This window comes from Paenibacillus lemnae (assembly GCF_012933385.1).
GTDB classification, from domain to species: Bacteria; Bacillota; Bacilli; order Paenibacillales; family Paenibacillaceae; genus Paenibacillus_AQ; species Paenibacillus_AQ lemnae.
In genome coordinates, this window is the sequence record NZ_JABBPN010000002.1 from 173,015 (window position 1) to 230,685 (window position 57,671).

General features: G+C 48.3%; 50 protein-coding genes and 3 tRNA genes (2 of these 53 running past the window's edge). 7 read left to right on the top strand and 46 right to left on the bottom strand.

Annotation, left to right across the window (positions count from 1 at the left end; genetic code table 11):
• From HII30_RS02775 to HII30_RS02795, 5 genes are all read right to left on the bottom strand, one after another.
• Positions 1-830: the 5' portion of a response regulator gene (locus HII30_RS02775; RefSeq protein WP_169503407.1), read on the bottom strand. 793 nt of this gene lie to the left of the window's left edge; only the first 830 of its 1,623 coding nucleotides appear in the window; it begins with the start codon at positions 828-830; its stop codon lies off the left edge, out of view.
• A 14-nt stretch (positions 831-844) separates the two neighbouring features.
• Positions 845-2,605, bottom strand: coding sequence for a sensor histidine kinase (locus HII30_RS02780; RefSeq protein ID WP_169503408.1), 1,761 nt, complete (start codon positions 2,603-2,605; stop codon positions 845-847).
• An 87-nt stretch (positions 2,606-2,692) separates the two neighbouring features.
• Positions 2,693-4,375 (bottom strand): extracellular solute-binding protein, encoded by a 1,683-nt coding sequence (locus HII30_RS02785; protein WP_169503409.1) that lies wholly within the window; start codon positions 4,373-4,375, stop codon positions 2,693-2,695.
• A 35-nt stretch (positions 4,376-4,410) separates the two neighbouring features.
• Entirely contained in the window at positions 4,411-5,292 is an 882-nt protein-coding gene (locus tag HII30_RS02790; protein WP_169503410.1) for a carbohydrate ABC transporter permease, read from the bottom strand.
• Between the two features lie 15 nt (positions 5,293-5,307).
• Complete coding sequence (locus HII30_RS02795; protein WP_169503686.1) at positions 5,308-6,165, bottom strand: ABC transporter permease; 858 nt, start codon at positions 6,163-6,165, stop codon at positions 5,308-5,310.
• A gap of 572 nt (positions 6,166-6,737) precedes the next feature.
• Here HII30_RS02795 and HII30_RS02800 point away from each other — a divergent pair.
• The gene (locus tag HII30_RS02800) at positions 6,738-7,238 is read left to right on the top strand and encodes a L,D-transpeptidase (RefSeq protein ID WP_169503411.1); all 501 of its coding nucleotides are present in this window, start codon (positions 6,738-6,740) and stop codon (positions 7,236-7,238) included.
• Positions 7,239-7,250: 12 nt separating this feature from the next.
• On the opposite strand, the gene HII30_RS02805 is transcribed toward HII30_RS02800, so the two are convergent.
• From HII30_RS02805 to HII30_RS02870, 14 genes are all read right to left on the bottom strand, one after another.
• Complete coding sequence (locus tag HII30_RS02805) at positions 7,251-8,192, bottom strand: sugar phosphate isomerase/epimerase family protein (RefSeq protein WP_169503412.1); 942 nt, start codon at positions 8,190-8,192, stop codon at positions 7,251-7,253.
• Positions 8,189-9,898, bottom strand: a complete 1,710-nt coding sequence (locus tag HII30_RS02810; protein WP_169503413.1) for a hypothetical protein — start codon at positions 9,896-9,898, stop codon at positions 8,189-8,191. The genes HII30_RS02805 and HII30_RS02810 overlap by 4 nt, the downstream gene beginning before the upstream one ends.
• Positions 9,899-10,045: 147 nt before the next feature.
• On the bottom strand, positions 10,046-11,053 hold the full coding sequence (locus HII30_RS02815) for a LacI family DNA-binding transcriptional regulator (protein ID WP_169503414.1): 1,008 nt from the start codon (positions 11,051-11,053) through the stop codon (positions 10,046-10,048).
• On the bottom strand, positions 11,034-11,429 hold the full coding sequence (locus tag HII30_RS02820) for a VOC family protein (RefSeq protein ID WP_169503415.1): 396 nt from the start codon (positions 11,427-11,429) through the stop codon (positions 11,034-11,036). The genes HII30_RS02815 and HII30_RS02820 overlap by 20 nt, the downstream gene beginning before the upstream one ends.
• A gap of 173 nt (positions 11,430-11,602) precedes the next feature.
• Positions 11,603-14,341: an alpha-mannosidase gene (locus HII30_RS02825; protein WP_169503416.1), complete on the bottom strand. Its 2,739-nt coding sequence runs from the start codon at positions 14,339-14,341 to the stop codon at positions 11,603-11,605.
• A 20-nt stretch (positions 14,342-14,361) separates the two neighbouring features.
• Positions 14,362-17,508, bottom strand: a complete 3,147-nt coding sequence (locus HII30_RS02830; protein ID WP_169503417.1) for a beta-galactosidase — start codon at positions 17,506-17,508, stop codon at positions 14,362-14,364.
• Positions 17,505-18,824, bottom strand: a complete 1,320-nt coding sequence (locus tag HII30_RS02835; RefSeq protein ID WP_169503418.1) for a glycoside hydrolase family 125 protein — start codon at positions 18,822-18,824, stop codon at positions 17,505-17,507. The genes HII30_RS02830 and HII30_RS02835 overlap by 4 nt, the downstream gene beginning before the upstream one ends.
• 60 nt (positions 18,825-18,884) lie before the next feature.
• Positions 18,885-21,182, bottom strand: coding sequence for a glycoside hydrolase family 3 N-terminal domain-containing protein (locus HII30_RS02840; protein ID WP_169503419.1), 2,298 nt, complete (start codon positions 21,180-21,182; stop codon positions 18,885-18,887).
• A gap of 30 nt (positions 21,183-21,212) precedes the next feature.
• Positions 21,213-22,130 carry an ABC transporter permease subunit gene (locus HII30_RS02845; protein WP_169503420.1) on the bottom strand — a complete coding sequence of 306 codons (918 nt, stop codon included), beginning with the start codon at positions 22,128-22,130 and terminating at the stop codon, positions 21,213-21,215.
• A 39-nt stretch (positions 22,131-22,169) separates the two neighbouring features.
• Positions 22,170-23,108 carry an ABC transporter permease gene (locus HII30_RS02850; protein ID WP_169503421.1) on the bottom strand — a complete coding sequence of 313 codons (939 nt, stop codon included), beginning with the start codon at positions 23,106-23,108 and terminating at the stop codon, positions 22,170-22,172.
• 74 nt (positions 23,109-23,182) lie between these two features.
• Positions 23,183-24,667: an ABC transporter substrate-binding protein gene (locus tag HII30_RS02855; protein ID WP_169503422.1), complete on the bottom strand. Its 1,485-nt coding sequence runs from the start codon at positions 24,665-24,667 to the stop codon at positions 23,183-23,185.
• Positions 24,668-24,800: 133 nt separating this feature from the next.
• Positions 24,801-26,312 (bottom strand): response regulator transcription factor, encoded by a 1,512-nt coding sequence (locus HII30_RS02860; protein ID WP_169503423.1) that lies wholly within the window; start codon positions 26,310-26,312, stop codon positions 24,801-24,803.
• Positions 26,305-28,128, bottom strand: coding sequence for a cache domain-containing sensor histidine kinase (locus HII30_RS02865; protein ID WP_169503424.1), 1,824 nt, complete (start codon positions 28,126-28,128; stop codon positions 26,305-26,307). The genes HII30_RS02860 and HII30_RS02865 overlap by 8 nt, the downstream gene beginning before the upstream one ends.
• A gap of 142 nt (positions 28,129-28,270) precedes the next feature.
• Positions 28,271-28,744 (bottom strand): general stress protein, encoded by a 474-nt coding sequence (locus HII30_RS02870; protein ID WP_169503425.1) that lies wholly within the window; start codon positions 28,742-28,744, stop codon positions 28,271-28,273.
• Between the two features lie 159 nt (positions 28,745-28,903).
• Here HII30_RS02870 and HII30_RS02875 point away from each other — a divergent pair, with 159 nt between their 5' ends.
• Both HII30_RS02875 and HII30_RS02880 read left to right on the top strand, forming a co-directional pair.
• Positions 28,904-29,242, top strand: a complete 339-nt coding sequence (locus HII30_RS02875) for a L,D-transpeptidase (RefSeq protein ID WP_169503426.1) — start codon at positions 28,904-28,906, stop codon at positions 29,240-29,242.
• Positions 29,243-29,372: 130 nt separating this feature from the next.
• Positions 29,373-30,449: an AI-2E family transporter gene (locus HII30_RS02880; protein WP_169503427.1), complete on the top strand. Its 1,077-nt coding sequence runs from the start codon at positions 29,373-29,375 to the stop codon at positions 30,447-30,449.
• A 132-nt stretch (positions 30,450-30,581) separates the two neighbouring features.
• On the opposite strand, the gene HII30_RS02885 is transcribed toward HII30_RS02880, so the two are convergent.
• The 8 genes from HII30_RS02885 to HII30_RS02920 all read right to left on the bottom strand — a co-directional run bounded on the left by HII30_RS02885 (position 30,582) and on the right by HII30_RS02920 (position 35,596).
• Complete coding sequence (locus HII30_RS02885) at positions 30,582-30,977, bottom strand: hypothetical protein (protein ID WP_169503428.1); 396 nt, start codon at positions 30,975-30,977, stop codon at positions 30,582-30,584.
• A 29-nt stretch (positions 30,978-31,006) separates the two neighbouring features.
• Positions 31,007-31,687, bottom strand: coding sequence for a uracil-DNA glycosylase (locus HII30_RS02890; protein ID WP_169503429.1), 681 nt, complete (start codon positions 31,685-31,687; stop codon positions 31,007-31,009).
• A gap of 92 nt (positions 31,688-31,779) precedes the next feature.
• Positions 31,780-32,073 (bottom strand): hypothetical protein, encoded by a 294-nt coding sequence (locus tag HII30_RS02895; RefSeq protein ID WP_169503430.1) that lies wholly within the window; start codon positions 32,071-32,073, stop codon positions 31,780-31,782.
• A complete protein-coding gene (locus HII30_RS02900) occupies positions 32,070-32,474 on the bottom strand; it encodes a hypothetical protein (RefSeq protein WP_169503431.1) in 405 nt (134 codons plus the stop codon). Before HII30_RS02900 ends, HII30_RS02895 begins: the two co-directional genes overlap by 4 nt.
• Positions 32,475-32,695: 221 nt before the next feature.
• On the bottom strand, positions 32,696-32,980 hold the full coding sequence (locus tag HII30_RS02905; RefSeq protein ID WP_169503432.1) for a hypothetical protein: 285 nt from the start codon (positions 32,978-32,980) through the stop codon (positions 32,696-32,698).
• Positions 32,981-32,993: 13 nt separating this feature from the next.
• On the bottom strand, positions 32,994-34,232 hold the full coding sequence (locus tag HII30_RS02910) for a WXG100 family type VII secretion target (protein WP_169503433.1): 1,239 nt from the start codon (positions 34,230-34,232) through the stop codon (positions 32,994-32,996).
• Between the two features lie 366 nt (positions 34,233-34,598).
• A tRNA-Leu gene (locus HII30_RS02915) sits at positions 34,599-34,684 on the bottom strand.
• 75 nt (positions 34,685-34,759) lie between these two features.
• Entirely contained in the window at positions 34,760-35,596 is an 837-nt protein-coding gene (locus HII30_RS02920; protein WP_169503434.1) for a YitT family protein, read from the bottom strand.
• Between the two features lie 275 nt (positions 35,597-35,871).
• Between HII30_RS02920 and HII30_RS02925 the strand changes: the two genes are divergently transcribed.
• The 3 genes from HII30_RS02925 (at position 35,872) to HII30_RS02935 (ending at position 37,526) form a co-directional block, all read left to right on the top strand.
• A complete protein-coding gene (locus tag HII30_RS02925; protein WP_169503435.1) occupies positions 35,872-36,633 on the top strand; it encodes a polysaccharide deacetylase family protein in 762 nt (253 codons plus the stop codon).
• Positions 36,634-36,863: 230 nt separating this feature from the next.
• Complete coding sequence (locus HII30_RS02930) at positions 36,864-37,292, top strand: hypothetical protein (protein WP_169503436.1); 429 nt, start codon at positions 36,864-36,866, stop codon at positions 37,290-37,292.
• 27 nt (positions 37,293-37,319) lie between these two features.
• A complete protein-coding gene (locus HII30_RS02935) occupies positions 37,320-37,526 on the top strand; it encodes a DUF5316 family protein (RefSeq protein WP_169503437.1) in 207 nt (68 codons plus the stop codon).
• 295 nt (positions 37,527-37,821) lie between these two features.
• Here HII30_RS02935 and HII30_RS02940 read toward each other — a convergent pair whose 3' ends face one another.
• The 17 genes from HII30_RS02940 to lspA form a co-directional block, all read right to left on the bottom strand.
• Positions 37,822-38,169: a hypothetical protein gene (locus HII30_RS02940; protein ID WP_169503438.1), complete on the bottom strand. Its 348-nt coding sequence runs from the start codon at positions 38,167-38,169 to the stop codon at positions 37,822-37,824.
• 439 nt (positions 38,170-38,608) lie between these two features.
• Positions 38,609-38,682, bottom strand: a tRNA-Ile gene (locus HII30_RS02945).
• 46 nt (positions 38,683-38,728) lie between these two features.
• Positions 38,729-38,805: transfer RNA gene (locus HII30_RS02950), tRNA-Met, on the bottom strand.
• Between the two features lie 92 nt (positions 38,806-38,897).
• On the bottom strand, positions 38,898-39,062 hold the full coding sequence (locus HII30_RS02955) for a hypothetical protein (RefSeq protein WP_169503439.1): 165 nt from the start codon (positions 39,060-39,062) through the stop codon (positions 38,898-38,900).
• A gap of 78 nt (positions 39,063-39,140) precedes the next feature.
• Entirely contained in the window at positions 39,141-39,779 is a 639-nt protein-coding gene (locus HII30_RS02960; RefSeq protein ID WP_169503440.1) for a TetR/AcrR family transcriptional regulator, read from the bottom strand.
• Positions 39,780-39,782: 3 nt separating this feature from the next.
• Positions 39,783-40,580, bottom strand: a complete 798-nt coding sequence (locus tag HII30_RS02965) for an ABC transporter permease (protein ID WP_169503441.1) — start codon at positions 40,578-40,580, stop codon at positions 39,783-39,785.
• Positions 40,577-41,494: an ABC transporter ATP-binding protein gene (locus tag HII30_RS02970; protein WP_169503442.1), complete on the bottom strand. Its 918-nt coding sequence runs from the start codon at positions 41,492-41,494 to the stop codon at positions 40,577-40,579. Before HII30_RS02970 ends, HII30_RS02965 begins: the two co-directional genes overlap by 4 nt.
• A 212-nt stretch (positions 41,495-41,706) precedes the next feature.
• Positions 41,707-42,354, bottom strand: coding sequence for an orotate phosphoribosyltransferase (gene pyrE, locus HII30_RS02975; RefSeq protein ID WP_169503443.1), 648 nt, complete (start codon positions 42,352-42,354; stop codon positions 41,707-41,709).
• Positions 42,351-43,088 (bottom strand): orotidine-5'-phosphate decarboxylase, encoded by a 738-nt coding sequence (gene pyrF, locus HII30_RS02980; protein WP_169503444.1) that lies wholly within the window; start codon positions 43,086-43,088, stop codon positions 42,351-42,353. The genes pyrE and pyrF overlap by 4 nt, the downstream gene beginning before the upstream one ends.
• Positions 43,089-43,102: 14 nt before the next feature.
• Complete coding sequence (carB, locus tag HII30_RS02985; RefSeq protein WP_169503445.1) at positions 43,103-46,315, bottom strand: carbamoyl-phosphate synthase large subunit; 3,213 nt, start codon at positions 46,313-46,315, stop codon at positions 43,103-43,105.
• Position 46,316: 1 nt separating this feature from the next.
• On the bottom strand, positions 46,317-47,459 hold the full coding sequence (locus HII30_RS02990; protein ID WP_169503446.1) for a carbamoyl phosphate synthase small subunit: 1,143 nt from the start codon (positions 47,457-47,459) through the stop codon (positions 46,317-46,319).
• Positions 47,460-47,524: 65 nt separating this feature from the next.
• The gene (locus tag HII30_RS02995) at positions 47,525-48,820 is read right to left on the bottom strand and encodes a dihydroorotase (protein ID WP_169503447.1); all 1,296 of its coding nucleotides are present in this window, start codon (positions 48,818-48,820) and stop codon (positions 47,525-47,527) included.
• A gap of 117 nt (positions 48,821-48,937) precedes the next feature.
• A complete protein-coding gene (locus HII30_RS03000) occupies positions 48,938-49,849 on the bottom strand; it encodes an aspartate carbamoyltransferase catalytic subunit (RefSeq protein ID WP_169503448.1) in 912 nt (303 codons plus the stop codon).
• Positions 49,850-49,851: 2 nt separating this feature from the next.
• Entirely contained in the window at positions 49,852-50,406 is a 555-nt protein-coding gene (gene pyrR, locus HII30_RS03005) for a bifunctional pyr operon transcriptional regulator/uracil phosphoribosyltransferase PyrR (protein WP_169503449.1), read from the bottom strand.
• Positions 50,407-50,659: 253 nt separating this feature from the next.
• Entirely contained in the window at positions 50,660-51,913 is a 1,254-nt protein-coding gene (locus HII30_RS03010; protein WP_169503450.1) for an LL-diaminopimelate aminotransferase, read from the bottom strand.
• Between the two features lie 118 nt (positions 51,914-52,031).
• The gene (locus HII30_RS03015; RefSeq protein ID WP_169503451.1) at positions 52,032-52,985 is read right to left on the bottom strand and encodes an RluA family pseudouridine synthase; all 954 of its coding nucleotides are present in this window, start codon (positions 52,983-52,985) and stop codon (positions 52,032-52,034) included.
• Entirely contained in the window at positions 52,985-53,491 is a 507-nt protein-coding gene (lspA, locus tag HII30_RS03020; RefSeq protein ID WP_169503452.1) for a signal peptidase II, read from the bottom strand. Before lspA ends, HII30_RS03015 begins: the two co-directional genes overlap by 1 nt.
• A gap of 210 nt (positions 53,492-53,701) precedes the next feature.
• On the opposite strand from lspA, the gene HII30_RS03025 reads away from it, so the two are divergent.
• Positions 53,702-54,442, top strand: a complete 741-nt coding sequence (locus HII30_RS03025; RefSeq protein ID WP_169503453.1) for a TraR/DksA C4-type zinc finger protein — start codon at positions 53,702-53,704, stop codon at positions 54,440-54,442.
• An 11-nt stretch (positions 54,443-54,453) separates the two neighbouring features.
• Here the strand turns inward: HII30_RS03025 and HII30_RS03030 are convergent, their stop codons facing one another.
• Both HII30_RS03030 and ileS read right to left on the bottom strand, forming a co-directional pair.
• Positions 54,454-54,768, bottom strand: a complete 315-nt coding sequence (locus tag HII30_RS03030) for a DUF5665 domain-containing protein (protein WP_169503687.1) — start codon at positions 54,766-54,768, stop codon at positions 54,454-54,456.
• 181 nt (positions 54,769-54,949) lie between these two features.
• Positions 54,950-57,671, bottom strand: partial view of an isoleucine--tRNA ligase gene (gene ileS, locus HII30_RS03035; RefSeq protein WP_425495974.1) — the 3' portion only. It continues 350 nt past the right edge of the window; the window shows 2,722 of its 3,072 coding nt (coding positions 351-3,072); its start codon lies beyond the right edge, outside the window; its stop codon occupies positions 54,950-54,952.

The window sequence follows — 57,671 nt, forward strand, 5'->3', positions numbered from 1 at the left end:
CTGATCATCAAGGAAATGCTGCCCTTCAAATAAGCTGCAACATGCTTCTGAATTTGACCGGCCAGACGCTCCAGATCCTGTTTGATGTCACTGACTGCATTTTCTTCAAGTACAGGTTTTACTACAAATACTAGGTAGCCGTGAGATTCTTTCCCGAACCACAGGTTCATTCTGCCGCGAAGCACCTCTTCAGCAATGTTATGAACCGCGTATTCCAGAAGCAGCAAATCCGAATGGCTGTAATGAACAAACGGCTCTTCAAGGCGGATCAGCATAAGTGCGACAGAATCCTGTTCCTGAAAAGGAATGTCCAGAGATGACAGCTTGCTGGAAAGCTGGCTTCCTGCAGCTAATCTTCCTTGAAGGAGCTCCAGCAGAAGATCTCTTTGCAGCAGCGGACGATGTTCGCGAAGAGTCTGCACCGTATGTTCATGGGAAACGACCGTTTCCCATTCTTGTTGAATATCCTGAAGCGCTTGCTTAACCGAAGTAATCAGATCCTCGTCATCCACTGGCTTCAGCAGATAATCGGCGGCTCCTGTTTTTAACGCTTGTTTGGCATATTCAAATTCTGCATATCCAGTAAGCAAAATGCATTTGGTAGACTTGGAGCTGCGGGATATCTCCTCCATCAGTTCAAGTCCTGACATGCCGGGCATCCGGATGTCCGTAATTAACAGATCAATGGCATAACGCTTCAAGATGTCCTGTGCCTCTGCTGCCGACCCGGCTTTGTAGATATGATCGATCTGCAGTTCTTCACACGGTAATGTGGCTGCCACACCATCCACCACCCACTCTTCATCATCCACAATGAGCAGCTGATACATTAACATTCCCTCCTCTAGACTTCTTCATCTGACTGATTCATTTGAGGGATCTGCCAGCGCATCAAGACACACAGTCCGCCGGAATCCGATATTTCAAAAAACAACCCGGAATTCGCGCCGAATTTAAGCTGCAGCCGCTGGTGTACATTCCGTAATCCCAAGCTTTCATTCCCGCTGCCTGAATAGGTATATATGGCTTCCTGCATCATGGTGAGCTTCTCCTGCGTCATCGTCTTGCCATTATCTTCAATCACGATTTGATTTTCGTTTCCGTGACGAGTCCCTTTTACCGTTATGATCCCTTCTCCCGGATTCATTTCAATCGCATAGATCACCGCATTTTCCACTATAGGCTGCAGAAGTAGTCTTGGCACAATGAGCTCTTCCATCTCTTCCGGAACATCAATTTCATAACGGAATCGTTTCATCCTCATATTTTGTATGGATAAATAGTTGTCGATCAGCCTGATCTCTTCTCCCAAGGTTTTATCCTGTTCATCTACACGGGTGGTATACCGGAAGAACTCCCCGAGTTTGACGGACATGGCCATCACGGCTTCGTGCTGACCAAGTCTTGTCATGTTCTTGATAAAAAATAAACAGTTATACAGGAAATGCGGATTTATCTGGGACTGAAGCTGTTTTAGTGTAGCTTCCTTGGAACGAAGTTTTTCCTCATATACATGCCCGATCAAATCTTCAATCTGTTCAATCATCGTATTAAATTGTGTGAACAGAAACCCGAATTCATCATTCCGGTCACCTTGGAGCCGGTTTGAATAATCGCCCATCCGCAGGCGCTTGGTGGCTATAATCAACTTTCGGATCGGCACCTGGACATTGCGGTACAGCAAATATGCTGCCGAGGCACTGAGTACAACGAGCAGGATCATACAGATCCAAAACCAGTCCCGGCTGGCTTTTATCGGCGCAAGGGTTTGTTCCAGCGGAACATAATCAATCAGAGTCCAGCCAAGTGACGCCGAGGATGCAAAACTGACCATATAATCGCTTTTGTTATAGGTATACTGGAAATTCCCTTCACGGGCCCCTTTCGATAATTGAGGAAACTGGAGTCCAATGTCGTCAATAATCGTTCTTTGTGCTGTCAGATTCGTAATCGGAGGCGATTGGGGATGGTATAAAAAAGGATCGCCCGTTCCCTTTTGTTTAAATTCTGTCAGCAGCTGCTGGATATCTCGAATATCCACCCTGATCTCGGACACCATATCTGCCTTGTTCACATCTTCAATGGCTGAGAAAGGCTCGATGGTCCTCCAGACAAAAGATGAAGGCATACTGGAATTGGATGAAGGATCATAAAACCAGCGAAAAGGCTCCCTGCCTTCAGCCTGAAGTGTACGGATAAAATATTCGCTGTACAGCACCCAATGATGTGTCGTGACGGCTTCTTCTCGCTCGGGCGCAAACACCGTAAAGGAATGTCTCCAGCTGCCGATATTCAGAGAGGAAAGTTCTTCATAGACGGAAAGCTTGGATTGAAATTGTGGATAAGGATCTGCCCCCGGTTCCATGTTAATAAACTGCCGAATGCTCGGATTCTTACTCAGGCTGCCCAAGGAAGTAACAAATTTGTCCATTTCATTATCGACCTGCCGCATAAAGAAAGAGAGCCGGTTCCGGCTGTTCTCTTCGATCTCTGTCTTGACCACCTGTACGCTGATATAGTTGGAGTAAGAAAACATCAGGGTGACCGGAACAAGCAGCAGCCATAATATCGCTAATATTTTCTTGAACAAATTTGTTTTTTCCATCGGCCCGGATTCCTCCTGTGTGAACGTAAAGGGCACTTCATTCGCAAACGAATGAGCGCCCGTTACTTCTTCAAACCATCATTTTCATTATTTCACTTGTACCGATTCATACCATTCATTCACTTCAGCTGTAATTGTTTCACCGCCGGAAGATTTCCACTGCTCTGTAAACGAATCAAACGCGTCGATCGGGAGATCACCATATATAATTTTATTAAATGTCTCTTTCTCCATTTGGAACAAGAAGTCCCAGCGTTTTTTCATCGTTTTTGTAACAGAGCCGTTAAACATGTTAGGCATTGCAAACTCACGCTGTTCGTAATTGACGCCGCCTGCTTTTATCGTTCCCGGCAAATCTGTCGAAGCCTTTTTCTCAGCAGTCGTTTCCGGTTCTTTACCGCCTGCCAAATCATACATCGTTTTCATCATTTGTGACGGTATGCGGGCCCCATCAAATAATAATGTATATTTCGGAACCGGTACAAAAGGTTTGTCTTCTGGAAACTCATCTGCACTCCAGACCGGTTGTCCGTCTCTCATCAAGTAATCATACCCTTCAGCCAAGCCATATTCCAGATCACTTCCGGGCTTGCCTTGATTCTCAAACAAGTAATCAGCATACAAGAAAAAGGCTTCCGGATGTTCAAAATCCTTGTTAATCAGAATCACACCATTTGAGGTCAAGGATTGTCCTCTGCCAATGCTGCCATCAGGTCCTGCTGGAAGAGGATATGGACTGTACTCGGCGTTCGGATCAACTTCTTTCACCCCGGGCAGAACCCAGCCGGCTGACCAGTAGGGAGAAGTTACAATCCCTGCTCTGCCTGCAGCAAACAGTTCAAGTGCTTTACCGGCATCCTGCAAACCTGCTTCTTTATGAATATAGCCTTTTTTCATCCAATCCTGGAGCTTTGCAAGAACTTCCTTGGCTTCAGGCTGAACCGAGCCGTATTCCAGTTTGCCTTCTTCATTAAGATTCCATTGATTTGTCATCGTTCCATAAGCGCCAAACAAGAATCCGCTGTCTGCAGGCCCCCATGTTTTCATGCCGTCCTTGAAACCTACAGCAAGTCCAACTGTATCTTTCTTTCCATTGCCGTCCGGGTCCTGATTGGCGAAAACGTCCATCATGGCTTCCAGCTCTTCAATGTTCTTCGGTGCTTCCAAATTGAATTTTTTCATCCAATCATCACGAATCCACAACACCGGGTCGTTGTTATAGGCGTAGTCCAGAATCGGAACACCATAGCGCTTACCATCCCGGGTATACGGATTCCATACCGAAGGATCTTCGGCCATGGCCTGCTTCCACGTTTCACCTGCATACTGTTCAAACAGCTCTCCGACTTCCATGAATTTACCGGAATCAATCAGAGCATCAGCAACATCCTGGGAACCGCGGAACTGCATAATATCCGGAAGCTCCTCATTAGCTGAGAGCATCAATCTAACCTTCGTATCGATCGAGCTGCTGTCTGCCGTCCAGACATAATTAAAATCAATATTAAATTTATCTTTCACCCATTTCTCATGCGGGTTGTTATTGATATCTTCGCCTTTTTGAAAGGTAACATCTGCGGTCATCTGCCGGGCAATATTCATGGTCACCGTATCTTTAAACTTACCATCTACAATGACGTTTTCCGTGGACTGTTGTGCCGGCTCTTCCGTCTTCCCTTCATTACCGGACGGGCTGCACGCAGAAATCATACTTAAACAAATGATGGATGACAGCACAGTGGCTAAACGTTTTTTTAAAATACGAGTCATTTTATTTCCCCCTTATGATGTGAGCCTGTATTTCATTATTCTTTAACGGATCCCAAAACAATCCCCTTTACAAAGAAACGCTGTAAAAATGGATAGACCGCAATAATCGGGATGGTGGCAATAAAGATTTGTGCTGTCTTCACCGTACGGTTGGAGAGCGCCTGCACTTCATCGGCACTAACACTCATACTGCTCAGATCCCGCTGAACCACAATGGTTTGCAGCAGCGTCGACATTGGGTAACGGGATGAGTCTGTCATATAAATTAATCCGTCAAACCATGCGTTCCAATGGCCGACCATCGTAAACAAAGAGATTGTAGCAAGAGATGGGAGCGAGATTGGCAGATAGATTTTCCATAATGTACGAAAATGTCCGGCTCCGTCGATAAATGCTGCTTCCTCCAATGCTTTAGGCACAGAAGAGCGGAAAAAGTTCAGCAAGAGTATCGTATTATACACACTGAGTGCCCCTGGTAAAATCAGAGACCAAATCGAATTGATCAAACCCAGCTTTTGAACTACGATGTACCCCGGAATCAGACCTCCGCTGAACAGCATCGTAAACACGAGAAACCAGGCATAGAAATTGCGTCCTCTGAAATGCTCAGACTCTTTGGATAAAGCATAACCGACCATGACAGACAGCAGCAATGATATCAATGTACCAAGCACCGTACGCAGCACCGAAATACCAAAGGAATTGACAAACAGCTCATTGCTTAATGTCACCTTATACGCTTCTGTCGTAAAACCCATCGGCCATAGTTTAACCAGATTTGCATCCGCTGCCGTTGATGAACTGAGCGAAACTGCCAGAACATGAACCAAAGGTAAAATACACAGAATGGCGAGAAATGTCAGCAGGATGGTATTGGCTGTCGTGAAAATCCGGTATGATGTTGATCTATAATGCATGTCAGAACCTCCCTGCTAAAAAATCCGGTAGTTCGCCAGTTTATAGGCAAGCCGGTATGAGATTACAATCAACAGGAGACTAACCAGCGACTTGAAGACACCCACTGCAGTACCAAAGCCAAAATCTCCGCCAATCAAACCCACACGGTATACATAGGTATCAATAATATCACCTTTATCGTAGACGAGCGGATTGTATAAATTGAAAATCTGGTCAAAACCTGCATTCAGAATACTTCCCAGTGAAAGCGTAGCAACCACAACAGCGATCGGAATCATGGCCGGAATCGTAATAGACCAGGTCTGCTGCCAGCGATTTGCACCATCAATCACCGCAGCCTCATAAGATTCCGGGTTCACACCCGAAAGCGCTGCCAAAAAGATGATGGTAGAGAAACCAAAATCCTTCCATACATCACTCACGATGACCGTGAATCGGAACCAGTCCCCATCTCCCAGGAAAAAGATAGGCTCTAAGCCAAACCATCCGATGACCTGATTGACGAGTCCGCCGTCGGTAGACAGCATATCCAGCATAATGCCGCCGAGTATGACCCATGACAGGAAATGCGGCAGATACACAAACGTCTGCACCATCCGCTTGAAAAATTGTTTGCGAACCTCATTGAGCAAAAGGGCAAACGTAAATGGAACAATGAGATGCGCAATCATCTTCAGAATGGCAATCAGAAGGGTATTCCAAATGACCTGTTTGGCATCGGGATATTCAAACATCAGCCTAAAATTTTCAAATCCGATCCAGTCTGATTCAAAGAAACCCAGATGCGGTTGAAAATCCTGAAAAGCCATTACCAATCCGAACATCGGTAAATAACTAAACAGGATAACCAAGATAATGCCCGGCAGGATCATCACATGCAGCGGCCAGGTTAATTTGAAATTCCACCTCCGTTTGTTGTCGGTTTTCAAATGCACTCACTCCTTTATTGAACAGATATATCATGTGTGTGCATTTATTGTATCTCTCTGGACATTGTTGTTATAGAAGAAGGTTTTAAGATTGATGTAACAATCTTAGGACAAATTCAATGCTTTGCTGATCACAACAGAAAGGCCCTGCGGATCTCCGCAAGGCCTTCTTCGTGGGAAGCGATTATGAGATTAAGCTATATTCCAATAGCTAGGGTGCTTTACCTTGGAAAAACCGTCTAAACTTCGAACGGATTTTTCTTTTCCTTACTGCCGTGTTCATGGTTCATTCACAACCTTTCGAAAATGGACAACTGTCTTCTTTTTCGTCTGTCTGAATGATAAATACCACTTCCCACTTGTGATATTTTTACCCTTTCTGTTTCCTGTTGAAACAAGTATTGTATATATGTACAGTTCTCCATATTGTTTCAATGTACCCGCCGGATTCCTGGTCCAGGCAATATTGAAGAGTCTGCGCATATACTGGGAGGCGAAAGAGGTGAAAATTAGTCATGAAGTTATTGTACCGCACCCTGGTGTTTGCCCTGCTGCTGATCTTGTTCGTCCCTGGCATCCAGCCCCTTGACGCTGCCAGCCCCAAGCTTGACGCCAAGTACAGCAAGCATAAACAGTTCATTCTTATCGAGAAATCCAGCAATACCCTCACCTATTATGAAAAAGGCAAAGCCATCCGGAGTTTTCCTGTCGCTACAGGCAGAATGCCTTCTGATACGCCAGAGGGCCTGTTCAAGATTCACGAGAAAGTAAAAAACAGGCCGTATTACAAAGAAAAAATTAAAGGTGGGGACCCCAAAAATCCATTAGGAGCCCGCTGGCTCGGGATCAATGTCAAGATTAACGGCAGACTTAGTTATGCTTATGCTATTCACGGTACGAACAATCCGGCATCTATCGGCAAGTATGTGTCCGCAGGATGCATTCGAATGCACAATAAAAACGTCATCTGGCTGTATGATCGGGTTAAGATGAACACCCCTGTACTCATCCGTTAGTTATTCTATAGGCTATAGCTGTAATTGATCCATTTTTCCCTTCATAATCTGGTAGCTGCGCTCAATCTGTTGTGCTTCACATGGTGCCCGCAGCTCGTACACCTTGATTGGAGCAGCTGCAATCACCGGGAGAAACACATCAAAACCTTCCAGGTCCTCGCTGTGAATGTAAGGACACCAATGGTCTACGATACCTACGGTCTCATGAATATGAACACCGAGCACTTTATCTTTAAGTTCCAGAATTTCTTGTTCATTATCATACAATCCCATTCTGCCCATCATCGTGCCATGCCCAATGTCATACCAAATGCCAACCCGGTCTCCGCCAAGTTCGGTTATGATCTGGTTGGCCTCCTGCAGGGTGGGGATTTGATTACATCTGGAACGTGTCTCGATACCAATACGAACGTCATACCCTTTTTGTTCAATATAGCTGCAAACATCTTCTAGGCTTTCACGGATGCGGGTGACATGAATCGGCGCCAGCTCATTTCGACGTGCCAGCATTTCACCCCAAAGGGTCTGATATTCCTTGGACTCTCGGCCCTTTTCAACCCACAGTTTCTTGAGAATCGCATCAATATTGTCATCAAATGGCACTTCGCCGGGATGGACCACCACTGCCTTGGCCCCCAGGCTGTCAGCATAATCTGCGGATTTCTTCAGAAGGTCCACTGCTTTCTGACGTTTGATAGGATCGTCAAATCCCAGCATGACGGAATCTGTATCATAATCCCTGTCTGCTATAAACGGGAACACATTATGTACACTGGAAACGATGATGTCCCCTTGATCCACCATCGGCCGGATATCGGCCAGGAGTTCTTCGGTCACATTGTAATTGAGCTCTACCTGGGCAAAACCGAGCCCTTTAATTTCATTGATCATATCTTTACCGCTCTGATGTCTTCTAAGATTCCACATGGTTGAGAATGAATAACCTTGTTTCATAATAAGCTCCCTTCCTTGATGTGCAGTTTGAATGTCATTGTTCTGCCCTCTCCATCAGGAACCCCTCCGGGCGAGAAGTAGACAATCTCCATGCTGTCTTCACGTGCTTCCACTCGCGGCTCCGGCGCCTGAGCTACCACCATAATGTCAAGGCCGGGCAGACTCCACTGATCCGGAGAAATCACAGCAGAGTGAGGGTCGAGATTCCGGCCGCTGACTTCAAACAATACTTCCATATCATGCAGTCCAGCAAGTGTCACCTCAATCTCCAACTTGCCCTCTGAAGCTTTGGCATCCATGACAACCCCTCTGTAATGCGTGCTCCAGTGGTCACCAATCTCTCGCCGCAGCAGTCTCAGATAGTATTTCTCACCGCTGCTGTCCATCCAGTGAATGGTGGCAGGATGAAGCTGACCACTCGTATTCCGGCTTCCCGATAATCCTCCGATCATCAGTTTTTCTTCAATCCAGGCAGACGCGGTACAAAGATACGAATTCGCAGCAGGGTGATTACGTTCAATCAGCTCCCGGAATTGGCGGACTACCATACGGTCCCCTTGGTGTGAAGTAAAAGCCTGAATTAAATGCTGCGGCACATTTACCCCGGCCAGTGCGATGAGGGCATCATGTGAGCTTTCACAATTCAGATCTGCCAGATGTCTGTAAGGCTCCCCTAAAGCGAGATATAGAAATACTCCCATGGAGCTGTGTTCCGTCATCTCCATGGCATAGGCTCTGCTGAAAGGCCCTGCCAGATTCTCCAGATTGGAATTATAAAATGCAGCGATATTCTCCCACAGTCCCTGCTCCACTTCACGGCCCATGTCCACCACTTTGGCGGAACGGCTCCAGCTCCGGATCATACCCAGCACAGTCAGATCCACACCGTAATATGTAGTCGAGTTAAACTCCGCAAACGTACCGAATTCACGATAGCCTGCTAAGAATCGTTCTGCCTCTCTATCACCATGCGCTTTCCACTCAGATGTGCCGTAACGGTGTCCGAAATAATCGGCAATGAAAATATGCATCAATTCAATATTAGTGTTCATCGGGACAGCATCAGACAATCTGCGATCTATAGAACCTTGAACCGCCTTCAACATCGCGTGGTCCATCTTTCGGACGAGTTCTGTCGGCAGATCTGCCTCAAAGTGTTCGAGGATCACCGCAAAACAGCTGCTTATAAATTCCCGCCAGTTCGGATCATAGCTCTTCCAGACAGGCGGGAGAACGGTATGTACTGCGTCCCAGAAGCTTCGTTTTACCGCCTGCTCATCTTCCCGGGTCAACGTACGTTCCGCTCGCGCCCGAAACAGCATCTCATCAGCAATTTTTTCAAGGCTCGTATCCAGGAAATACGAATGCCCTGCACCCAGTGTTTTCCAAGGGTAATTTCCTTTCGGCGGCTGTTTACCCTGTGGGGATGTGAGAAACGTACCGTCAAAAATTTCATCCTCCGCGTCCAGCTGCAGCTTAAGCACCTCATGCAGAATATCTATCGCTCTTTGAAGGTCACCTTCCTGGTTACGAATTAGAAGACCCAATGCATAATGCGCGCTGCTTCGTGTGGAGTGACGGAGGGGTTCATGCTCGGCACTTTGTCGTATCAACGATATCTCGTGGTCATAGTGGGCATCGAGATGAACCAAAGACTGCTCAATTAAATGATGCTGCTGCTCCGTCATGTTCGGCAATATATTCATACTGGAGTTCCTCCCTGTCTTTTAAGTATTATGATAAAGGGTAAGCGCTTTCCTTGTTACATTGTAAAAGCCTTTTTCCGAAGTTACAATAGGCAATTTCTCCAGGCTGATACCTCTTCATTAAAAAAAAAGAGCCAGACTCCTGGGTTAGGTGGCCGGCTCTTGGGCAGATCCCCGGATGACAAGCTCTGGCAGCAGCACAATCCGCTGTTTAATGCTTGTAATCTCGTTAATTTCTCTGGTGATCAGATCGACAACCTGCTGACCCATAGCCTGAATCGGCTGGGCAATTGTCGTAAGCGGAGGATCACTCAGCGCAGCCAGCAGGGTATTGTCGAACCCGATCACCGAAAGCTGCAGCGGAACAGACAGTCCTTTTTGCCTGGCAGCATGCATCACGCCAATGGCCAGGATGTCGTTACATGCAAAAATAGCCGTAGGCGGATGAGTGGAGTCCAGCAGCTCACAAGCCGCTCTGCTGCCGCCTTCTGGTGAAAAATCCGACACTTTCACTTGATCGCCTGCCAAGGTTAACCCCGCATTATCCATCGCATCCTGGAATCCTCGCACTCGATCTCTGCTGCTGATGATGTCCAGACTCTCGGTTACAATGCCAATACGCCGGTGCCCAAGCGCAATAAGATAACTGGCTGCTGCGTGTCCACCGGCAAAGTCATCGACCAGCACGGTACTGGCGGAAAGAACGGACATGTCTCTGGATATGAGCGCCACCGGAATTTCATCCTTGATTAATTCTTTCAGCAGCTTCTCATCACTGACACCGGTGGCTGCAACGATACCGTCCACTCTTTTCTGGCGCAGCAGCTGGATGTATTTGAGTTCTTTTTGCTGGTTGTTATCTGTATTACAGATGACCAGGTTAAATCCCAGCTCATGCGCCCGGTCCTCGACATGTCTTGTCATCTCCGCAAAAAAAGGGTTCATCACATCCGGAATCAGCAGGCCGATCGTAAATGTTTTTTTACCGGCCAGTGCTGACGCCACTCCGCTGGGTTGATAATTCAACTCCTCGCTGATGGCCATAATTCGCTTCTTCGTTTTGTCACTGATGCTCCCTCGATTATTGAACACTTTCGATACCGTAGCTGTGGATACACCTGCAAGTCTTGCAATATCATAAATGGTCGGTTTCATGGTATGGTGCTCCAAACTCAATAATGTTCCGGTCCGGGTCCAGCACATAAATTTGGGCGAATCCTGCAATGCTGTCAGGCCGGGCTTCATAAGGGATCTCCTGCTGATCCAGCCAATCCTTCGTTTCCTGATAGCTCTTCACCCACACGGAAAGATGGCCGTCGATCGTATCAATTCCCCGCTCACGCAAGGTATCCCCTCCCGGATGCTCCAGCAGATGCAGCTGCTGTTCTCCTACCGCATACCAGATTCCTTTGGAATCAAACGGCGGTCTTTGAATCTCCTTTAACTGCAGCCTTTCTGAATAAAACACTCTGGCTTTCTCTAAATTTCTTACCGCAAGGCTTACATGATGCAGCCCCATAAATGTGATCATTCCGGCTTGCTCCTCCCTGGTAGGTATGGTGAATTCATTCTATTATAACGTTCTCTCGACGGCAATAAGGTCTTTCTTCCTGAAAAACAAATAAAATGACGGCATCAGATAAAACCCTGATACCGCCATTTCGATGTTATAGAATATTCGGAACATGTATTGTAGTGACCATTTTAATGCGTTTTAACGCCAATCGTGACAATCTCATAAGGATTTACGGTAAGACTGAAGCCGTTCTCCTGATTCATGGACTGGCATTCATCGTTTCGTTCTTCCAGAATCGTCGTCTTGTAAGCCTCTGCAGAAGGCAGAGCTGTGCGTACATTCAGCTCACAAGTCTCTCCGCCCATATTGAACCAGCGCAGCATGAGATCACCGGATTCACGGCTTGTTTTCAATGACGAGAATGCAAGCTGAGGGTGATCCCAGGCGAACAGGGAATGAGAAGCAGGGAATGACCCTTCATGAACACATGTCTGGACCGTGGTCCAAGGGATCTGGAACTGATAAGCTTCGGCAAAAGCACCGTCTGCGATTCCGCTGCCTTGATGCGGAATGAGTTCCATATGAACCGTGTTCTCCCCAAGACATTGGGCTTCCGGTGTAGGGAAGTGTCCCCAGTCACCGAGCTCTCCCACGGCACGAAGCATGGTGATTGCAATCGTGCTGCGGCCGTCGCGAAGCACTTCGTACTCGTTCAGACCCAGGTTGGCCGCTGTCAAGCCGGCCTTCTCGCTGCTGACATCGACAAATGCCTGCTGGTGAGCGGTATTGCTCGGGTTCTCCCATTCTTCCGCAGGCTCGTTGTTGCGCTCTACGATCTCAAACATGGAGTCAGCACGATGCACCGATGTAACCAGGTCTGTCGGAAACAGCGCCCGCAGTCGGTGATCTTTAGCCTGATTATTGAACGCTGCGGACAGCTTCACACCTCTGCCACCGCGCTCCAGGGAAATTCTTGTGGTGATCAACAGCTTCACGGTCTCTCCTGAGCGCTGTGCTTTGCGCTGCGGATAATAAATCAGCTCAATCTGCTCTTCATTCAGCTTTTCGGCAGCAGATGCCGGAATCTCCCATTCATGAACGGCTTCGATCGTGGCACGGTAAGGCGTATCTTCCACAACGCGGATCTTGGCTTTAAGCCCCTTAGTCGTGAGAGCTTCCTCACCTTCCGGCTGTTTGAACATATACTCGTTGCCGATATCTCCGGTGTTCTCGTATACACCCTGATCCCGGTACACTTGGCCGCTCACCTTATCGGTCAATGTGAAAGAACCGTCATTCTGGATCTCTACCATCAGCCGATCATTCTCCATGACCCGTTCTCCCCGCAGCAATGATGAAGCCGGAGAAGCAGCAAGACTGTCATCTCCCTTTACAACCGCAAAGGTCTGATATCCTATTGCTGCAATATCTTTCACCTCAAGGGTCACGCTTACTCTGCGGCACATGTATGGCTGACGAAACCGGTCATCCGGCAGATCGTAACCGAACTGAAGACCCAGGTCCTCCATTGTAAACAGAACCGCATGACCATGAGCATCGACCACGGTCATGCCTGACAGATCCACCTGCTTCATACGTTCACGCGTCTCTTTCAGGGAATAACCGTCCCGGAAATACAGACGCTGAATATCCAGCTCCAGTGTGACGGTCCCGCTGCGTGTCCAGCCCGTGGTGTTGAATACCACGAATGGAACGGCGCTCTCTCCCCATTGAGTAAAAGCAGAGGTGTCTATGGCTTCCGCTATCGCTGTCTTGCTGTCGTCTACAATACTCTCGGCGACATGACGGCTATTCTCAAAGCGGGTCACCATTCCCCGGTGTACTTCATCAACACTGCAGCCGCAGATGCTGTCATGCGGATGGTTCTGCATCAGTGTTTTCCATGCATAGGTGAATAAATGGTGCGGGTACTCTTTTCCTGCCAGGCTCGCGAATGAGGCTAACGGTTCCGCCACTTTTTCTAGCATACTCTGCCCGGTCTGATTCATCTGCTTCAGATACACTCTCGCAGAGGCCGTATTCACCAGCGTCCCCCAGCCGTCTGTACGCTGGCTGCGCAGCTCGCCTTGAACCGTGGAAAGCTCTTTCCCCAGCTTCTGCCGCAGGTCGTCCAGATACTGCTCGAAGGTGGAATGCACAAACTGCGTGTCAGGATACAGCTTCTCGGCGGTACGGATCGCTTCCGGAAGATCCTGCTGGATCGGCTGATGATCACAGCCGTTCATATACAAGAGTTCTCCTGTGGATGCATATTTCTCGGCATCAGCCAGCTTTCTCTCCCAGTAGCTCTTCGCCTCTTCCTCATCCACCGGCACCTCGTTGCCGTTGCTGTACCAGTTCGCGAACAGCACCCCAAGAACCTTGGAGCCGTCCGGTCCCTGCCAGGTCAGCTCCGAGAATGAGGATTCGTACCCGCCGTCTGACACTGTATTGTTGAACCCGGTCGGCTTGACACCGCGTCCGAAGAACGCATTGTCAATCCCGGACTGCAGCATCAGCTGCGGCGTTTGTCCTGCCAAGCCGAAGGTATCGGGGAAGTAACCAATTTTGGACACCGTACCATATTTAGCAGCATCCTCGTGACCAATCTGCATATTGCGGACATTGGCTTCACTGCTTGTCAAAAAGGCGTCCTGCAGAATGTACCAGGGGCCGATCTGGATACGTCCCTCATGAATCAGCTGATCCAGCTGTTCCTTTTTCTGCGGACGGATCTGGAGATAGTCCTCCAGAATGATCGTCTGTCCGTCAAGAAAAAAGTACCGGTAATCCGGGTCCTGGTCCATCTTCTGCAGCAGGCCATCCATCAATTCAATCAGTCGTACATGATGCTTTTCATATGGCAGATACCATTCCCTGTCCCAATGGGTATGAGAAATAATGTGTGCTTTTCTGGATTGGGTCATGGTTTTAAATCCCCCTTGTATTAGCCTTTCACTGCGACGACGTTCACTTCTTCAGGACGATACACAGATTTCAGAGTACCTTCCTGATCTGCTGTAAACAGCACGCTGCGGTCAGTCTCAAGATCAAAGATATACGTATATCCGCTTTGCGGATCCCGTACTTCAATCGGTGTGCTGAACGACTGTTCCGAGCTGAATACAAACAGAGAGCCCTCTGCAAAACGCAGCACAGTGCCATAGACGCCGGACAGCTCCCCGCCCCGAATCCACTCCAATGGAGATGAAGCATCAACCTGCATGAGCAAATATTGATACAGCGCGATGACCGGCTCCAGACGGTCATTCACTTCTACAGGAAGCGGGCACCAGATTAAACGTCCGCTGCCTATTGCAGTCTCGATCAACATGTCACCAGCTGGAACATTCGATATGTCCTGTGATTCCGCTGCCGAAGTCCGGATTTCCTTGCTGACTTGCGCGATCTTGCGGTTTCCGTAGGATACCGGATAGGTCCTGTTCCCGATCGTAATCGCCTCTTCACGGCGGACATTCACGATTTGAGCTTCTCCCAGCTCCTTCGTCAGACGAGACGTTTGACGCCAATAGGCATCCAGGCTCAGCGGTCCAGTCACCAGCAGTGTCGCTCCGGTTTCACCGGTGATCGCCAGCAGCTCTTCCATTGCCTGCTCATCCACATTGTGGGCGCTTGGCAGCAAAATCCATTTGACCGGATTACTCCGAAGTGAGCTCAATTCATATTCACCGACCGCGCGGAAAGGCATATTCAGTTCATAAGCCAGCACGCGAGCTGCGGTCGTCGTTGCTTCGAAGGCTAGCCTGCGGTTGGAGAAATCGTTGGAATAAGGGAATACAACGGCTCCTTCTTCCAGAACCCGGTCCTTGAACAAGTCACGGATTTCCTCCATAAAGGCTCCAAAGTCATAGGAAACGTCGGCCTCCGGCTTTTCCGTGCCATCTGCACGCACAGCTCCAATATGTGATTCATTGGCGTTATCCATATAAAAGTTGGTATTCCAAATCCATTGAACTGCACCTGCTCCGCCAGTTGAGAAGGCATAGGCATATTTGCGTTCCAGGATATTTCTCAGCTCAGCCTCACTCCGCTTGGCGCGGCCTTCCGGGGTTTCCACGTACATAATGCCGGTTTCCTGGATCAGGTTCGGCTTGTCCGGCGTTTTGGCGAAAATACCATCCCATACCAGATAGTCGTTCAGCCACCAGGAATGGACTGTAGTATAATCCACAGCTTCGGCATAAAAGAAAGGCGAAGGACGCTGTGCGCCTAGCGCCTCATCCTGCCCGACGGTCACCATATGATCCGGGCATTCATCCTTGATCGCTTCGTATAGTTCCTTGGCCCAGCGGTTGTGCATTTCCATCGAGAACAGGGAGTAGTCGAGGAACCTAGTGCCCTTCTTGCCCTGATGCATATCCTGAATATCAAAATTGATTTCTTCCGGCTCCGGCGGCACGGCAGCCTCAAAGCCCGGCAGCTGATCCGGTGTCATATTCCAGCGTTCCTGAAGTACTTCGATGTTTCCATGACGAGCCTTCAGCCATTCGCTGTAGGCTTTACGTTCAAAAGGATCCTTCGCTGAACGAGGGCCGTCCGAGAATATACGCGGAGGATCGAACATCGAGGGCTCATTGATGAGGTCCCAGTCCACATTTTTTGTATTTTTGTGACGGGACACGATCGAACGGATAAAACGTTTCTGAGCTTCCACGCTTCTCGGATCCAGGTAAGGGTTTTGTCCTTCCCAGGTTTCCGGCGTGAAGGAGAAGAAGGTAAAGGTCACCTGCAGGTCATGCTTTTTCGCGGAAAGGAAAAAAGCATCGATCGCACGCATGACTTCTTCGGAAGCATGTCCATCCACCTGCATCACATTCCGGTATGCGGTCCAGATTCCGGTCCGGATCCAGTTAATGCCTGCATTCTTCATCTGGGCCATATCGCGGTCCCAGACATCACTGTTAGGGAGGAATAAAAACTTACGGGCAACATCTGACGTCATATAAGTCATGCCCACAACCGGCATAGGCCGGCCATCCTTGATAAAGTAGTCGCGTTCGCAGGTGACCGGAGTCCCCTGGCCGAGCAGCTGTGTATCCATACCCCAGAAGCCCTGACGCAGCTTTCGTACTTCACCGCGGGGTCCTTTGGCTTCACAAATCACACGATAGGATCCGGGCTTAATCTCCAGCGGGACCGGTATGCGGATCAGATTCAGCTGGCCGGTGACATCGGCATTTACGTTGTGCTCCCAGTGCTCTGATGCATCCGTATCATGTTCCACGGTGATATGGAACGACCAAGACTCACCCTCACGGGCTGCAAGCCGGTTCGCAAGACGCTGGCTCTGAAGTGTCAGCTGCACCCGCTCACCGGATTCATAGGACGCATAGTTCGGCTTGATCCAGAACTCGGTAATGCCATCGGCAGCAAAGTTTGCCCATCCGTTTAAAGCCTGAAGCCCGTCCGGTGACCAGAAGCTGGAAACCAGCGGCTGGTTCACGAAAATCCAGCGGCTGCCGAGAAAAGGACCTCCGGTATTTTCCCACAGCACGACCGGAGCGGAAATTTCTCTTTCATCTGCCGTTTTTCCTTTGAGAAGCGGATAAATCCGGGTATCCATCGGCCCTGCTGATCCCATCTGCTCCGGCAGATCACTGGTCTTGGTCACGTGAGGAACCAGATTCCATGTCGGCTCGATTGTCAACAATGCTTCACTGCCATGGAAGGTCAAGATATCCTGATGGCTGGCCAAAGTCTTCACTTTCGCACTGTCCACCGGCAGGGCTTCATGAATATGAAGCTGCTGATGATAAGCCGTCTGCGCCGGCTCAGGTGTCCATGTACCGTCCGTAAACCGCACAGGGATCTTGAAAGGCGCGCCTCCGATCGACAGCAATCCGCCGCCATTCTTCAGAAACTCGAGAATCGCAGGCCATGCCTGCTTCGGGAAATAAGGAGCATGCAGATTGACGAAGCAGCTGCCTTCATCGGCAGAGGATAATACCTCTGCCAATGAAGAAGCGTCTGCAGCGACACCCATCTCCTGCAGATCAGAAGCTGAAGATGGGATACTGCTTCCATCCCCTACGGGAAAAGCAGGATCATACAGATAAATGATGTTCGTCTTCATAGAATCCCTTCCTTCATCGCTTTGTACACCAGCTGGGAGAACAGGCTGTTAGACCAGGCAAACCACGATCTGGTGAAAATACTCGGATCGTCAGAGTGGAAACCTTCATGCATATATCCGGTACCGGCATCCGTAGATTCCAGCATATCGATCATCGCAAGCCGCTCATCCTTGTTCACAGCTGTAATTCCCTGCATCGACAGAGCCATATGCCACACATATTCCGGTGGTGTATGAGGACTGCCGATCCCTTTGGCTGCTTTACCTTCGAAGTAGAACGGATTTTCTTTACTCAGTGCAAAACGTCTTGTGTTCTGGTAGATAGGGTCATCTGCTGTTACATAGCCCAGATAAGGAATCGACATCAGACCCGGAGTACCTGCATCATCGAGCAGCGCATAATTTCCGAAGCCATCCGTTTCATACGCATAGATCGGTCCGAATTCCGGATGGCGGTAGATCCCGTACAGCTTGATTCCGTGGTCGATCTCTGCCTCCAGTTTCTTCAGATCACCAAGCAGGGTCATGTCGCGGAAGATCCACTCGGCGAATTCCTGCATATGGCGGAGCGCCACGACAGCAAACATGTTGCCAGGGATATTGTAGTGGAAGTCACATGCATCATCACTGGAACGAAATCCGGACCATACCATGCCGGTATAGTTTACGGGCATGCCCAGTCCGTCATTGCGGATCGAATCCTCCGGTATGCCGTTATTCCGCATAAACCGGTAAGGGGATTGTTCAGCATGACGCTGCTCTACTTTGAACAGCTCAATGATTTTAATCATCGCTTGTTTAAATCCGGCATCAAATACATCTGTCAGCCCCGTCTCTTTCCAGTAGGCATAAGCCAGCCGGATCGAGAAACAGAGAGAGTCAATCTCAAATTTGCGTTCCCACACCCATGGAGACATGTCTGTCTCATCATCGGTGTTCCAATGCCAGTCATTGGCAGACTCATTAAAGGCATTCGCATAAGGGTCAATCATAATATATTGCATATGCCGTTTGATCAGGCCGCTCAGAATCCGCTGCAGATCGGTATCATGCTTAGCAAAAGGAATGTAGTGGATGACCTGCTCCACCGAATCCCGCAGCCACATGGCCGGAATATCACCTGTAATGACAAATGTCGTGCCATCATCCATCAGCTTGGTTGTGGTTTCCAGCGTATTCGGGAACGTGTTCTTGAAAAGCTGAAGCAGCTTTGGACGATGTGCCAGCTTCTCTTCGGCTTCCTTCAGCACCCCTTGAATGGACTGCGGAAGCTCAAGCTTGGGCATCGGAATTTTGGGAAGTCTGAATTGTTCCATGTGAGTTCGCTCCTTTGTGAGTAGATATCAATGTATGATGAAAGGTATTCTGCGCAAAAGCTAGTCTTCCCTCACGTTCAGCTCTGCTGAAATCGTGTCGTTCACATGTCTGCCGATCAGAATCTGGAACCGTCCCGGTTCAACCACCCGCTGATGATTTTCACCGATGTAACTGAGTTCCTCCGGTCCGACTGTGAATGTAACTTCCCGGGACTCACCTGCCTCTAAGTGAATCTTACAGAAGCCTTTAAGCTGCTTTAATGGTCTGGTGTACTGACTGGCTGTATCCGAAATGTACATTTGAACAACCTCGTGACCGGCACGTGTTCCTGTATTGGCGACTTTGACACGGACCACGGTCTGTTCATCCCTGGAGATCACGTTCTTGGAGACCTGGATATCACTGTAGCTGAAGTCCGTATAGCTAAGTCCGTAGCCGAACGGATAACGAGGCTCCGAATTGTCTTCCAGATAACGTTTGCCGCGTGAACGCTTGCCGTAATAGTACACAGGAAGCTGTCCCACATGCTTAGGGATAGAAATCGTCAAGCGCCCGGAAGGGTTAACATCACCGAACAAAATGTCAGCAACGGCGTGTCCTCCCTCTTGACCTGGATACCAGGCTTCCAGAATGGCAGGGACATGCTCATCGATCCATGGCTCGGCAATCGGGCGGCCATTGATATAAACCACGATCACCGGTTTGCCCAGCTTATGAATTTCCTGAAGGAGTTCCAGCTGAACACCCGACAGCTGTAAGGTCATGCGGTCAATTCCCTCTCCGCAGTCCATATCACTGGTTTCGTTCTCTGTAACTTTGGAAGCTCCTGTTCTGAGATCGATGGAGCCTTCTCCGAAGTCTCTTGCGCTCGAACCTCCAAGCACCATGACAACCGTATCGGCTTTCTCGGCACAGGACAGCGCAAACTCAAAGCCTTCCCGTGAGTCATCCTTCACCCGGCATCCTGGTGCATACAGGACCCGTTCCGGCTCTGCCTTCAGCTTGTGCTGGATGCCTTTCAACACCGTAACGACACTGTCGGAAGGCTGTGGTGATGTATAATCCCCCAGCTGATTATAGCCGGTATCTGCATTGGGTCCGATCACGGCGATAGTTCCGCTTGAAGCCTGTGACAGCGGCAGCAGATTGTTTTCATTCTTCAGCAGCACGATACCTTCAGCAGCCAGCTGGCGCGCCAATGACACATGCTCCTTGCTTCCGATCACTGCTTCTGCGATAGCCGGGTCAACATACGGATTGTCGAACAGTCCAAGCTGGAACTTCAGCTTCAGTACCCGCAGTACCGCACGATCCACGATCCCCATGTCGAGCTTGCCGCTCTCCACAGCTTGTGCCAAATATTTACCAAACATTTCTCCGGACATTTCCATATCAATGCCTGCAGAAATGGCCTGAACTGCCGCTTCCAATCCGTCTTCAGCCGTATCATGACCGTAGGCCAGCATATTAATAGCGCCGCAGTCGGTAATGACCATACCATCAAATCCCCACTCCTTGCGGAGAATGTCATCCAGCAGCTCTTTGTTCGATGTACACGGGATGCCGTCAATTTCATTATAGGCCGGCATAATCGACGCTGCACCTGCTTCTACTGCTTTGCGGAACGGCATGAGATCCACTTCCAGCAGCTCCCGCCGTCCCATATGTACGGGACCTGCATTTCGGCCGCCTTCGGAGCCGCCGTATCCTGCAAAATGCTTTAACGTAGCCGCTACACTGCTGCTGTCCAGTTTTTCCCCCTGCAGCCCTTCCACAGAAGCCATAGCCAGTTCGCTGATCATATAAGGATCCTCGCCAAAGCATTCCTCCGTACGTCCCCACCGGGGATCCCGGACAACATCAAGTACCGGCGAATACGTAGCTGCTCCTCCCTGACTGCGGGTCTCAAGCGCAACCGCTCTGCACATGTCACGATACAAGTCGACGTTCCACGTGCTTCCAAGTGAGATTGGAACCGGAAACACCGTGCCTCCGATCGCCATATGTCCGTGCGAGCATTCTTCTCCGATCAGGATCGGAATGCCTAATCTGGAGTTTTCAAGCACATATTTTTGAATGCTGTTGACAGCTTCAGCACCTTCTTTGGGAGAAAGGCCGTTTTCCAGCGTCACACCGGTCCACGGATCTGCACGCAGGGTCCCGTATAGAGACCCCACTCCGCCTTTTTTCACCTTCTCTTTAAAATCTTCTGTCAACGCAATGTTTCCATTATGATTTTCATAGGTTTGCCATCCGAATGGCTGCACCATCTGGCCGATTTTTTCTTCAAGTGTCATCAAGCTGAGCAGATGTTCTGCTCTTTCAGCGGCCGTTTTGCCAGCATCTTTGTAAGTCATTGTCATATCCTCCGTCCATCTGGATCATCGTTACTCTTTCACCGCACCAATCGTCAGGCCTTGGATGAAATACCGCTGGAAGAACGGATACGCGAGCACAATCGGCCCCGTAGCCAATACGACCATAGCCATCCTGGATGTATCCTGCGGCAGAGACTGCAGGGCACTCATGCTGAGTGAAGAATTTTGAGAGTTCTGCAGGATGAACTGCATGCTGGTTTCAATCCGCATGAGCATCGATTGCAGTGGAACAAGGTCCGGGTTGTCGATGTAGAGCAGAGCATTAAACCAGTCATTCCAATACCCTAATGTGCTGAACAAGCCGATGGTAGCCAATCCCGGAAGGGATAAGGGCAGGACCAGCTTGTAAAAAATTTTAAATTCACTGGCTCCGTCGATTTTACCAGACTCCAGAATGGCATCCGGCACACTCGTACTGTAAAACGTGCGGAGAATCATAATATAAAATGCATTCACCGCCAGCGGCCAAATCAATGCCCAGATTGAGTCCTTCAAATGAAGAACCTGGGTTGCCACAATATAGGTAGGGACAAGACCACCGTTAAACAGCATCGTGAAGAAGGCGAAGAAAGAGAAGAAATTACGATATCTGAAGCTCTTTCTCGAAACGGCGTAAGCATAGAGTGCTATGACACACAAGCTGATGATCGTGCCCACAACCGTAACAAAGATCGTGACACCATACGATCGCAGCAGGGTATCTCCGGTTTGAAACACATACCGGTATGCTTCCAGACTCCACTTCTCCGGGATGATCTGGTAGCCGTTCGTTGCCAGTGATTTTTCATCCGTAAACGAAATAATAAGCACAAACAAAAATGGGAATACACACAGAAAGGCAAAAATACCGGCGATCAGGTTTGCCCCAATATTCCAGCCTTTGGAAAGCTGATGGAAATCTTGAGATTTTGCATTGCTTTTTGCCACGACGCGAACCTCCTTTGAAGTATACTTGTACTGTCTTGCCTAGAACAAGGCATTGTCCTTGTCATATTTGCGAACAATATAGTTGGATGTCATGACTAGAATGAATCCGACCACGGATTGATACAGGCCGGCAGCTGTTGTCATACCGATTTCACCTGTTGTTTTCAGACCACGGTATACATACGTATCGATAACATTAGTGACCGAATACAAGGTTCCAGAATCTCTCGGCACTTGATAGAACAGACCGAAATCGGCATAGAAGATTTTGCCGATCGCAAGCAGGGTCAGGATCGTCATCAGCGGCTTGAGCATTGGAATCGTAATCGCCTTGATCTGCTGCCACTTGTTCGCACCGTCGATCATGGCTGCTTCATACAGCGATTTGTCGATCCCCATAATAGCAGCGAGATAAACGACACTGCTGTATCCGATCCCTTTCCACAGACTGACCAGTGTCAGAATGACCGGCCAATATTTTGCTTCCGAATACCATTGAACAGGCTCGGCTCCAAACCATCCCAGAATCTGATTCATCATACCCTTGTCAAAGCTAAGAAAACTGAAGACAAAATAACCTACGATAACCCAGGATAGAAAATACGGTAGAAACATGCCGGTCTGGTACACTTTCGCCAGTCGTTTATTCACGATTTCAGATAAAATAATCGCAAGGGCCACTGATAACACTAGACCCAGGATAATGAAGACAAAATTGTACAACACCGTGTTTCTCGTGATGATATAGGCATCGTTCGTACTGAACAGGAATTTAAAATTATCAAATCCTACCCATTCACTGTTGAATATACTTGCCAGAAATCCGTCCCGGCTGAACCGGTATTCTTTAAAAGCAATGATCGTACCGAACATGGGCAGGTATGAGAAAAAGAGAAACCAGATAGCTCCAGGCAAAACCATAAGCAGCATTGCCCTGTTCGTCATGATGTTTTTCAAAAAGCGACCAATCGCTCCCATGCTTGACTCCTCCTCTTCATGAATAAGAGGCGCGGTTACATAACCGCCGCCCCTCTCATTCTTGGTTTGAACATTTACTTACTTGTTTTCCATTCATCGATTTGTTTTTGGGCTTCAGCGATGATTTTGTCAAGTCCTGCGGCTTTCAATCGCTCATTGGCTTTCGGAATAAATTCCTCCGGGTTCACGGTACCTGTCATCAGCGGGGACCAGAACTCTTCTTTCACATTGTTCAGTGCAGCCAGCTCGGAAGATACATTGGAAGGATCGAAGTTGAATCCGAGCAGCGGACTTGGCGTCCCAGCTTCATTAAACTTCTTGAACTCTTCCCACTTGTTCTCCGGATCCTGCGGATTCAGATACGTCAGCATCACATTGCCCAAGGCAAATGTCGGCATATCATAATTTTTAGATTCCGGAAGATTTTCCGCAACATTCTCGCTCAGTTTCTTGTAATGCACGCCTTCGATACCGGAGTCAACCAGGTTGCGAAGCGCAGCGTCGGTGTTCAGCAGATTCAGGAATTTCATAGCCTCTTCCGGATGCTCGGAATTGGCGGAGATTGCCTGCATCGATCCCATTACGGACCAGTTAAACACGGTTGGTTCATTGGCAGGTGTCGATACAACAGGGTAACCGTAGCTCTGGCTCCAGGAATTGTCCGCATACGGCTGGGTTGCCGCACGGTCCATGAACCAGTTGCCGGATGTGAAGAGATCTTGTGTTGAAGTGGTCGTTGCCGCCTCAGGGGATATATATCCCGCTTTATAGAATTTGTTCATCGTCTTCAGCGCGTCCATCATTTCCGGCTGCTCCAGGATGTTCACGACTTTCAGTTCATCGTTCTCCAGGCTGACAGCCATGGGCAGCTTCTCGATGATGTAGTCATATGGCAGCAGGTTCTGCGGTCCGTAGTCCTTGCCGATCGCGAATGGAACAACATTTGGATCATTTTCCTTAATCGTTTTCAGAAGCGGCTCCATATCCTCGAGCGTTTTCAAGCCGTCAATACTCAAATTATGTTTTTCAAGCAGGCTCTTGTTAAAGCGCCATACCTCTTGGGCAGGAAGCTCCTTGTTGGCAGGAATGCCGTAATTGTGTCCATCCACCTTGGAGCCTTCCAGGAAGGCAGGATCGAGTACTTCCTTGATGCCTTGTCCATGATCTTCGAGCAGCTGATCCAGTTCCATGAATGCACCCTTTCTCGCATTTTGAACGTAATCGAACGCCCAGGAGCTGGTGAAGAGGATATCCATCGGCTCACCGGAAGCAGCCATGACCTGCATCTTCTGCGTATAATCACCGAAGTCGATCATCTTCATATCTACAGTTACGCCGATTTTCTCGGATGTATATTTATTAATCTCAGCTTCCACCTTCTCCAGATCTTTCTGCGGTGCACCAATGGTGTACCAGATCAGCTCGGTGGCGCTTGCATTCTCGCCGCTGCCTGCGCTTTCATTTCCAGTGTTACTCTTTCCCCCGCATGCAGAAAGCAGCATGGATGCGGACAGCATCACGGTCAGCGGCAGAAGCCATTTCTTTTTAGAAGTACTCATTGTTTGTCCTCCCTTTGTTCTCTCTCGTATTGTTGCTGCACCATTAAGGTTACCGGATGAAAGCATTTTCATATAGGCGATAAATTAAAGTTATTATGGTGAAAATAAAGAAAAACTGCTCTGATTGTGCAGCTCAGAGCAGTCCTCTAAAGTCTCTCGGTGACAGACCCGTGTTTTTTTTGAATTGTTTATAGAAATAACCGGTTTCCCAATACCCTACTCTTTTCGAAATGTCTTGTACTTTCAGATTCGTCGTTCTCAGCAGTTCCTTGGCTTTATCGATTCGGTACCGGTTGATGTATTCCGCAAAGGTTTCCCCGGTCTCTTTATGAAACAGATGTCCGAGATAGACCGGATGAATATGGTATTGTGCACCCAGCACTTTTAATGAAAGATCTTCATGATAGGCATTGTGAATATACTGCAGTACCTGCTGAATGATCGGACTCTTCACATCACTGTTCAGCGCGTCGACCAGATCGCTTACCGCCTGTTTGATCACATCCAGCAATTCATCGATCGTTGCTGCCGTCATAATATGATGGAGCGTATTTTTTAGAAAATCGGGTGCTGCACTGTACTGAATATCACTCAACTCCATTTTGAAACGGACAATGAGCTCGACGGCGGCACTATGCAGTATGCCCGGCACAACCCCCGGGGTATTCCGCAGCTGATCAAAATCACTATCGATTTTCAGAAAAAGCGCTTCTTTATCACGGCTGGCAATCCCTTTCGCATAATCGGGCCAGTGCAGGGAGAGGGACCGGGCCGTTTCTTCCTTTCTCTCCTGTATATCGAGATAATCGACATAGGAAGGCTGCTGAAGGACCAGGAAGTATTCCTGTGCTTCCTTCGCGTGACGGTAGCTCCTTGTTCGCTTACTGCTGATCTCCTGTACGCTTCCCAGAGAAATAGAGATGTCCTCATCATAGCACCGCTCTCTTGTCTGCTGCAGCAGTCGGATCGCCCGGGGCTTCTCCATATCAGGATCCTCCATCGTGAAGATGACCACGTAATCTCCATCATCATCCATGAAAAACAAAACCTGCTCTTCGGCCTCTGTCATCTCCCTGAGCACCGCCTCCAGCTTCGAACTGTGACCACGAATGACAGATACCAGCACAAAGGGCTGTTCCAGATTGAGCCCGAGCAGAGACGCCCGTTCCTGAAGCTCCTCATCCCGTATTTTTCCGGTCAGCCAACGGTACAAGATATTGCTTTTAAGTACGGACATATCATATTCATCCAGCATATAGCTCGCCTTTACGGCGTTAAGCTTGTTGATTGTACCGGAGAGGGTTTCCTCCAGCTCCTCCAGATTGATCGGTTTGAGTAAATAATTTTCGATTCCAAGACGCATTGCTTCTTTCAAATATGCAAAATCATCAAAGCCGCTGAGCACGATGACTTTAAGATCCGGCCGTACCTTTCTCGCTTCCGCAATCAGTTCAAGTCCTGTCATAACCGGCATCGATATATCTGTAATCAGCAGATCCGCAGGCACCTCCTTCAGCTTGTCCAACGCCTGTCTGCCATTCTCGGCCTGACCGACGATTTCCAATCCGAAATGCTGCCAGTCTACGGCATCATAGAGACCTTCAATAATGAAAGGTTCATCATCCACAATAAAAACCTTATACATGCTGTCTCAACTCCTCATCTATCACGGGAATTTTAAGCGTCACCGTCGTTCCTTGTTCCTGGCTGCTCTCAATACCCATCCCATATTCCGGTCCATAGGTCAGCCTTAATCGTTCGCTGACACTGCGAAGACCAAATGATTCCCTGTCAGACTCTGCGGAAAGAAGCCGCCTGCGCACAGATTCAAGGACATCTTGTGACATTCCTTTTCCATTATCCTGAACGGTGATGAACATATCCTGTTCTTCCCGTGTGACGGTAATATCAATAATATTATCATCACCATCTGCACGCAGACCATGAACGATATAATTTTCAATCAGCGGCTGCAGTGACATTTTGATCATAGAAAGGTCTTTAAGCGCAGGGTCCCAATTGATCTTGTATATGAACTTGTCTTTATACCGGATCCGGAACAGTTCCAGATAAAGCCGGCATGCTTCCAATTCGTCTTTCAAGGTGTAATGTTCTTTACGCTGCACCATATTTTTGAACAATACAGACAGGCTGTAGATCATATCACCGACATCACGAGCTCCGTGAGAAAGTGCCCTCATCCGGATGACTTCAAGGGTATTGTATAGAAAATGAGGATTAATACGTGCCTGAAGTGAAGATAATTCGGCCTTCTTTTCGTTGATCTCCGCAAGATACACCTTGTCGATGTATCGGGTGAGCTCATCCAGCATTTCGTTAAAGCTTTTGGAGATTTGGCCGAGCTGATCTTCTTTGGGATCCTGAATCCTGGCTACAAAATCTCCGGTCTCCACCTTGCGCATGAATCGGATAATATTATTGGTACGCTTGGAATAACTCACAATCAGCAGACCGGGCAGGCTGACCGCAATGATGATACAAAGCGCTGATAACAGAATAATCGTATTGCGAATCCCTCGGTATCCGGCCGCAATCTCAGCTTTTGGCGCAACACCGACGACGGTAAATCCGCCCTGATTGTTGGACAGTGTGACCGTATAGGAGGCCTGCTCCAGATCGACGGTCTGTTCCGAATTCAGCAGCTTTTGTGCATAAGGATAACGCTCTCCATAATATCGGCCGGAAGAATCATACATCACCTGACCATCCGCATTCAGGATGAGCACATAACCTTTCATCTCGGGGGCAGCACTGTGAAGCACCTGGTCCAGGCCGTGGGATTTGAAATAGACCAGCAGCTGACCCAAGTTCTTATACGTTCTCATATCATTAATCGGCGTCCGCACCGAGTACAACGGCGTATCCTGATCATCCGTCAATTTCCGCACCCATTCATTCGGAACCGAAACGCTTGGTGTCTCCAGTGCCATTACGTCCGGTATATAGGAGCGGGATTGATTTGCCTGGAACAGCTTCGTCATTCCCCCCTGGGTATACACATAAACATACTGCTTCTCCGCACTGTAGAGCATCAGGTTCTGAATTTCCGGGTCATCTTCGAGACTTTTCTTGAAATAATCCAGGACACTTTCTGGGCTTCCACCCGGATAAGCATCCATGCGGTCGATCCGTTTGGCTATATAGTCTTCAAAAGAATTCAGGAGAAAATAAGAGGTGTCCTGACCCAGCGAAGGGCTGCGGTATAAATCATTGACATAAGACTGGATACTTACATATTTCTGATGGACATATCGTTCCACCCGCTCTACGGCTTCGCGCTGACTGCTCAGTTCGTTCTGAATCACAGACTGCGATAGCATCCGGAACATGAGATACGAGAGGGTGACAATCGTCGTCACTGCGATCACCACGAACAAGAGCAGCATTTTGGTGAACATATTGTTTTTGACATATCTGCGGTAAAAATGAACGGGAGACATCTGTCCCCACCTCCGGGTTTCTGGTTGAAACTTTAATTGACGCTATCTTCTATCATAACACGCAATGTCATCTGTTGATGAATGGTTAAAGAAGGAACACAAAAAAAGATGTTCCCATAATCATGGAACATCTTCCGCGGTTTCATACGTTCAATATACCGTTGTCTTTAAATATCGTGCTCACCCTGTTCTGCTGAGAAGGATCACATGCTATAAGTATCAGCGTCCGGTCCATCTCTACCTGCTGTTCATATTTGCTGGCCTCTTGTTCGGGGATGCCTGTCATCGTCAGGATGCGGGTAAGGCTGAACTCTGTATCATGGCCGCCAACCCCCGCACCTGCCATAATTTTGGCCGCAGGCCCTGTAGCGACAGCCGGCTCGGACAATACGCCTAAACCTGCCGCCATCTGCCTTACCAGACCAATAACGATCCGGGAAGAAGGACCCGTTTCCGGTTCATCCAGCTTGGTCTGCTGACTCAATCTTTTCAATTGTTTAACCTTTCGGCCAACAACCGAGATGTCCTTGACATTAATACCTGCCTCTTCCAACTGTTTCACCGTACGGTGGAGGTCACCTTCCGCATCAAAAACACCTACCATTAATATGGCCATCCTTAATTCCTCCATCCTGCCATTCTATAGATAGAAATGTATTAACCATCTGAAATAAAGGTCAATCGGATGGTAATGCTTGTTAAGAAGAAGCCTATTTTCAGACAACTAGAAGCAAAACCTTTCTTTTCTCATAACTTAAAGAAAGGAGTGAACCCTATGCCTAAGTACAGAATCATCGTGGATTTATCCAATTTCAGATTATATCTTCTGGATGGTGACCAGGTGGAGCGTGAATTTCCGATTGCTGTCGGAAAAATGGCAACCCAAACCCCGCCAGGCAACTATACCATTGTGAATAAAGAGCCCAATCCCGGTGGACCCTACGGCTCCTATTGGCTGGGTCTATCCAAACCGCATTATGGTATTCACGGAACTAACAATCCGGCTTCGATCGGCCGTGCGGTGTCCAGGGGCTGCATTCGAATGTACAACGAGGATGTTAACCTGCTCGCTTCCCTGGTTCCCATTCATACCCAGGTTACGATTCGACCATGAAGACTCTTTATGATCTTCATGGTGTTTAAACCTCATGATTTGGTTAATGAGAACTATCACGTCAGACAAGCATGTATACATACTTACTTACTTGAATATCTGTTGAATACATATCCTGGAGGGATGCCTCATGATGCAGAGTAAATATTTTCGCACCTGCCTCGGCATAATTGCACTGTTGTTAATTATTTATTTGACCACCAAAATCAGCTTTCTGTTTCAACCCCTGGTTTCCATTTTCAATATGCTGCTCGTCCCGATGGCGATATCCGGGTTTTTCTTTTACCTGCTTCGTCCCATTGTAGACCATCTGGAGCGGCGTAAGATCAAGCGCCCTCTGGGTGTGCTCCTCATTTATTTCGTATTTGCGGGCCTGTTCGCCATCTTCGTGGTGACCATCTGGCCTACACTTCAGGAACAGATTGAAAATTTTGTGATGAACGCTCCTAATCTGGTACAGGATTTGCAGAAACAGATGACCCAGCTGCAGCAAAGCTCTTTCTTCGGACGGTTCATGCCTTCGGAATCCGAAATTTACACCCGGGCTACTGAAATTGCTGACCAGGCGATGACATGGATCAGCAACTCCTTGACCAACCTGATCACGGTCGTATCCAATGTGTTTATCATTCTCGCCACGGTTCCTATCATTTTGTATTATATGCTGAAAGAAAGCGACAAGCTGCCTCCGAAGCTGCTTGGCATTCTGCCTAGACGTTTCCGCCGCGATGGTCAGGAAGTGCTGAAAGAAATTGACGGTGCATTAAGCAATTTCATTATCGGCAAGGTGATCCTGAATCTAGTGCTCAGTATTCTAATCTACATTGGTTTCCTGATCATCGGACTTCCCTATTCGCTCTTGCTGACCCTGATCTCATTTGTGCTCAACTTCATTCCCTATGTCGGTGCCCTGCTGGCCACGATCCCGGTCGTCATTGTCGGGTTTATTGAATCGCCCAGCATCGCGATCTGGTCTGTCGTGGTCATCGTGATCGCTCAGCAAATTCAGGACAATATTCTGACCCCTGTCATTTACGGCAAACAGCTGGATATCCATCCGCTTACGACCATCATTTTATTGCTGGTGGGCGGCAATTTCTTCGGCATGCTCGGCGTGCTGCTGGCTATACCGGCATACATGGTGATCAAAATCGTCGTGGTACGGGTGTACGAGCTTTTCGTTGCTGAAAAGGTTGAGAACGCATAGCGGCTCTGGCCAGTATGAAAAAAGCACCTTTGCATGGAACCTGATCAGCTAATTTGCTGAACGGTCCGTATGCAAAGGTGCTTTTTAAGGTTTGGGTGTTTGCAGATGCCGATGGCGTTACACCTGATCGCCCTATGCACGGCCGCGGAGCGAACGCACGACAAACTGGTGTTCATCCTTTCGCAGACACTGTCCAGTGGACAGTGTGACCGTGTCCTGATCATGCGCGGTCATGACACCCTGGTATGCAGCTAATGTATCCTCTTTCCATACCATGACACTGGAGCGGAAATAGACAGCATTATCAAATTGCATGGAATGCTTCACCCGATATCCGATCCCATTCAGCGCAGGAGTATGATCCAGCTGCTCCACCTTCGCGACCAGATGAAAAGGTATCGTAATATCTCCCGGCGATAACACAATTTTCTCCTGGGCGGTATCCCAGGCTTTCAATGTTCCTTCCGTCACGGTCCCTGCACTGTCCCTGCGAAGAACAGCCACATGACGTCCTACCCAATGCTTCAAGTCACTCACCTCCCGGTTGGCTCGCTTGATTACGTATCCGTGTCTGTGTCCGGAATACTCCAATCCACAGGCGCTGCTTCATGTTCCATCAGAAAAGCGTTGGATTTCGAAAAAGGCCGGCTTCCAAAAAATCCTTTATGTGCCGCAAACGGGCTCGGGTGTGTCGATTCCAGCACCAGATGGCGGCTGCGATCAACAAAGGCACCTTTTTTCTGGGCATGGCTGCCCCATAGAATAAATACCAGCGGGGATGTCCGTTCATTCAGCTTTTCAATCACAGCATCCGTAAACGTCTCCCATCCGAGACCCTTATGCGAGTTCGGCTGGCTCTCCCTCACCGTAAGCACCGCATTCAGCAGGAGTACTCCCTGATTCGCCCAATGCATCAGCGATCCGTGATTCGGTATCGGCACATGCACATCAGCAGCCAGCTCTTTATGAATGTTGCGTAAAGACGGCGGTATGCGGACACCGGGTCTGACCGAAAAGCTCAGCCCCTCTGCCTGTCCCCGGCCATGATAGGGATCCTGCCCCAGGATCACCACCTTGGTATCCTGATATGCAGTTTGTTTCAATGCGCGAAAAATGTCTTCCTTAGGCGGATACACCGTGTGTTCCTTGTATTCCACAGCCAATTTCATACGAATATCATTAAAATAAGGTTTATTTAGTTCTTCCTGCAGGACTTCATCCCAGTCGTTGTTAAACACAGCAGCCTCCTCGCCCATGAATATGTAAAGGATTTCATGTGATGTACTGAAATTCTACAACGTTTGTCACAAAAAATAAACCGGCTTTCTACCTATTTGATAGGCGTGCCGGTTGGTTTGGTGGGATTTATGTTGTGGATAATCGTATGTTTCGGGTTGTATGAATCTCCAGGTGCGCGGCTTTTCACTTCTGCTGCAACTACATCTCCCAGCTCAAAACTGTCTATATCCTGCACAGGTAACCAGAAGCCATCCACATAAATTTGCTTATCTTCTAGATTGATCTTCTCGATTGTACCTTTGACGTGAAAGATGTTTTTGTCGTCTGAGCATCCTGCTAGAACTATGAGTAAGACAATGGTGAAGAGCTTTAGTTTGTGGCTCACTCCTCGATGGGTATAGATGTTGGCAAGATGTCCTGCAGGGTTGAATGTATTAAATAATCACTATACAGAACATCTCCACTGTCTTTAAAAAATGGAACTTTTGTAGTAAATTCGTCTGGTCCTTTTAAGATAAGCAAGCCCTCTGGGCCTTTTTCGTAAGCCATTCCTTCAGCACTCTCGCTTTTAGAGTTGTTTATTCTATCTATGATTTGTTCAATGGTTTGCTTCTCACGAATTGTGTTCGTGGAGCTATTCTGCTTATTAATATCAGCATATATCTGAATGAACTGAAAATCGCCTTCAATCAGCATATCTTTGTGATTATCACGATCCGAACTCACAGTACAAGATGTGATTGTAACTCCCAGGCAAATGACCAGGAGTATTAAAGCATTACGCATGGTGATCAACTCCTTATCTACAATGACGAAGGTAAGTTGAAATATGTTGCGCGGAGTTGCGGAAGGTAAAAACGCCTCCTTTCGGAGACGTTTATTGGAACGACTACAATTAGTTGGAGAGAAAAGTTAGGGGCTAATAGAATGAAAATCGTCACAATGAGAAGCGGGATCTACTATCCCAAAAGAAAGACGTACATTTCGATAAATGTTAATGTTTACACTTAACTTTTCAAAATGATCGAACCAACCTCGATATCATTTGGAGCTATGGACTTACCCACACATATTCCAACATTCTTTTTGTCAGCCATAGAGGTTGATATTTGAATTGAACTTACTTGAAGTGGTATTTCTTGATTATCCAGCCCTCTAATAAGAATCTCCTCACCTATTAATTCTTTAATCTCTGGATGAGTTAACTGGTCTAAATGCTTATCTGTTCCAACTAGAATGGTCCCCTCATTCTTTGACTCAAATACTAAACTGATAGTCATAATTTTATTCACTAATTACTCTCCTTTATCTTTCATTGATATAAAGCTCATTCCTAACAACACGTATGCTTAAGTCAGCGTTTTTAAGCCTAGTTATAGCATCTCTTAGTAATGTCATCCTCTCCGTTGAAGTCAAGTCAGGTGCGAATCTTGCTGCTCTTATACTAGCTTGTGCTTCGTCTAATGCAAAGTTTCTTTTAAATGTAATTGGATCCACATTATATATTTCAAATGCTCTCCCCGCCATGTAAGATTCATAATGGCCTATAATTTCATGAGCAGTAGTAGCCCTTCCTGTAACACGAGAATTAGCTGTTAAAGTACCAATTCCTGTTTGCTCTGCTGGAAATACATCTGTATTGATAATGAACCTATCATACATCATTCCTGTGTTCCATTCATCATAAAAACCAGGTTTTGACACAATTATATTATCTTCTGGAAAATTTAATATTTTTGTGAAATCCACTATCTCAGCTATTTGTCCATCAGTTAAAGGGATTTCATTACGTAATCCTCCAGAAGAAATCTGCCTAAGATCACTTACTCCCTCATATTTTACTGGTAGACTTAATACATTTTTCGGTTTGATTAAAGATCCTGTTACGCCACCTGTGACGAGCCCTGCTGCACCTATCATGTTAGTAAAATGTTCTGGGGACCAAGCATTTTTAGGGATTATTGACTCCCTAATTGTACCGTGGACTCCAAATGTCATTCCATTAGCAAAATCATTAGGAGAATCGAAAAGCTTGTCAGCTCTCTCGGTGTATCCTTGATAAGCTCCTTTTGGTATTCCAGCGGTCCAGTAATCTAAAAAACCCCATATTGAAGAGTAACGATTGTTATATCTCTCGTTTGATGCATCCATTATCCCCCTTCCCAGTTCCTCTAAGCTGTCAACAGACTTTTCAAATCCAGATCTAGTATCAATAGTAGGAGCTGGACAAGCATTGGGTGGAGGTGGTAAACAAGCTAGGTCAATATTTCCTAGAGATTGGCGATCAACCTCTCTAAATTTAGTAGCTATTTGACTTAACTCAAGAGATATTGAGGAAGCTAACGACACAAAAAGCTCCATCTTCTCCTTAGCAACATAAAAATCAAAGTAGAATCGCTGCTTTGTTGTCCCATCCCATAAAGATTCAAGAATAGATATTTGCTTCACTAGTTGGTTATTCATCTGACTGATACACTTACTAGATCTATCAAATTGTTGGGAGACTACATTAACCTGCTCAGGAGTTATTTTAATAATAGTCATTAATCAACCTACCTCAAATACAAGTATTACCAGTATAATACCATATTGAACCATTAATTCAAACAGAAGGTAATCGCATAAATTGGTTTTTATTTTACACATATAAAGGAGAGATTTATAAAAGCGCTGACTTCAGTTAAAAAGTTAAACAGGTAATTTTTAGATTCAATCTATAAAATATTAAAAGAACTCTGTCTAAATAAATATCCAATAGTATCGGGAATTTCATAAGTAAGAGCAAAGAGAGCACCCGTCCCCAACAGCAAAAAGGGCTCATGATAACCTTTAAAAGCTGGTTACGTGAAATTGTATCCAGACATAACAAAAACCCTTAGAGATCAAGGGTTTTCGCTTAAAAGCTATGGATGCCGAGGACGGGGGTCGAACCCGTACGGTAGTCACCTACCGCAGGATTTTAAGTCCTGTGCGTCTGCCAATTCCGCCACCCCGGCATGATATCAATCTTGGCGACAAAATTGATGATACCATGTTCCCCGGCTAACTGTCAATGCTAAAGATATTGGCATCTATTTTGAAATATCGATAAAGCCTTCCCCGAACACATCCCGTACATCGTGAATGCTGACAAAGGCGTTAGCGTCCTCCGCACGAACGATTTTCTTTAGCAGGGAAACTTCTTGCTTGCTGATGACAATATAAAGCACATCCTTCGGCTTTCCGGTGTAATATCCGTATCCTCGGAGCACGGTAACCCCGCGATCCAGCAGCTCCATCACCCGTACGGCAATACGATCATGGTGGCTGGAAATGATGGTGACCGCTTTTTTAGGATTCAGGCCTTCAATAATAAACTCCATCGCTTTGGTGCCAATATAGAGAATCACGATGGTAAACATCACTTTTTCAATCCCGATGACAAACACCGAAATGCCCGCCACAATGAGATCAAAAAACAGCAGCGCATAGCTCACATTCCAGTCCCAATACTTGGTCGCAAGCCGTGCTAATATGGTGGTGCCCGCCGTGGTTCCTCCCACCCTGATAATGAGACCGATACCGACACCTGCAAGCAAGCCTGCAAAAATCGCATTAATCACCGGTTCATTCGAATCAATACTCCAATGCTCAGTCAAATGAAGAAACAACGAATTCGCTGCGACGGCAATCACCGTATATACGGTTGTGGTTTTATCAAGCAGACGATAGCCTACTGCCAGCAGCACTCCGTTCAAGATGATACTGACAATGGCTGGAGACCACTGAAACAGATAGAACAGGATGATGGAGATACCAGTAACGCCGCCCTCACCAAAATCATTCGGGATCACAAACAGGTTCACTGCCAGGGCAAACAGAAAGGCGCCGACCAGCAGCATGCAAATGTCAAAACCTCTTTTTTTCATACAATATTCCTCCATAGCCAGCAGAACCCACAAAAAAAGCGATTAAAGGAATAAATCCCTTTAATCGCCGGATGCATGTCTGCACATTTCAGCTCTTTTGATAAGCTTCATTATAAGTAGCAATTGCAGGTTTGTAAATAGTGATGTCCAGCTATGATCAAAGTGATTCATACACACGTGAAGCTGCATGAATTTTGTATAATAACTATGCTCTGCTGCACATGATACATAGATGATTACCGAAAATTCAGAGACCAGAAAAGGATACACAGCCCATGAAAAATAAACTATTACTTTTACTTGCTGTCTCACAACTTCTTCTTGCAGCAGGATCCGCCCAAGCCGCTCCCTCAGCAGCAGGCAAAGGAAGGGAATATTACGAAGAACGGGGCGACATCGTTTGGGAGGTGCCTACCTCTGACAAAGTGATTGCCTTGACCTTTGATGACGGACCGGATGCACGGTCAACTACAGCGATTCTGGACTTGCTGAAACAATATGATGCCAAAGCGACCTTTTTTGTGGTCGGCAATCGGGTTAACAAGCATCCGGAGATCGTGGTGAGAGAACGGTCTGAAGGCCATGAAATCGGCAATCATTCATACAGTCACCCGATGTTCAATAGGATCGGCCGGGACAAGCTGACTTCCGAATTGCAGGATACGCAGCAGGCGATATATAAAGCCACGGGCTACCACCCCGTCTTGTTCCGCCCTCCTGGAGGAAGCTACAGTGAATCCATTGTCCAGCAGTGTAAAACCAAAGGGATGCTGATGGTGTTATGGTCGTGGCATCAGGATACCCTGGATTGGCGAAAACCTGGCGTGCAGGCCATCGTAAACAAGGTGCTTAAAAACGCTCATAACGGCGATATTGTGCTTATGCATGATTTTGTAGCGGATAGCCAGCAAACGGTTGAGGCGCTTCATATTATTTTGCCGGAGCTTCAAAAAAGAGGCTATCGCTTTGTCACGGTATCCCAGCTTCTGTCCTATAAAGATAAGGAAAACCAGAAGTACCTGGAAGTCACTCATTGATCTGAATGACCACTCGCGTATAGATGTAAAAGATAACGGCGTATGCTGGCGGCGATTTGTCGCAGACATAGGCCGTTTTTTTATTTCATACATAAGATCTCGCTGCTTCTTATGCATTACGCTTCCTTAACCCCCGGTGCCTCGGTTCACATATTACATAAGCGGTTAATGTAATAATCTGGAACCTTCATCCATATCAATCGTATCCTTACAGTTAAGGAGTGATTGATTTGTATTTGCCTTTATTCGGTTTATTGCACATGATCGTGGGTTTTCTATTATTTCGACATCCCGATGCTGATCCTAGTCGATGGTTTTCCCGTAATCACATAGATGATTTAAATGAGAAAGACATCATAAATCTAAAACTTAAAGGCTTGATATTAGTATTATGGGGAGCACTAATGGCATTAGCGGGTGTCTACACATTACTTAAAGGACATGGTCAAATTCTATTTACCTTCTCATTAATCGTCGGGCTGGGAGCTGTCTCTTTCGGTATCTATGCTATAAAACAACCTAACATTAAGTGGATGCGAAGTCTGGGAGTTAAAGAACAGGATCACGATATTACATGGTTTATCAAGCTTGCCGGGATCATTCTTATTATATTTGGTACGCTTTGTATCCTTCTGAGTGCACAGCATCTATTTGTTTAATTTGTATTGGTTTAGGAGGAGAACGTGATGAAATGGATTCTATATCTAGCAGCCATTTGTCTTTTCATAGGAGGTGCTTTAGGCGGAGCCTGGACAACCGGTGATCAGCAACGCGCTAACTATTATTCCGATTCGAAAGAAGATCGTCAATTCAAGCAAAAATTAGCCAACAAGTTTTTTATTGCAGGAGCCCTTTTCCTGGTCGTGGCTGGAGTGATATATCTGGTTCGTTAGATGTTACTCTAACCCTTTTCTAAACTCTTTCAGATGATATCTGAGAATAAATATCCCGAGTATTAGAGCAAGTATAGGAACTATAGTTATCCAGTAATGTCCGGTTATTGTAACTAACACTATCCCCGCTAAACAGAATAACAAATAAAGAGCATCCAATATAATTCGTCTTCTTATTAGAGATGTGTTTTCCATGCAAAAGACCCTCCTTATCTGAAACCTTTGACAGTAAAGGAACTATTAATTCAGTCTGTCATCCAGGACCTCTGATTTCACTTTCAAACAGAAGCTAATTTTATTCAAATGTTACAGTTTCAATTTTATTATTCCAGCTAATTTTAAATTCAATTGGATCTTTAGTTTTATCAGAGTCAGTAACCGTTCCCGATAGATTAAAAGGAATTTCCTGTTCTGCCGATGCTTTTCCTTGTTGATCGATATTTGTACCTGTTATTTCATATACCAAGTCTTTTATCTGAGTTTCATCACCATTATAGAAAATACTAAATGACCCTGTTGATCTTTGCAAAGACACATCCCAATGTTCACTTTTCTCATGCTTTATATCATCAGCACCACAAGCAACTAATAAAGAAAATAGGAAACTAACGAAAAGAATTAATAGCACCTTAATATACTTCATAAAATCCCTCCTTATGAAATTATACCCATTAATTATCACAATATATATGATTGATATGAAACAGAAGCAAATCTAACATTCAGGAGGGTGCGCCAGTTGCGAGTTTCAAAATGCTCTCTTCGAAGGCGATCAAAATCGCTGAGGGTTGAATTATGATTATGGTCTTCATTTTTACACCTCTCCCAGTAAGGAGTCTGGTATAATCTTTTTGAGGTGAAAATGATGAATGGCACGAAGTTTGTTATTATCATGGTAATTGTTCTACTATTGATTGGCGCCTGCGCTCTGGTTGCAGCTGAGCTTATAAGTTCCCCCTGAGCATTAAATTTGCCAGATACCCACTAAATCATAAAATCAGAAGTAAAAAATTATGGGCTACTCCCCCCCCAACCCCCTTAAACAGCAAAAAACCCTTGCAGCGCAAGGGTTTTTCAATAAGTGGGCCCTGAGGGACTCGAACCCCCGACCAATCGGTTATGAGCCGACCGCTCTAACCAACTGAGCTAAGGGCCCTGATCACATACCATGTTATAAGTACACTGTTCCGGGAAAAATAAATTGGTTGCGGGGGCAGGATTTGAACCTGCGGCCTTCGGGTTATGAGCCCGACGAGCTACCGAGCTGCTCCACCCCGCGTCATTAATATTCAAACAGCGACAATAATTAATATACATGATACTGGGCCAACAAGTCAAGTCAGAATTTATGGGATTGGGAAGTGCGCAACCTTAAGGGAGGTAACGCACTCCGAAACGTCCTTTACGGGAACGGTATACCTCCACAGCCTGCGGATCTCCGTACCCGAACAGCCAGGCATCCTGCTCCAGCCTTTTTGCGAAACACCCGGCCTGAAACTTGGTCGTATACAGCTTCCCATAGTACACCCACTTCATGCCTATCCATCCCTTCGGGTCATGATCCTCCACTTCGCGATTATTATGCCCAAAGGGTTGGTAACAATTCCATTATTTTTAGGTCGTGCTATCTGGTTCATCCGGCGCTTCAGGCTTTTCCGACACTTCAGACTCTTCCACACCTGGACCATCGTGCTTCTGAATAATACCGTAGTATAAAATGGTCATAATCTGCTCCCCGACAGCAGCCGGACTTCCCAAGCCTTCGTACCAGTTCGTGCGCGCAGAATATTCTTTAATGAATGTCAGAAAAGCGACAAGGAGATGTGGAGAGATATCTTTGCGGATCTGGCCCTTCTGCTGACCTTTAAATATAAGCATCTCGAACTCAGGCAGCACCTTATCCTGATTAAACTGCAGCATTTTGTTCATCTGATCCGGAAATTTGACCAGATCTGTCAGAAAAGGCTGGCTCATTGGCAGGGACATTTGGTCCTGTTCGCGGTACATCAGATTCAGCGCATCCAGCGGATCCTTCGCCCGATCCATAAGGTCCCGGTATTTCCCCCATACTTCCTGCAGCATCTCATCCACGACCTGATCAAGCAGGCCCTCCTTGCTCTGAAAATAGTTGTATATTGTCATTTTGGATACCGGCACCGCTTCAGCGATCTGCTCCATACTTGTCTGCACAATCCCCTGGTCCAGAAACAATCGTTTCCCTGCCGCCAGCACGGCTTCTTTTTTCACACTCATCCTTTAGCTGATATCCCTTCTCTTCAGTATCTGTACACCGGTAACTAAACCTGCGACATACAAACCTAATGTAACGATACAGCCGGCCAGTGTCAATGCACCGCCTCGCACGATTTCAGCAGCATCGAACAGACGATAGGGCGACACGTATGAGATCCGTTCCATCCACTCACTGCTTCCTGACAGCATATTCAGAAAATAAGCCGCAACAGCCATACCAGCCGCCGCTCCCACTGCAGTCCGGTCAGAGGACACCCAGGATGTGAGCATGTAGCCCAGTCCCATGAACGATAACACGAGCAAATAACCTGCGAACAGCATAGTTAGTATATTTCCAGTGTCCACAGACTGTCCGGAGGAAAAGGTGAGCACCAGCACCAGCCCGCTCCCAGCCGTGAACACGAGCGTCATGAGGATCCAGTGTGCTGCTGCTTTGGACCAAAAAATGTTAGACCGGCTGTACGGCAGTGAAAACAAATATTCTCCGCTCCCCCGATCCTTCTCTTTGGCGATACTGCCGCCAGCCCAAGCTGCTGCAAAGGATGAAAGAATCACGATCAAATAAGGAAACACCTGTGATGCCAGATAACCTTCCAAGGTACTGAAGCTGTCCACGGCAATCCCGAACGTCTGGAGCAGACCATCCGGCATCCCCGCAAGCAGGCTTTCCATCTCCGGGTTATTAACAAAGGCATCCGCTTTAGCCAGGAGCAGCAGTATGAAGAGCAGCGTTATCCCTAAGCATGTTAAAAAACCACGTCGAATCTGCCGAAGCTCATGGAAAATCAGGTTCGTCTTCATACGGTCTCCCCCTCCTTCTCCGCAGCGCGGTAGTCGTTCATGAACAGCTCCTCGATCGTCGGCCGCCGAATCTCCAGATCCGCAAGGGGAAGCTCCGCCAACCGAACCAACAGGGCAGACAGCTGTGTTCCTGACGCTTCCAGATGATGATGAACACCGTCGAACTGAACGGCCGGATCAAGCATCGTCAAGTTATAGAGCTCCCTGGCATCTCCCGGTGATTGAAACTGGACTGCAACCCGGTGCGTCCCGCCCAGCGACAATTCTTCCAGCCGGTTAACCCGAAGCAGCCTGCCATCCTTGATAAACGCGACACGCTCACACACCTTCTCGACCTCAGACAGCACATGGGTGGAGAAAAAGACCGTCATTCCTTCGCTCTGATTCAGCTCTCGCAGCATGTTGAACAGCTCCCGCTGCATCAGCGGATCCAGTCCTGAGGTCGGTTCATCCAGAATAAGCAGCTCCGGCCGGTGCAGCAGAGCAAGAATGATACCGAGCTTCTTTCGATTGCCAAGAGAATACGACTTGATCTTCTGATCCGGATTCCACTGCAGGCGTTCTGCGTATTCCAGGGCTGGCGTTTGCTGTGGTTTTAAGCCGTAGGCCTTTCCCGTAAGCTCAATGGCTTGTTTACCGGTCATCTGGGGATACAGTGTGATCTCAGAAGGCAGATAGCCGATGCGGCGCCGAAGCTCAGGCTTTTCCCGATTCAGTTCTTCTCCCAATACATGCAGACTCCCTTCAGTAGGACGCAGCAGCTGCATCATCATTCGAATGGTTGTAGACTTTCCTGCTCCGTTCGGTCCAATAAAGCCGAACACCTCTCCCTGCTTCACCTCCATACTGAGATCCTGTACACCAGCCTTTGATCCATATAATTTGCTTATTCCCTGCGCTTCCACTGCCAGCATCGCGGCACCCCTTTTATACTTTATAATTGTTTATAGTATAATAATGAGGTTATATCTGAATTTAGTCAACTTTAATTTTACTAATTATATACCGAAAGTATATCTCTCTGTTTTCAATTATAATTTCTCCTCTTTCCCAAACCATACAAAAAAACCGAAGCAAGGAGGCTGTCGCAGCCGCCTGACTTCGGTCTTATTCGGAATGCCTGTATTTATTGGGATGCTCCATATGCAGCGGGATTTTCACGGAACGACTGGAGCAGCTCCAGATCTTCACTTTGAATAATCCCCTGCTGAGCGGCAACCTGTGTTAATGCCGTGTAATTGGACAAGCTCTGCAGCGGAATGCCCGCTTCTTCAAAAGCTTGTGCCGCCTTGTCCAGCTGGTACGTAAAGATCGCCAGAATAGTCTGCACCTCGGCACCTGCTGCCTCCACCGCTTTGGCGGCTTTAATGGAACTGCCTCCGGTAGAGATTAGATCCTCGATCACGATGACCTTCTGACCCGGCTTGATCAGGCCCTCAATCATATTTTCCTTGCCATGCCCCTTCGCCTTATCGCGAATATAAGCCATCGGAAGATTCAGCTTCTGGGACACCCATGCAGCATGAGGAATGCCTGCTGTAGCTGTACCGGCAATTACATCGGTATCCGGATACTGCTCACGAATCACACTAGCGAATGATTCCGCAATAAATTCACGGACCTCCGGGTGTGACATCGTCAGCCGATTATCGCAGTAGATCGGTGACTTGATGCCTGAAGTCCAGGTAAAAGGCTCATGCGGACGAAGCGCTACCGCCCCGATCTTCAATAAGTAGGATGCTACTTGTTCAGCTGTTCCATTTAAGGTACTCATGCTAACATCATCTCCTCAATGATCTGTTCCGCTGCGGTTCTTGGATCCTTCGCTTCCGTAATCGGACGTCCAACAACCAGATAATGACTTCCGCTGGCAATCGCTTGTCCAGGCGTCAGCACACGGGCCTGATCTCCCAAGCCGCTGCCGGCAGGGCGAATACCTGGCGTCACCGTCTTGAAGTCAGGGCCACAGGCCGCTGCTATCGCCTCCACCTCCAAGGAAGAAGCCACAACACCGTGCAGCCCGGCTTGTTGAGCCAGTGATGCATAATGGATGACACTTTCTTTCACCGATCCGGCAATCCCGATCTCTTCATTCATCATCTGCTGGCTGGTGCTCGTCAGCTGGGTCACAGCGATAATATCAGGCATGACAAGACCCGGGGTTTCCGCCAGTGCGGCTTCCGCCCCTTCTTTGGCCGCTGCCATCATCTTAAGACCGCCGGCTGCATGGACATTAAACATATCCACACCCAGCGCCGTGACGCTGTGTGAGCCGCCCTTTACCGTATTCGGGATATCGTGCATCTTCACATCCAGAAACACACGGTATCCTTTATCCTTCAAGCTTCTTACAAAATCAGGTCCGGCAGCATAAAACAGCTGCATCCCGACTTTTATGTAACACGGAATGCCTTCAAGTTGACGGACCAGAGCGGATGCCTGCCCGGCATCCGGGTAATCCAGGGCCACCATCAGGCGGCCCGCCATGGATTCATAACCGGTCTTCATCTTATCCCTCCTGATTATTGCAGTACTGGCATCGCTTCTGAAGTGAAATTGATCGTCTCCAGCATGGTCAGCAGTTCACGCACGGTATCAAGAGAGGTCATGCAGACGACTCCGTTCTCCACCGCTTCACGCCGGATCCGGAATCCGTCACGCTGCGGTGTTTTACCTTTGGTCAGTGTATTGAAGACAAAGTTGGCTTCACCGGTCCGGATCATATCCAGAATGTTCGGTGTTCCCTCTGACAGCTTGTTGATCGTCGTTACATCAAGTCCAGCTTCTTTCAGTGATTTAGCCGTTCCGCCGGTTGCAATAATTTTGTATCCCAGCTTGTGGAAGCCTTTCAGCAATGCAGCAGCTTCCGCCTTATCTTTATCTGCGATTGTAGCCACAATCGCACCCGTGGAAGGAATTTTCATTCCTGCACCGATCAGGCCTTTATACAGCGCCTTGGCGTACTTAGCATCGCGTCCCATGACTTCACCAGTCGACTTCATTTCCGGACCGAGTGTTGGTTCAACACGGCGCAGCTTCGCGAAGGAGAACACCGGCACTTTAACCGATACATGCTCGCTCTCCGGCCACATGCCTTCTTCGTAGCCCTGGTCCTTCAGCTTGCTGCCCAGTATCGCTTGTGTAGCGAGGTTGGCCATCGGGATTCCAGTAACCTTGCTCAGGAAAGGAACCGTCCGTGAGGAGCGCGGATTCACTTCGATAACATACACTTCATCTTTATAGATAACGAACTGGATATTAACCAGACCGCAGGTCTTGAGCTCTTTTGCAATCTTGATCGTAATTTCCGTAATCTTGCTCTTCAGCTGCTCGCTGAGATACTGTGGCGGATATACGGCAATGGAGTCACCGGAGTGAACCCCTGCACGTTCTACATGCTCCATAATCCCTGGAATCAGAACCGTTTCGCCGTCACAGATCGCGTCCACTTCCACTTCCTTACCCAGCATATAACGGTCAATCAGTACCGGATGCTCCGGATTGATTTTTACCGCCTGCTCCATGTAGCTGAGCAGCTCGCTGTCGGAGTATACGATCTCCATCGCACGTCCACCCAGTACATATGAAGGTCTTACCAGTACCGGATACCCAAGAGATTGTGCAGTGCCGACCGCTTCATCCACAGAAGTTACCGTGCTGCCCTGAGGCTGTGCAATGTTCAGACGGGAAAGCAGTGCTTCGAATTTTTTACGATTCTCGGCCTCATCAATGCTCTCCAGACTTGTTCCAAGAATGTTGACTCCTGCTTTGCTCAGTGGTGCTGCCAGGTTAATGGCTGTCTGTCCGCCGAACTGCACAATAACCCCTACCGGCTTCTCCTGCTCGATCACGTTCATGACATCCTCGAAGAACAGCGGTTCGAAATACAGTCTGTCCGAGGTGCTGAAGTCTGTTGATACTGTCTCCGGGTTGTTGTTAATAATAACCGCTTCATAACCGGCCTTTTGAATGGCCCATACCGCATGGACAGTGGAGTAGTCGAACTCGATACCTTGGCCGATCCGGATAGGTCCGGAACCGAGCACAACGATTTTTTCCTTGGCCGATCCGATTACTTCATTCTCGGTTTCATACGTGGAGTAGTAGTAAGGCGTGGATGCCTCAAACTCTGCTGCACATGTATCTACCATCTTGTATACCGGGCGCAGCCCATGCTCATGACGCAGGAAGCGGATTGATTCTTCCGTTGTGTGAGAGCTGGCCTTGCCTTCTGTACGCAGCTCTGCAATAGCGCGGTCGGTGAAGCCCATACGCTTCGCCTCATACAGTGTGTCATAGGTCAGCGAAGCTTCGTTACGGATATGATCTTCATAACGGATAATGCGCTCGATCTTATCCAGGAACCACCAGTCAATGTTCGTAAGATCCTGAATCTGCTGCAGACCATAACCTCGGCGGAAAGCTTCCGCAACGAGGAACATCCGCTCATCATCCGGCTTGATCAGTCGCTGCTGCAGCACCTCTTCACTCAAGGACTCTGCATCCTTCAGATACAGACGATGTACACCAATCTCCAGGGAGCGAACCGCCTTATGGATGGATTCCTCGAAGGTACGTCCGATGGCCATGACTTCGCCAGTGGCTTTCATCTGGGTGCCCAGCTTCCGGTTTGCCGAGATGAATTTATCAAATGGCCAGCGAGGGATTTTGCTTACGATGTAGTCCAGGGTAGGCTCGAAGCAGGCATAGGTCTGTCCCGTCACCGGGTTCACAAGTTCGTCCAGCGTGTATCCCATGGCAATCTTGGCAGCCATCTTGGCAATTGGGTAGCCTGTAGCTTTGGAAGCCAGTGCCGAAGAGCGGCTCACCCGCGGGTTTACTTCAATGACATAGTATTGGTAGCTGTTCGGATCCAGAGCAAACTGTACATTACATCCGCCTTCGATGTTCAAGGCACGGATGATCTTGAGGGATGCGGATCTCAGCATTTGATATTCACGATCAGACAGCGTCTGGCTTGGTGCTACAACGATACTGTCACCGGTGTGTACGCCTACCGGGTCAAAGTTTTCCATGTTGCAGACCACGATACAGTTATCGTTAGCATCACGCATGACTTCATATTCTACTTCTTTCATGCCGGCGATGCTTTTCTCAACCAGACACTGGCTGATCGGGCTGTACCGGATTCCGGAAGATACAGTCTCGCGCAGCTCGCTCTCATCCGCGCAAATTCCGCCGCCAGTGCCTCCCAGCGTGTATGCAGGACGAACGATCAGCGGATATCCGATCTCATTCGCAAAGTCCAGCGCCTCTTCCAGTGTCGTCACGATTGTGCTTTCTGGAACCGGCTGTTCCAGCTCACGCATCAGTTCACGGAACAGGTCACGGTCTTCTGCTTTCTCAATGGAGTTCAGCTGAGTACCGAGAAGCTTTACATTCTCCTGCTCCAGGATGCCTGCACGTGCCAGCTCCACCGCCATGTTCAGTCCGGTTTGGCCGCCAAGCGTCGGAAGCAGTCCGTCCGGACGCTCCTGGCGAATGATTTGGGTTACAAAATCCAGGGTGATGGGTTCAATGTATACTTTGTCTGCCATATTGGTATCGGTCATGATGGTGGCCGGGTTGCTGTTAATCAGAACAACCTCTACGCCTTCTTCTTTCAAAGCTTCGCATGCCTGTGTACCGGCATAATCGAATTCCGCAGCCTGACCGATGACGATCGGGCCGGAGCCGATGACAAGAATTTTTTTCAACTGTTCATTTTTAGGCATATTAGCGAGCTCCTTTCACGGCTGCAGCGAGTACCGCCTGGCGCGGTTTGCGAATTTCATTTTTTTTGTGCTCATGAATCAGGTCCAGGAACTCATCAAACAGGTAACTGCTGTCATGAGGACCTGGTGCGGCTTCCGGATGGTACTGCACCGAGAATGCCGGGTATTTCTTATGTTTAAGTCCTTCGACCGTCTTATCGTTGTTGTTAATGTGAGTGACTTCAAGCTCGGTACTGGCAATGGATTGCTCATTCACCGTGTAGCCGTGGTTCTGCGAAGTGATGTAGCAGCGTCCGCTGGACAGTTCCTTTACCGGATGGTTTCCACCGCGGTGTCCGAATTTCAGCTTCTCGGTATCTGCACCGGAGGCCAGAGCAAACAGCTGGTGTCCCAAGCAGATGCCGAAGATCGGGTACTCGCCAAGCAGCTCCTTGATCATGTCAACTGCATAAGGAACATCTTTCGGGTCCCCAGGTCCGTTGGACAGCTGAATACCGTCCGGATGCAGGCGGCGAATTTCATCGGCAGTCGTGTCGTGAGGTACTACGATGACATCACAGCCGCGTGCAGTCAACTCGCGCAGGATCCCGCTTTTCGCACCAAAATCTACAAGCACAATCCGTTCCTTCTTGCCCGGGCTGGTGTACATTTGCGGCGTGGAGGTGTTAGCCACCTGATTCCGCAGCTGAGGAATGGATGTATCGCCCATCATTTCCATCAGCTCTTCTACTGATTTATTCGATGTGGTCAGAATGCCTTTCATCGTACCATGATGACGGATGATCCGTGTCAGCATGCGTGTATCAATTTCGCTGATGCCCGGAATACCATACTCTTTAAGGAGACTGTCCACACTGTATTCAGCACGCCAGTTGCTCGGTACATCCTCATGCCGGCGTACAACAAAGCCGTGTACGAACGGGCGGATGCTTTCAAAATCATCACGCGCAATCCCGTAGTTTCCGATCAAAGGAAACGTCATGGTGACGATCTGCCCGCAGTAAGATGGATCCGAAAGTACTTCCTGATATCCCGTAATTCCTGTGTTGAATACAACTTCGCCGGTCATTTCGGCATCTGATCCGAAGGATTTCCCACTGAACAGCGTACCATCCTCCAGTAATAATCTAGCCTTTGCCTGCATTCCATTCACTCCTGTCATCTATGTGTTAAATATTGTATAGTGTCAATCGCCTAAACGTGACTTGTTTAACCCTGCTGCTCAGACCATTTCAGCTCGCCGTCGACCCAGGTCTTGACCGGCCACCCTTTCAGCTTCCAGCCTGTAAACGGGGTGTTGCGGCCTTTCGTGGCGAATGTGTTCGGATCCACTTCCTGCTCTTGATCCAGATCAATCATTGTGAGATCGGCAGGAGCTCCAGCGGACAGTACACCGCTGTTCAAGCCAAACACGCGGGCCGGGTCGCTGGTCATCCGCTGCACCAGGAATGAGAGATCCCATTGCCCTGTAGCAACAAACTTGGTGTACAGCAGCGGGAATGCCGTTTCGAATCCGACAATACCAAACGGTGCCAGCTCCATTCCCTTCGCCTTTTCTTCCTCGCTGTGCGGAGCATGGTCGGTAACGATGATGTCGATTGTTCCATCACGAAGTCCGTCAATGCATGCCTGTACGTCCCGCGGTGATCTCAGCGGCGGGTTCATCTTCCAGTTCGCGTCCAGCCCCGGGATGTCTTCATCAGACAGCACCAGATGGTGAGGACAAACCTCGGCTGTCACCTTGATGCCGATTTCTTTCGCCTGACGAATCAGCCGAACCGATTGCTCTGTGCTGACATGGCATACATGGTAATGCACGCCGGTAGCTTCTGCGAGCAGGATGTCCCGCCCTACATGGATAGCTTCTGATTCATTCGGAATTCCTTTCAGGCCGTGGCGCTCTGCAAACTTGCCTTCAGACACACATGCTCCCTTAACCAGGGAGTCATCTTCACAATGTGCGATCACCGGCATTCCGAGTACAGCTGCCTTTTTCATCGCATTTTTCATCATCTGAGCGTTCTGAACACCGACTCCGTCGTCGGTATATCCGATGGCTCCAGCTTCCTTGAGGGCTTCAAAATCCGTGAGCTCGCGTCCCAGCTCGTTAACCGTGATGGCCGCATAAGGCAGCACCTTGGCCAGATTGGCCTGACGCGCTTTCTCCAGTACAAGGGATACCGTATCTGCCGAGTCTGTCACTGGCTTCGTGTTCGGCATACACGCGATCGTAGTGAATCCGCCTTTGACTGCAGAGCGGCTTCCGCTCTCGATCGTCTCTTTATGCTCAAATCCGGGCTCTCTCAGATGCACGTGCATATCAATGAATCCCGGTGTGACCAGCTTGCCTTCTGCATCGATCTCAGTGAATTCTCCATCCAGCTGCGGCAGCTCCGAGCCGGCGTCAGTGATGGATTGAATCGTACCGTTCCCGATCACAATATGTTTGAGCTCCAGTTGTCCCTCTTCGTTGATGACCTTGGCATTCTTTATCAGTTGTAGCACTTTGGTATCCCCTCCGGTGGAGAAGCGCGGTCGCTTCTTGTATATTGTATAATAAAAATTCATTTTTGTGTATATTTATTAATGGATTTCATTCGAGCTATGCATTTTCACTTGAAATCAGTCTTTCAAAGCTCTTTCCATCACAGCCATTCGTACTGGTACCCCGTGTGCCATCTGTTTAAAAATTAGCGATCTTTCGCATTCCACAACAGCATCGTCGATCTCTACATTTCGGTTAACCGGGGCCGGATGCATAATGATCGTATGTCCCGACAATGAAGCTGCCCGCTTTTCCGTAAGGCCATATTGTTCACGGTACTCAGCAGTTGACTTGAATAATCCTTCATTGTGGCGTTCCAGCTGTACTCGGAGCATCATAACGACGTCTGCTTTTAGTGCTTCATCCATACTTACATATGGTGCATGCTCTGCCAGTTCCGGGGCCGCCATGGATGGAGGCGCACAGTACTGAACTTTAGCTCCAAGCTTCTGCAGAGCCCACAAGTCGGATCTTGCCACCCGGCTGTGCTTAATATCTCCGATAATGGAAACCGTAAGTCCCTTCAGCTCACCAAATACCTTACGCATGGTGTACAGGTCCAGCAGCGCCTGAGTCGGATGCTCATTGTTGCCGTCGCCCGCATTGATCAGCGGAATGTTGATCCGCTCTGCCAGCTCCTGCAGCACCCCGGAAGGCTTTAAGCGGATAACGCCAGCATCGACGCCCATGGATTCCAGCGTACGGACTGTGTCATAGATCGACTCGCCTTTTTCGACACTGGAGGCCGCTGCGCTGAAGTTCATCACCTGCACACCCAGCCGCTTCTGCGCCATTTCGAAAGAGAAGCGAGTTCTTGTACTGTTCTCAAAGAACATGTTGACAGCAAACTTGCGGTTTAACACCGGCACCAGCTTCTCACTCTGACTTTCCCAATAAGCAGCGCGGTCGAGAATGGACAGAATCTCCTCACGGCTGATATCCTTCAAACCCAGCAGACTGCGGTCTTTCATAGCTGTCGCGGTACTCATGCTTATCGTTCCTCTCTTTGTGAGATGGTTACCTCGTCCTTGCCGTCGATTTCCGATAACGCCACTGTTATTTCCTCATGCTTGGAGGTCGGAACATTCTTGCCGATAAAATCCGGCCGGATCGGAAGCTCCCGGTGCCCACGGTCGGCGAGCACAGCCAGCTGGATCATCCGGGGACGTCCGCAGTCCATAAGCGCATCCAGTGCAGCCCGAATGGTGCGGCCAGTGTACAGCACATCGTCGAACAAAATAATTTTTTTATCATGCACATTGAGCTTCTCTGGAGAAATCAGAATCTCTTCACAGGGCTCCGTCTTGTTTTCTCCACGATCATCCCGGTAGGAAGTCACGTCAATTTCGCCCCAAGCAATCGGTGTCCCTTCAATTTCCTCGATCCGCTCTGCAATCCGCTTCGCCAGGTAAACCCCCCGGGTACGGATGCCGATCAGTACACAATCCTCGATCCCTTTGTTCTTTTCCAGGATTTCATGTGCAATTCTTGTCAGGGCACGGCGGATGGCCGTTTCATCCATAATCACATGCTGTTCACTGTTCATGGGTTACCCTCCTTTGTGGTGATTTAGCCCTTAGCATCAAGACACAGTGCAGACATAAAAAACTCCTTACCGTTATGGCAAGGAGTTGGTTATTCTGCATACAGAAATCCATCAAGACATAGATTGTCCGCAGACAATTCAATGCTTCAACATGATGAACCTCGGTTCACGTTACCTTGCCAGCCTCACGGGACTGAATTAAAGGTGCTATTAGATTACACAAAGTATGACAGAATCCTGTCAGGTTGTCAACTTAAAATTCGAATTGCACATCACTCAGGCGTTTGCGGATTTCGGCAATGACTCGTTTCTCATCCTCTGGTCCGTCAGCGATGAACGTCACGGAGAAGCGGACAAAATGTCCTGCATCATCCCAAGGCACGGTGGAGATCAGCTTCTCACGAATCAGATATTGTGAAAAGTTTTCGCCGGAATTGAAGCGGGCTCCGCCTTTAATGCCTTTAGGAGCTTCTACATACAGGAAGAAGGATCCTTTCGGCTTTTCAGCTCTAAATCCGACTTCGCTTAGCACCTCTACCAGCATATCGTGGCGGCGGGAGTATTTCTTCGCAATATTCTCGGTGATTTCCGGATGGTCCAGTCCCCAGGCTGCAGCTTTTTGAATCGCGATAAACTGACCGGAATCGTTATTGTCTTTTACATCGCCGAAGGCTTTAACCACAAGCGGGTTGCCGGCTACGAACCCAATCCGCCAGCCTGTCATGTTAAACGACTTGGACAGGGAATGCAGCTCGATCCCAACATCTTTTGCACCAGGCACAGACAAGAAACTCAATGGCTTCAGACCATCATAGGTCAGTGCAGCATAAGGAGCGTCATGAACGACGATCACGCTGTACTTGCGGGCCCATTCCACCACCTGCTCAAAAAACGCAACCGTAGCACTTGCACCCGTCGGATTGTTTGGATAGTTGAGGTACAGCAGCTTTGCACGCTTGGCAATATCTTCAGGGATCGCACCTAGATCCGGCAGGAAATCATTCTCTTTCTTCAGCTCAATCGTATATACTTCGCCGCCCATATACTTCGTATGTGTACCCAGCACCGGATAACCCGGCACGGTCATAATCGTTACATCCCCGGGATTGATAAAGCACGAAGGGAGCATGGCCAGAGCTGGCTTGGACCCGATAGAGTGCAGCACTTCTGTTTCTGCATCTAAACCTTCTACGCCAAAAACACGGTTCAGATAACGTACAGCCGCCTCTTTAAACTCGGGAATCCCGTTATCGGCATAACCGCGGTTTTCCGGCTTCGCTGCCTCTTCGGCAAGCTTGCTGACAATACCGTCATCTGCCATTTCATCCGGTTCACCGACACCCATATCAATCAGTTCGATATTCGGGAATTCTTTCTTGGCTGCAGCTTTGGCTCTTTTGATCTTCTCAAACTTGTAGATGGAAGTGTCTTTACCGTAATTAGCTCCGCCAATCCGGTCTGCGAAATTTTGCTGGATATATGTTTCCTGATATTGTTCAATACTCATAATTTGTATTCATCTCCTACTATAGCTTTCTTTATACTAGTAAATATGCAGGAAAATCACTGCAGGAACCATGTATAAAGTATCGAATGATTTGTACTTTCTACAAAAGAAAAAACTGCTAGCGGCTTCGAAGCGCGCTCAGCAGTTCCTCCATATCTTCCGGCAAAGGTGCCGAAAATTCCATATATTCCTCCGTGCCCGGATGATTAAAACCGAGTACAGCCGCATGAAGCGCCTGCCCTTGCATTTTTACACCTTTACTCTTGCCATAGATCGGATCGCCTACCAGGGGATGTCCAATATATTTCATATGCACACGAATCTGATGCGTCCGTCCTGTTTCCAGCTGCAGTTCCAGCAGATTATAATCCCCGAAGCGTTCCAGCACGGAGAAATGGGTCACCGCATGCTTGCTGTTCTTATCTGTTACCATATACAGCTTGCGATCATGAGGATCCCGGCCAATAGGCGCATCAATGGTGCCCTGATCATGACTGATGTTTCCATGAACGACAGCCAGGTACCTGCGCGTGACACTGTGCTCCTTGAGTTGAGCGGCCAGAGAAGCGTGGGCCTTATCGTTCTTTGCGGCCATAATGAGACCGGACGTATCCTTATCGATACGGTGAACGATGCCCGGCCTCAGCTCTCCATTAATACCGGACAAATCCTTGCAGTGATGCATGAGGGCATTGACCAAGGTACCTGAAGGGTGTCCAGGAGCCGGGTGGACCACCATACCGCGCGGCTTGTTGACCACGATCAGATCCCGGTCTTCGAAGGCAATATTCAGATGAATGTTCTCCGGAACAATCTCGACGGCCTGTACCTCCGGAATTTGTAATTGAATCTCATCGCCGGCACCCAGCTTGTAATTCGACTTCACCGGACTGCCGTTGACTTGAATATGTCCGTCCGTGATCCACAGCTGGACTTGAGAGCGTGAAGCTGAATTGCCCAATGCTTCCGCCACGTACTTATCAATTCTTGTCTTGGCATCGGCCTGTTCTATAGACCATTGATGCAGGGTTAATACGTCATCATTCTGTACATTCTCATCATCGTGAACCATTAATCCTGTCCTTCCTGACTGGAGCTTGAAGAGATTGAACTGCTCTGTGTCTGTTCCCGTCTTCCCTCCAGCAGAGTATCCAGAATAATCAGTCCAACACCGATGACGATACAGGAGTCTGCAATATTAAAGATCGGGAACGTATAGCTTCCAAAATTGAATTGAAGAAAATCAACGACTTCGCCCATGACCAGCCGGTCAATAAAGTTACCCAGTGCGCCTCCAAGCACCAAAGCCAGTGCAGTAGGAAGCAGTTTGCGCCCTTCGGCTTTTACTTTTTGCAAGTACCAGATAATACCGATCACAACCAGCACAGTTACGACAATAAAAAACCACAGCTGGTTCTGAAGGATACCGAAAGCAGCTCCCCGGTTACGGCTTGACGTAATGAGAAAAAAATCGCCGATGACGGGAATTTGTTCCCCTAGTTCAAGGCGTGTCGCGATCAAAAATTTAGTTCCCTGATCGATGAGGAATACGATTAGTGCCAGAACGTAATACATCACAATAGCAAGTCACTCCGATCTTGTCTTGTTACACTTTTACAAGCCCTTTTATCCGGGCCATAACTCGTCTTATTGTAGCACAGCGCTCTTGAGCCCGTCCATTACTGACCAACTGCGTGAACATTTTCCGCCTGTAAAAGTGTGCTGTTCCGTGCAATCTATAGGTAAGAACAAGGGGTCGCACATTTAGACCCGAAGGGAGACTTTGCAATGACACACCTGAGTCATGAACAATGGCAGCAGCTTCGGAGCCAGCTTCTGGAACGGAAAGCTGGGCTTGAAAGGCTGAATGACAACAACAATCACGGTCTCAGCATATCGGAGCGGGATACTACCGGCGAGCTGTCTCATATCGACAATCATCCGGGAGACCTGGCAACGGAACTCTATGAACGTGAAAAAGATCTAGGACTGCAGGACCGTGCGGAACTGGAGCTGCAGCGTGTACTTTCCTCTCTAGAACATATGGATCATGGTGATTATGGGATCTGTGTCGTTTGCGGAAAGCCCATCCCATTTGAAAGGCTGGAAGCTGTGCCGGATACAATGTACTGCAGACAGGATGCGCCGCGTGTAATCCCTTCACAAAACCGTCCCGTGGAAGAAGAGTTTCTGTCTCCGCCATTTGGCCGATCAAGCCTGGATGAGCATGAATATAACGGCTTTGATGGAGAAGACACACTGCAAATTCTGGAACAGATGGGCAGCTCCAATTCACCGGCGATGTCAGAAAATCCCGAGGTGGACAGCTACAATGAGATGGGTGAGGAGGAACATGATGATCTCGGCGGTTTTGTAGAATCTTACGAGAATTTTGTAGCGACCAACATCGATAATTCAGAAGTCTTCTTTATCCGCAGTCCACAGTATGACAGCTACCTTGAACAAGGTGAGGGCAGCTATTTACTGGATCCTCATGCCGCCCCTGACCCGGAAGATCAATATGAATGACGAAACAAGACCTATCTAAGCTCCAGCTGACGCTGTACGATCTGCACTATGTCCGCAATGTAATCTCCGACGATTGGCAGATTTAATGCACCCAGCGCCTGGAGCAGATAAATGATGGTAGCAGCAAAAAAAGTGAACCCAATGGCAATCCCTATGCCTCTTGCTGTACCTGCAAGTAAATTGAGGCCGACCAGTTTCCATGGCTTGATCAGCAGCTGGGTGTATTCTGTGATCCTGGACTCCTCCAGCTGCTGTGCCATGCTTAATGTCAGCTGGTAGATCCGGCTGACCTTCTCTGCCGGATCCTCGGCTGCAGGAGGTCTCATATTTTCAGGTACGCCCGGATTTCGCACTTCCCCCATGTATTCCCCTCCTTGTCCTTCCTTGTTTCAGCTTTATTATGCATCATATGAACCTTGTGCATTCCCTTATGTTACTGCGTAATACAAAAAGGTGCTCTCCCGTCAGCGGGAAAGCACCTTATGTCTTTCATTCATTAAAACGAACCTAAGCCATGTGAATACCGATGCTTTTAGCACCCAGTTCTACACGTTCCATCGATGACTCGGTACCAAAATGTACATCGGTCACCAGAACATTTTCTCGAAGCACGGCATCGAATGCTGTGATGGCTGCCTGCAGCTCATTATCGCAGTCCAGTGTGAGCACAACCCGCTTCTCAATCGGCAGATCGAGCTTTTTGCGTGTATCCTGTACCGCTCTTACGACCTCACGCACCCATCCTTCCTGCTCCAGCTCCGGCGTGATATCCGTGTTGAGGGCAATTGTAAGGCCATAGCCGGAAGCGGAAGCAAAGCCTTCTTTGGCCTGCTTGTCGATCAGCAATTCTTCAGAAGTAATCTGAAGCTCTTCCCCTTCCGGAGAGGTTACGTTGATTCCGCCTTTTTGCACGACAGTACGCGTTTCATCCGGACTCATTCCTTTGAGGAAGCTCTGCAGGAATCCAACGTTCTTGCCGTACTTTTTACCGGCTACCTTCAGATTAAGCTTTAATGTGAAATCAACAAATCCACTGTCGCTATGTTCAACTTCAATGTTTTTTACATTAATCTCATCTTTGATGATAGCTTCATAATCCGGCAGCTGGAACTCGCGGTCCATCGAAATGATCAGCTCGGACAGCGGCTGACGGGTCTTGATGGCCGTTTCGTTCCGTACGTTACGTGCTAGTTCGACGATCTGGCGCGCAGTTTCCATGTCCTGCTCCAGTGTCTTGTCGATCAAGGAAGCATCCGCCTGCGGGAAGTCTGCCAGATGAACGCTCGAACCACCGCCAAGGTTGACAAATATATCTTCTGCAAGCATCGGCGTGAATGGAGCCATGACCTTGGCCAGGGTTACCAGCACATGGGTCAGTGTTCCGTATGCGGACAGTTTATCTTCTCCAAGACCACTGCCCCAGAACCGGTCACGGGAACGGCGGATGTACCAGTTGCTCAGTTCATCCACATAGGCTTCAATCGCCTTGGCTGCGTTCAGGAAGTCATTCACAGCCAGCCCTTTATCCACCGTCTGAATGAGACTGTGCAATCGGGATAGAATCCAGCGGTCCAGCTTGTTGTCAGAGCCTTTAAACTCATGTTCAGCCGGATTGTAACCATCGATGCCCGCATACAGAGTCAGGAATGCATGGGTGTTGACGAGTGTGTCGATGACCTTGGATTTAGCTTCTCCTACGATGCCTTTGGAGAAACGTTTGCTGTTCCATGGCGCACTGTCCGCGAGGAGAGCCCAGCGGAATGCATCGGTACCATACTCGTTGATGATTTCCCACGGGTCAATGACATTACCTTTAGATTTGGACATTTTTTGCCCGTTCTCATCCAGGATATGTCCTGTAGCCATGACCGCTTTATAAGGTGCTTTGCCAGTGAACAGGGTAGACACGGCCAGCAGGCTGTAGAACCAGCCGCGGGTCTGATCGATGCCCTCACAGATCATATCTGCCGGATACTGCTGCTGAAACTTGTTGTCATCACTGAACGGATAATGATACTGGGCAAATGGCATCGAACCGGAATCAAACCAGACGTCGATTACTTCAGAGGTCCGTTCCATCACGGCTTCACAGTGAGGACATTTGACTTTCACCTCATCCACATAAGGCTTATGCAGTTCGAGGTCCTCAGGAACATCGCCAATCGCGTGCTCACGAAGCTCTGCAAGGCTGTGCGGGGCAAACTGATGATTGCCGGACTCACATACCCATACATTAAGCGGTGTACCCCAATAGCGGTTCCGGCTGATGTTCCAGTCGACCAGATCCTCCAAGAACTTGCCGAAGCGCCCTTCCCGTACATGGCCTGGATACCAATCTACTGTATTGTTATTGGCGATCAGCTGATCCTTCACTGCTGTCGTTTCAATAAACCAGCTCTCCATCGCATAATACAGCAGCGGAGATTTGCAGCGCCAGCAGAACGGATAGCTGTGCTCATACTTTTCTTTGCTGTACAGCAATCCTTTTTCCGAGAGGGACTTTACAATATCCAGATCACAGTCTTTGACAAAACGTCCTGCAAAATCGGCAACGTCTTCTGTATAACGACCCTGCGCATTGACGACACTCACAAAGCTGATGCCGTTTTCCCGGCAGGTGCGGTAGTCATCTTCACCATGCGCTGGTGCCATGTGTACAATCCCCGTACCGCTGGCATCTGTAACAAAGGATGCGCCAACGATGATGTTTCCTTTTTCAGGTTGAACAAAGGTAAACGGCGGCGTATAACTCTGACCAACCAGTTCAGATCCTTTCAAGGTCGACAGCACCGTGTGCTCGCCTTTCATAACCTGTTCTACCAGGTTCAGGGCCACGATATAGATACCGTCTTCCTGCTGCACACGGGCATAGTCCATATCCGGATTCACCGCAAGTGCAACGTGAGCCGGCAAAGTCCATGGTGTAGTCGTCCAGGCCAGCACATATTCACCGCTGTCATGCAGTTTAAACTTGGCAGTTGCACTAAGATCCTTGACATCTTCATAACCTTGAGCCACTTCGTGTGAGCTGAGAGTCGTCTGACAATCCGGGCAGTACGGGCTGACCCGGTGTCCGCGGTACAACAAGCCCTTGTCATGGATCGTGGCCAGTATGTTCCATACGCTTTCGATGTACGGATTCTGAAGTGTAATATAAGGATCGTCCAGATCTGTCCAGTAGCCGATGGCTTCGGTCAGCTCACGCCACTTGTGTTCATACTCAAACACG

Excerpts from the sequence above, each read along its gene's own strand:
- HII30_RS02780 (WP_169503408.1), bottom strand. The coding sequence starts at position 2,605 with ATGGAAAAAACAAATTTGTTCAAGAAAATATTAGCGATATTATGGCTG.
- HII30_RS02785 (WP_169503409.1), bottom strand. The coding sequence starts at position 4,375 with ATGACTCGTATTTTAAAAAAACGTTTAGCCACTGTGCTGTCATCCATC.
- HII30_RS02790 (WP_169503410.1), bottom strand. The coding sequence starts at position 5,292 with ATGCATTATAGATCAACATCATACCGGATTTTCACGACAGCCAATACC.
- HII30_RS02795 (WP_169503686.1), bottom strand. The coding sequence starts at position 6,165 with ATGATCCTGCCGGGCATTATCTTGGTTATCCTGTTTAGTTATTTACCG.
- HII30_RS02800 (WP_169503411.1), top strand. The coding sequence starts at position 6,738 with ATGAAGTTATTGTACCGCACCCTGGTGTTTGCCCTGCTGCTGATCTTG.
- HII30_RS02805 (WP_169503412.1), bottom strand. The coding sequence starts at position 8,192 with ATGAAACAAGGTTATTCATTCTCAACCATGTGGAATCTTAGAAGACAT.
- HII30_RS02810 (WP_169503413.1), bottom strand. The coding sequence starts at position 9,898 with ATGAATATATTGCCGAACATGACGGAGCAGCAGCATCATTTAATTGAG.
- HII30_RS02815 (WP_169503414.1), bottom strand. The coding sequence starts at position 11,053 with ATGAAACCGACCATTTATGATATTGCAAGACTTGCAGGTGTATCCACA.
- HII30_RS02820 (WP_169503415.1), bottom strand. The coding sequence starts at position 11,429 with ATGATCACATTTATGGGGCTGCATCATGTAAGCCTTGCGGTAAGAAAT.
- HII30_RS02825 (WP_169503416.1), bottom strand. The coding sequence starts at position 14,341 with ATGACCCAATCCAGAAAAGCACACATTATTTCTCATACCCATTGGGAC.
- HII30_RS02830 (WP_169503417.1), bottom strand. The coding sequence starts at position 17,508 with ATGAAGACGAACATCATTTATCTGTATGATCCTGCTTTTCCCGTAGGG.
- HII30_RS02835 (WP_169503418.1), bottom strand. The coding sequence starts at position 18,824 with ATGGAACAATTCAGACTTCCCAAAATTCCGATGCCCAAGCTTGAGCTT.
- HII30_RS02840 (WP_169503419.1), bottom strand. The coding sequence starts at position 21,182 with ATGACTTACAAAGATGCTGGCAAAACGGCCGCTGAAAGAGCAGAACAT.
- HII30_RS02850 (WP_169503421.1), bottom strand. The coding sequence starts at position 23,108 with ATGGGAGCGATTGGTCGCTTTTTGAAAAACATCATGACGAACAGGGCA.
- HII30_RS02855 (WP_169503422.1), bottom strand. The coding sequence starts at position 24,667 with ATGAGTACTTCTAAAAAGAAATGGCTTCTGCCGCTGACCGTGATGCTG.
- HII30_RS02860 (WP_169503423.1), bottom strand. The coding sequence starts at position 26,312 with ATGTATAAGGTTTTTATTGTGGATGATGAACCTTTCATTATTGAAGGT.
- HII30_RS02865 (WP_169503424.1), bottom strand. The coding sequence starts at position 28,128 with ATGTCTCCCGTTCATTTTTACCGCAGATATGTCAAAAACAATATGTTC.
- HII30_RS02870 (WP_169503425.1), bottom strand. The coding sequence starts at position 28,744 with ATGGCCATATTAATGGTAGGTGTTTTTGATGCGGAAGGTGACCTCCAC.
- HII30_RS02875 (WP_169503426.1), top strand. The coding sequence starts at position 28,904 with ATGCCTAAGTACAGAATCATCGTGGATTTATCCAATTTCAGATTATAT.
- HII30_RS02880 (WP_169503427.1), top strand. The coding sequence starts at position 29,373 with ATGATGCAGAGTAAATATTTTCGCACCTGCCTCGGCATAATTGCACTG.
- HII30_RS02900 (WP_169503431.1), bottom strand. The coding sequence starts at position 32,474 with ATGCGTAATGCTTTAATACTCCTGGTCATTTGCCTGGGAGTTACAATC.
- HII30_RS02910 (WP_169503433.1), bottom strand. The coding sequence starts at position 34,232 with ATGACTATTATTAAAATAACTCCTGAGCAGGTTAATGTAGTCTCCCAA.
- HII30_RS02920 (WP_169503434.1), bottom strand. The coding sequence starts at position 35,596 with ATGAAAAAAAGAGGTTTTGACATTTGCATGCTGCTGGTCGGCGCCTTT.
- HII30_RS02925 (WP_169503435.1), top strand. The coding sequence starts at position 35,872 with ATGAAAAATAAACTATTACTTTTACTTGCTGTCTCACAACTTCTTCTT.
- HII30_RS02935 (WP_169503437.1), top strand. The coding sequence starts at position 37,320 with ATGAAATGGATTCTATATCTAGCAGCCATTTGTCTTTTCATAGGAGGT.
- HII30_RS02940 (WP_169503438.1), bottom strand. The coding sequence starts at position 38,169 with ATGAAGTATATTAAGGTGCTATTAATTCTTTTCGTTAGTTTCCTATTT.
- HII30_RS02955 (WP_169503439.1), bottom strand. The coding sequence starts at position 39,062 with ATGAAGTGGGTGTACTATGGGAAGCTGTATACGACCAAGTTTCAGGCC.
- HII30_RS02960 (WP_169503440.1), bottom strand. The coding sequence starts at position 39,779 with ATGAGTGTGAAAAAAGAAGCCGTGCTGGCGGCAGGGAAACGATTGTTT.
- HII30_RS02965 (WP_169503441.1), bottom strand. The coding sequence starts at position 40,580 with ATGAAGACGAACCTGATTTTCCATGAGCTTCGGCAGATTCGACGTGGT.
- HII30_RS02970 (WP_169503442.1), bottom strand. The coding sequence starts at position 41,494 with ATGCTGGCAGTGGAAGCGCAGGGAATAAGCAAATTATATGGATCAAAG.
- pyrE (WP_169503443.1), bottom strand. The coding sequence starts at position 42,354 with ATGAGTACCTTAAATGGAACAGCTGAACAAGTAGCATCCTACTTATTG.
- pyrF (WP_169503444.1), bottom strand. The coding sequence starts at position 43,088 with ATGAAGACCGGTTATGAATCCATGGCGGGCCGCCTGATGGTGGCCCTG.
- carB (WP_169503445.1), bottom strand. The coding sequence starts at position 46,315 with ATGCCTAAAAATGAACAGTTGAAAAAAATTCTTGTCATCGGCTCCGGC.
- HII30_RS02990 (WP_169503446.1), bottom strand. The coding sequence starts at position 47,459 with ATGCAGGCAAAGGCTAGATTATTACTGGAGGATGGTACGCTGTTCAGT.
- HII30_RS03000 (WP_169503448.1), bottom strand. The coding sequence starts at position 49,849 with ATGAGTACCGCGACAGCTATGAAAGACCGCAGTCTGCTGGGTTTGAAG.
- pyrR (WP_169503449.1), bottom strand. The coding sequence starts at position 50,406 with ATGAACAGTGAACAGCATGTGATTATGGATGAAACGGCCATCCGCCGT.
- HII30_RS03010 (WP_169503450.1), bottom strand. The coding sequence starts at position 51,913 with ATGAGTATTGAACAATATCAGGAAACATATATCCAGCAAAATTTCGCA.
- HII30_RS03015 (WP_169503451.1), bottom strand. The coding sequence starts at position 52,985 with ATGGTTCACGATGATGAGAATGTACAGAATGATGACGTATTAACCCTG.
- HII30_RS03025 (WP_169503453.1), top strand. The coding sequence starts at position 53,702 with ATGACACACCTGAGTCATGAACAATGGCAGCAGCTTCGGAGCCAGCTT.
- HII30_RS03030 (WP_169503687.1), bottom strand. The coding sequence starts at position 54,768 with ATGAGACCTCCTGCAGCCGAGGATCCGGCAGAGAAGGTCAGCCGGATC.